We start from the raw sequence: 57,671 nt of genomic DNA on the forward strand, positions 1-57,671 counted from the left end.
ACCCGACGGCCGGCCGAAAGTCTACGACACCGGCATCGACACCGACTTCAACCCCTCCTGGGCCATCCGACACGGCTGGGCAGGACGCTCATAACCCCAGCACAACACCCCACAACCCACCCATCCCAACCCCTGAAAAAGCACACATTTTGTCACTTAAGTCGACACGCCGAGAAAAGCACACATTTTGTCGCTTAACCCGTGCGGGGCCGGGGCCTGCCTGCAAGGGCCTCAAACATAAAAACGCAAAGAGTGAACCCCCTGCGCTCTCGCACTCGAAAATGGGGGGGTGTTGAGTGCTCAACCGGACTCGGGGGGAATCCGTGGGCAGGAGGCTCGACATTTATTATAGCCAAATTTTCTCCCTTGTAAAGCCCGCGGGAAAAGAAGCAAATATTCCAAGGTAAACGCCATAATTAGGATATCCTCATTTTTTAGCAGTACGTGCGTACTGCAGTTCTTGAGTGAAAGTAGGACAACTATGCATGTAGGCAAAGAGCTGGTGCCGGTTGATGATCAGACGCAGGGGTGGGCGTCGAAACTTCTCACGGCGAGTTGGGTGCTATTGACGATCTTTGTGGTCGTCGGTGGGCTGTTTTTCTGGGTCATGGGCGGCGTGAAGGGTGAGGACCTTGGGGCGCTGACGTGGACGATTGCCTTTTGCTCGATGATTGCGTTGATGACGATTCGTCAGTACTTGTTGGCTGAGAGGAGCTAGGGCCATGTTGATGCAAGGTATCACGTACAACACGACGATGGGACTCGTCGTCGGTGTAATTATGCTGATGGTGCCGCTGTTCATGCGTGCGTTGCAGAAAGCCGGAGACCGCTCAGTGTCTGGGTTTGGCTGGGCGTTCGTGTTCCTCGGTGCGTTTCTCGGGATGACGGGTGTGCATATGATGCTCACGTGGCCGCTGGAACAGATCGAGGGTGTGTTCTGTTGTGCGGTCGATAATGTGACGTTTGGTGAACCAGCCGCATTTTACGGTGTGATGACACTTATCGTTGGTGTTGCCGTGCTTCGCGCAGAGGATCGTGCTGACCGCGGTCTTCGTGATTTGGACTGGGTGGCTACGCTCCGCCCGATTCTGTATGTGGCTGCGGTCGGTGGGTTTGGCCTGATCATGTTTGGTATCGCCGGGATGCATTTTGGTCAGTGGCGTCCACCAGAGGTTGAGCCGATTGCGCGTTTGTTGTCGGGCTCGATGCTTGAACCGTTTATGGTGTTTACCTTGTACGTGGGTACGGGGCTTTCGGCGTTGCTTTCCCCGTTCGTGCTGACCAGCCCGGTTGCCCGGAAGGTGTTTGTGCCGGTGACGTTCATCATCGGCATGATGTGGGTGTTCCTCGGCCTGACTCTGTTTTACGGCCACGTTGGGTTCTTCCCGTGGCCGTTGCAGGGTGGCGGTGAGATGCACCCGGTGGGTGAACCGCTGTTTTAGAACGGCAGCTTCGCGGGCAGGTCGAACGGCAGTAGGTCCTTGAGTGGCCCTGCTACGACGGCCACGATGGCACCGAGAGCAGCCAGTACGCCGAGGGCGATGCCTGCGGCTTTGAGCTTGTCTTCGGTGTCGATGTCGAGGCGGGAGCTCAGGTCCGCCTTGCCGAAGGTCAGGTTGAGGTCGGCCTTGGCGTCGGATGGAGTCTCGCCGGCTTTGAGGCCGAGTGGCGTGATGCCGACGCCGTAGGTGACAGGGCGGGCCTTGGCGGCAAAGTTGGGCTGCGATGGGTCGATGGCGTTGTCGAGTTGGAAGGTGCCCAGGACTACGTCGTTGTGTTCACGTTCGATGACCGTTCCGGATTCGATGTCGCCGGTGATGGTGGCGTTGGTGCCGGTGATGGTGATTTTGATGTCGTCGATGTCGACCTTGGGGGCGACGGTGCCGTGCAGTTTCAGTTCGCCGTCGAAGTGGAGGACGCCGTTGCCGTTGGCGTCGAGGCGGGTGTCGGCGACGTCGAGGGGGAAGGTGACCAGGTTGGCGTTCGGTTCGAAGACGGCTTGGTCCTTGGCGTAGACGCCGGCACCGGTCACCAGGTTGGCGTTCTTGTTCAGTTCCTGCAGGAGGGACTGCTTGATTGGCCTGTTCTGTTACACGGCGTCCGCTACCGCCTTGGCGACGGCCGGTGCCACGCGGGGGTCGAGTGCTTGGGGGACGATGTTGTGGGCGGTGGGGGCGTCGATAAGTGAGGCGATGGCTTCGGAGGCGGCGAGCAGCATGGGGCGGGTGATGCGGGTGGCGCCGGCGTCGATGGCGCCGCGGAAGATGCCGGGGAACGCGAGGACGTTGTTGATCTGGTTGGGCATGTCCGAGCGCCCCGTTGCGACGACCCCTCCGTGCCTGCGCGCGACTTCCGGCTCGATTTCCGGGGTGGGGTTGGCCAGCGAGAACAGGATCGGTGCCTCAGACATGAGGAGGACTTGTTCTTCGGTGATGTGGCCGCGCGAGAGGCCGATGAAGGTGTCGGCGTCGCGGAGGGCGTCGTCGACGGTGGTGTGGATGTTGCGGGGGTTGGTGCGCGCGGCGAGGGACTGTTTGACTGGGCTGAGGCCGACGCGGTCGGCGTGGATGGGGCCTTGGGAGTCGAGGACGATGATGTCGCGGATGCCGGCGTCGAGAAGCATGTCGACGCATGCGATGCCCGCGGCTCCGGCGCCGGAGATGACAACGCGCAGGTCAGCGAGGGTGCGGCCGAGGACGCGCGCGGCGTTGCGTAGTGCCGCATAGATAACGACGGCGGTGCCGTGCTGGTCGTCGTGCATGACGGGGATGTTGAGGCGTTCGTCGAGGCGGCGTTCGATGTCGAAGCAGCGTGGCGCGGCGATGTCTTCGAGGTTGATGGCCGCGAAGGAGGGCGCGATTCGCACGACGGTGTCGACGATTTCGTCGACGTCCTGGGTGTCGAGGACGATCGGAAAGGAGTTCAGTCCAGCGAACTGCTGGAAGAGCTGGGCTTTGCCTTCCATGACGGGCAGCGATGCTTGGGGGCCGATGTCCCCGAGCCCGAGGACCGCGGTGCCGTCGGTGATGACGGCGACGGTGTTCCCGGCTCCCGTGTAGCGGCGCGCCTGGGCGGGGTCCTGTGCGATGGCTTCGCAGACTTCCGCTACCCCCGGCGTGTAGCAGATGGCAAGATCGCGCATGCTGCTCACTTCCATCCGGGATTGGATGGCAAGCTTTCCACCCTCGTGAGCTGCGAATATTTCGTCTGTCGCTGGCTGTCCCTGCACGATTTTCCTTTCATCATCCTAAAGATTGACCCCATAGTACAGCCGTGGTGTGCCTGGGTCTATGGGTTAACCCCGGTGTGTTTCACGTGAAACATGGGAAACGTAGCGGTGGACTAGGCTAAGATGTCTTTAACTATGTTGTTTTTCACCCAAAAGGAGCGCAGGTGCGACGCGCAACTAAACTCGGAGCTGCAGCGCTAGTAGCAACGCTGGCGCTAGCGGGCGCCGCCGCTCCCAACGCTGCTGCGGACCTCAGTTCCGTGCGCTACACCGCCGGCGTCGTGGTGAACCAAGGCGACATTGTTGAGGTCGGCATCACGAGGTGCCAGGTTGGCTACGTCGATGCGGCGTCGAAAACGGTGTACGTCGCGCGCCACTGCTTCACGCAGGGCCCGGGGGAAGTTCTCTACAAGAACAGTCAAGCCGTCGGCTACAGTACTCGCGCCGGGCTTATCGACGTCCGCTTCAAAAACGACGACGTCATGGCCGTCAGGCTCTACGAGGATGTTATCGCAGGCCAGAACCTCTTTTCGGGCGACGCCATTGTAGATTACGACACCCTCGAGTCCGGTATGGAAGTGTGCGCTAACTCGGTAAAGCAGCGCAAAGTTGTGTGTGGCAGCCTCCAGGGCGCCGGCGACGGCGTAATTAAGGTCGAATCCGATGACACCCTCATCCAAGGTGACTCAGGTGGTCCAGCCTGGCTCGTCGATGACTCCGGCAACCCCCTCTCATTCGTTGGCGTGATCTCGCAGACCAGCACTACCGAAACCCCGAACGGTAGGCCCTGGTACGAGTGGAAACTCACCTCCGTAACCGCGAAGTCCTGCCGTGCCAGCACGGAAGTTCCCTCCTACACGCGCACGCGGCCGGAATCGTGCGGGATTCACGACGACGCCCCCGGCCTCCTCGCACCCGTCACCAGAATGCGCCCACCCGGCCAGCCCTGGATGAAGCGAGTAGCCACCGAGTTCGAGGTGTTGTCCTCGAAGATCAAGAGTGGTGACCCGCTGAGCCGCCAGCAGGAGGACATGGTCTTGGGGCTCACGCTGTCGATCGTAATCGGCCTGGCAGGGCTTGGGGTTTACGGCGCCTACCTGCTGGGCGAGCCCATGATCGCGCGGTTCGTGGATGGGCTCAAGTTGTAAAGAAAACTCATTCGTTTACAAGGGGACGAGTGGTGGAAGGCGTATGGTAGAGGCCAAGCGGTGTTTATTTTTACCGTGTCATTGTTTCGCCCCATTCTTTTTGTTTGCGAGAACCCTTCTTAAAGAGAGTTCGGGGCTCTTGAAACTTTGGTACAGTAGATGTCGGGTTGTTAGCTTGTCACAATCTCTTCTACCGAAAGGGTAGCTGTGCCTAAAACTTTATTCCGACTGGCCGCGATGGTCTCGAGTATCCTTCTCGCCACTTCATTTGGTTCGCCAGCTCATGCTCAATCTTTCCCGCAATTAGAAAGCTCGTTGACTAATAGCGATGTTGCAGGTTATGAGACCCCAACGGACGACCTGTCAACTAGCGACAGTGGCTTTTACGTTCCGGACGATGACATGAGTAGTCCTTTCGCAAAGTGGGGCTTCCCCACCCCGCCCGGAGCTGAAAAATATCAGGTTAATGAAGTGTCTGATGACGATCTTGACCCACAGGGCCTGGAGGGATGGCATTCCACGAGCTATCCGAAAGAGACGATAGTTGAAGGCCAGATGCGCTCTGATTATGAGGCGATCCCAGAGGATTTCAGCAAGGTCGATGCGGACAACGCAGAGACGACTGAGGCTTATTTGCAGTCGACAGAGGTTTCTAACCTGCGGGCTGCGGCAGGATGCAGCGTTTACTGGCCATCCTGGTTCAAGGTCTGTGGGGCGATCAAAATCAAGTATGACCAGATCGGGGGTCCGGCGAGTTTCCTTAATCTGCCGAAGTCTAACGAAAAGACCAATCCGGATGGCGTAGGCAAGCGTTCGGAATTTCTTAACGGATACATCTACTGGCATCCCAAAACCGGTGCACATAGCGTCAGTATTCCTGTCTCGAAAGTCTGGCAGCGCCATGGCTGGGAACAAGGATTCCTCGGCTACCCCACCACTAGTGACATGGCTCTAGGGGACCAGTGGTTCAAGCAGGACTTCCAGGGGGGTCACGTCTACACCCACAATGCACTGCCAGCTTCGCAGGCCAGCATACAGGGCGCGATCTACGATAAGTGGCAATCCATGGGAGCTCAAAACAGCGAGCTTGGTTACCCTATAAGTGATGAACTGACCACTCCAGATGGAATTGGACGTTATAACGTCTTTGAGGGTGGCATGATCTACTGGACCCCCGCGGTGGGAGCGCATGCGGTTCGGGGCGGGATACTGGCTTCGTGGGCTGCGCAAGGCTACCAAGCCAGTGGCTACGGCTATCCTGTCGAGGATATGTTCATCAACGATCAAGGAGTTCAACAGCAACGTTTCGAGGGTGGGGTTCTTTATGCGGACCCCAATGTGTTTTGGCAGCCGTTCTCATGCTTCAATGCTGTTGCTCGAATCGCAGCAGAGTACGGAATTCTAGATGGAGTGCAATTTATGTGCTCAAACCGTGGAATTTCATTTAGTGCTAATGGTAACAACTACTTTGGAATGCCCACGGTGAAAGATGTTGCTAAAAGTTTGCCGGTCACCGAATTACGAGCTGTGGCAGGAGCGATAGAACCCAAAGGGGTAGAATGTGATGTGTACGCATCAGGTCAAATTTGGGGACCATACCGCTATTCAGACTACAGGATCAGTAAAAAGATCGAATTTTGTATTGGGGAAACAAAACCAATATCACCGGTCGCACCTATTGAACCCAAATGGTCGCGGGCCTTTGGGTGGACTATTACTGACAAGTTAATTCAACGAAGACATGGAGAAGTGATCACGAGTGTCAATAATTTGGATTTACCGGACTTCACTTTCCAGCTTGATACCCGCTTGAGGGAAGATCGTCGCTTGCGCCTAGACGAAACAGGAGAGGAGATAACCGGCGAAGTTACCCGGCCTGGTCTAAACAATGCAAGCCGTTTTCCATACAACATCCCTGATGAAGCTGGAACATATTTTACGGAGGTAGATGGCATCGGCCTTGCGATTCCCGAATGGGGTTATAAAGCCGGTTATGGTGGGTATAGGTTTGCGATCGGCCGATTTGAATGCCCTCAGTACACCTTTAACGGAAAACTCTGTGTTTTCACTAATCCTGTTGACGATCACACATAGACGATGTTGGAAGGAGTACTGAATATGGAGAGTCCGCTGTGGGCTGACTTTTGCGAAAACCAGGGGCTCACCGAGTTCGAAGATATTACAGACCTGAGTGCTTCTGGCGTGCTGAGAAGCCTCATGATGCACAACACCTCGACAGAGGTGACGTTCGATTGCATGAAATACAGTGGAGGTACCACGGACGCCGAGGGCCCGTTCACTGATTTTACGGTGTACCGTGTGCACTCCTATCCCGCTCAGTCTGAGCACATCTACTTTCGCGACGGCGAGAAAATCGACCACACTGGTCCGGAAGTTCGCAACAATCAACTGATCCACCGAGCCGAACTCATGTCCGGCTGTGGGTGGCCAACTGTGCTGTTGTACTACCAGCGATACCCTGAGTTTTGGGGACACAGTTTTAAGACACCACCGTACGCGCACTACCCACGCTCGTTTACTCGAGCAGGAAAACCACTGGAACAAGGCCGTTACATCAGAGTTGTGAGCTACTCCGACGAGGAGATGCAGGGGCTTCAAATGTGGAAGGAAGCCGTCATCGATACGAAATTTTCGATGGCGGTCCTCTTCGCTCGCCACTACGGATCCGAAATCGACGGAGTGTGGACCATGCTTCACATCGACGAGCGGCACGACCGCCGGTGGCCAGAACACAAAATAGCTGACTACCACTGGTCTTTCTAGGCGGAACGCGTTTTCGGCCATCGAGGGGCCAGAGAGCCCTAGCGCACATCCTCCTTCCTCAGTGCCGCTGCCGAGCCACCAGCGCCATTCTTCGGGCTGCAGGTCGGCTTCATATTGGCGCCGATGTTCTCTTCCCACGGGAAGCGGAAGCCGCGCGCACAACCCCACCCGGTATCCGGTGCGGTGTAGAACTGGGCTTGTCCCTGTGGCGATCCACCCTTCGGAGAGCCGGATAGGTAGTCCTCAAACGTTGCTAGCGCCGCCGGGCAGTCGGTGCCGTCCTCAAGGGCGATGATGCGGTACCCGTGCTCGAGGGAACCACAGTAGGAGCCCTCGGAGGCGTTTTTACCTGCAGGTTTGGTGGCGTCGGCAAGTGGTGGCGTACTTGCCGTGAACTGGCCGTCTGTCATGGTGAAGGTATGTATGCCGCGCGTGACGGTAACCTTGGCGCCCTGATTCTCAAAGGTGAACCCATTGATGGTGGTTGTTTCGCCGGGTGCGAGGGGGCGAACGTCTGTCTCAAGTGGGGTTGCCAGCGTTCCGATTGGTTCGAAGCCGACAGCCGGTTGATAGCTGACCGCATTTGGAAGCTGCTGACCGGAAAACTCGTCGGAATTCTTCAGCGCAGGTGCGGGTTTACTGAACTCTGCCATGCACCAAAAGTTCTTTGTAGATGTTTCCGGAAGGCAATACATGTCTTGGTCAGGCATGCCGATGTAGTAGTCAAATCCACCCACGCCATAGGCGAACTCCTTCCCATCGACTTCCGTCAACTTGCCGGACTTCTCCCGCTTCGGCGACTTCGACTGCTTTGCCGAAGGTGACGGCGCCTCCTCCGCCGAGTTTTCTTCCCCCCGCTGCTTCCGCAGGCGCCGCCTCCGGGGTGGGCCGCTGCGTGATCGTGATCTCCTGCTGCTTGGCGGGCGCGCAGCCCGCCACCAAACCAGCGGCGATACCGAATGCGGCCGCCACTGCGCCAATCTTCTTCATGGCCTTACCTTAACCCGTCCACTTCGCCAGCTGGACGGCACCGGCGTCGCCGGTGATGTCGCGGCACACGGGCATCCCGTCGTGGTCGCGGGAGCTCCACGGGCCGTAGCCGCTCCGGTCGCACTCCCACCCGGTCATGGTCACGCCGTCCGGCGACACAAACGTGCCGATTGCGGTGGTCGCCGCTTCGCAGTCTGTGCCCTCCTCAATCGCAATCACGTCCAGGCCCTCCCCGCAAATAGCGGCCTGCACGGTGCCGCAGTAGTCGCCGATTCGAGCGTTCTGGCCTGCGGAAACATGCTCGGGGTCTTTCAGTGGTGGCGTCGATAAGGTGAGTTCGCCATGTTTCACGTTAAACCAGTGCGCACCCTTCGCCACGATCACTCCGCCGTCCCCGTTGTGCGTGACGGCCCAGTCGCGCCAGCGCGGGTGCTCGTCGGGCTGCAGTTCGTGGCCGTGCTCGGGGTAGGTGGCGCCGACGTCGTGGGAGGGGACGAAGCCGAGCACCGGGTCGAAGTACAGCCAGTTCGTGGGCTCGCCGGAGTACTCGTTAGGGTACTGGGCGTCGGGCGCATCGACGAGCTGCATGGTGCAGTCCAGCATTTCCTCGGCGGTGTCGACGGCGCAGTACAGGCCGTGCTCGGGCTCGTAGAAACCGGCGGAGATGTCGGCGGGCTCGTCGTCGCATGCAACGAGCGCGGCGCCAAGCGCAATTACTGCACTAATCCTCATTTTATTCATGCAGGTAGTGTATCGTTTCTTACGTATCGACGCCCCCTCCGCTCACCCAAGCGGCACCCCAAAGGAGCACAACGTGCGAAGCATGAAAACAGTACTGGCAACAACTCTCGTGGCTGGGATGGCGGTGACAGGTTTGACGGTGCCCGCTCAGGCGGAATCCTCGGAGCCTTCGGGTTCGTCGGACTCTTCGGGTTCGTCGAGCAAGCAGAACGGCCCGGTGGTCGTGAACCAGGGGGATGCGGTAGGGCGCCGAAACGGTGGGTGCCAGGTGGGGTACGTCGATAAGAAGTCGCATACTGTGTACCTTGCGCGGCACTGTTTTAGGGAAGCCCCCGGCGAGCTCGTCTACAAGGGCAATATTCCGGTGGGCAAGACCACGCGTTCTGCAGTGCCTCCCGAGGATGGAGCTTTTAATTACCTCAACGATGACGTGATGGCAGTACAGCTATTCAGCGACATTGTTGCTGGTGATAATCGCTATTCAGGTGACGCGCTTGCCAGTTACCCTTCGCTGATGAAGGGGATGCGTGCGTGTATGAACTCCCGGCAGATGGGCAAGGTGGTGTGCGGGGTAATTGAAGGTGCAGCTGACGGCGTCACCAGTGTAGTTGCGGACGAGGCCCCGATCTCCGGTGACTCTGGTGGCCCAGGGTGGCTCGTCGATAAGAATGGCGAACCTGCAGGGCTCCTTGGGGTGCTTTCAATCGGCGGGACCCAGAGTTCTACAGAGCAGGCAGGGCGGCGCAAAATCACAAAGCTTACGTGGGAATTCGATTCGCTCACTCACAAGCCGTGCAGAACAAATACCGAATCACCTAAGTTTATGCCGAAGAATCCGTCCTCCTGCGGCCTTCGCGAGGACGCGCCGGGCACATTCACCCCGCTGACGGAAAAGCGTCCGCTCATCAAAAACGAACCTGGGTGGACGTCGAGCCAGTTTGAACAAATCTCTTCGAAGCGCGAGCAGGGCATTGACCTCAACGATGAAGAGCGGCAGGTGCTTATCGAAACGCTAGCGGTTACGGTGGCCGTGCTGCTTGGCCTCGCGGGGTTCCTTATTACGTCCCGCTAACCCCACTCAACCGATCGGTTGACGCAACATTCAACCTGCTGCGCGATTACTTTCTGCGCCCGCTCCAGCACCATTGATGGTGTCAATAGATTTCCCGCCGGTGCTGGCGGTTGTAGAAGGAGTGTGCAAGGTGCAGAAGTTGTACAGGGCAGCAGTGTTGTACTTGGTGCTTGGGTTGGGCGCGGGGTTGTTCTACCGCGAGTTCACCCGCGCGAATGATTTTCCGGACGGCCAGTTCACACAGCTTGGGGTGACGCACACGCACTTGCTGGTGCTCGGGTTCGTCATGTCGTTGATTTTCTTGGTGTTGGAGAAACTGTTCCGGGTTTCGCGGTCCGGCAAGCTGTTCACGTGGTTCTTCTGGGTGTACAACGTCGGCGTGCTCATGACCTCGGGCATGATGGTCTGGCACGGCATTCTCACCGTGCAGGGCAAGGAGTCCACGGCGATGATCGCGGGTATCGCGGGCTTGGGCCACATCGCGATCACGATTGCGTTGGGCCTGTTCATGGCGGCGCTCGGTCGCGCGCTCAAGCCTGTTGGGCCAGAATCAGTAAGGCGCTAGTGATGAGCGAAGTAGAGGTCACCACGCCAACGCGTCGCGACTGGATCAGCCTCGCCGTCCTCTCGGTGGGACTCGGAGTCATCGTTCTCGACGGCACGATCGTTGGCGTGGCGTTGCCGTCGATAATTACTGACCTCGGCCTGGACCTCACCCAGGCACAGTGGGTGAACAGCCTGTACGCGGTGCTGCTCGCCGCGTTGTTGCTGTCCACGGGCAAGATTGCGGATTCGTGGGGCCGCAAGCGCGCCTTCCTCGCGGGCCTCGGGGTGTTCGTCGCGGGCAGCGTCCTCGCCGGCTTTTCGACGTCCGCCTCGACCCTCATTTCCGCCCGTGCAGTGCAAGCCGTCGGTGCTGCCCTCATCATGCCGTCAACCCTTTCGACGGTAAACGCGGTCTTCCGCGGGAAGTATCGCGCGGCCGCCTTCGGCGTATGGGGCGCCGTGATCTCTGGAGCCGCCGCCGTCGGCCCCCTGGCCGGTGGCGCACTGACGCAGTGGGTGTCCTGGCACTGGATCTTCCTGGTCAACGTGCCAATCGGCGTGATCGTCGCCATCGGCGCGGTGCTCACCGTCCGCGAGACCCGCAGCCCCGACAAGCTCCCCGGCATCGACGTCGACGGCGCCCAGCTCAGCGCCATCGCCTTCGGCACCCTCGTCTTCGCCATCATCGAGGCGCCCGACCTCGGCTGGTGGACCCCCAAGGAACCCCTGACCGTGCTCGGCTGGACCTGGCCCACCACCGCCCCGGTCTCCCCCGTCCCCGTCGCACTTGCGATCTCCGCCGTGGCCTTCGCCCTGTTCATCCGCTGGGAGCAGCACCGCCAGCGCGTGGAACGCTCCGCGCTCCTCGACTTGGGCCTGTTCTCCTACTCCACCTTCTCCTGGGGCAACATCACCGCCGGCGCCGTCGCCATCGGCGAGTTCGCCATCATCTTCATTTTGCCGCTCTACCTTATTAATGCGCTGGGCCTGTCCGTCATGTCCGCCGGCCTAGTCCTTGCCGCGATGGCCGTCGGCGCATTCCTCTCCGGCGCTGCAGCCCGCCACGTCGCCGCCCGCTTCGGCGCGCCGGGCACCGTCCTGATCGGCCTCGCCCTCGAGGTTGTGGGCGTCGTCATCCTCGCCCTTGTCATGGGCGCGAACACGAGCGGCTGGCTCATCGCCGCCCCACTCACCCTCTACGGTCTCGGCCTGGGCCTGGCATCGGCGCAGCTCACTGGCACCGTCCTGCGAGACATCCCAGTGCAGCGCTCCGGCCAAGGCTCCGCCACGCAAAGCACCGTCCGTCAGATCGGCTCCGCCCTGGGCACCGCGGTCTCCGGCTCCGTCTTCTCGATGGCCCTCGCCATCACCCTCCCCAAGACCCTCACGGCCGCCGGCATCACCGGCCCCCTTGCCGACGCCACCTCCTCCACCACCCGCCAATCCGCCGGCTCCGCCATCACCCAACTCCGCATGGAGGGCACAGCCAGCGCATTCGGCGACCAAACCGCAGTCGTTGTGCAGGCCCTCAGCGAGGGCATGGCCGACGCCGCCCGCTGGTCCCTCCTCGCCGCCACGGCCTTCCTGGCACTCGGGTTCGTCGGCGCGCTGCAGGTGCGGAGGGCGGCCAAGGCCGGGGCGTAGGGCCCTGCCACGTCCCCAGCTCCGCCCCGCCTTGCCCCTCCGAAAAAGTTCCCGCGCCCGGGAACGATTTCGGCTTTCAGGCCCGTTCCCGTCGACCGGCACTCGTGTTTCCGCAGGTGGCGACGCATGTCCACGAAGAAAGTTCCCGTTATTCAAAATCCGTTGGGAACTTTTCTGGTCTGCACACGAACCCGGCCTTCCTGCATCAGCTCTTCGATCAAGGTGAGGCACTCAAACATTGTGGCTGCCGAGCACCGCGCCGGTGTCCAACCTTGCCGAATCATCTTTAAGGTGATGGAGGAGTCCTTATTCCGCTGTTGGTAATCGGAGTGATGTGCGCCGTCGTACATGACGGCAATCTTCAACTCGGGAATGGCAAGGTCAAACACTGTGACAAGCTGGTCACCGACCCTCAGTGGCACTTGTTCTTCGACCGTGCAGCCGTACCGGTTGGCCAGGGCGGCAACCAGCAGGCGCATTTCAGTTTCTTTTGGTGAGTCCGCCAATACGCTGCTGTGTCGTAGCACCTTGTGCAGCCATGTGGCGTCAATTTTGTGCCTAGCTGCCTTGGCGATGCTGCTGGGTGTGATGCCCCAAAAACGTCGCACACAGTCAACTAGTTGGATACCTCTGACCTCTTCGGGGGCCAGCCCCTCTACAGTGACGGTTCTCCACAGGTGCTCACCACGTTTGACCTGCACAAGTGCCTGTATTACGGCGGTGAGTGGTGTGACCGCTTGCAGTGATACACCTCGGTGGGTGACGGTCCATGTTGCAAGTGAGATCCGCGATCGGCGGATTGTCGGACGGCAGGCCCCGGCTACGCTGGTGTGGCCGGAGGTGGTCACCAGGGTGGTGTCAGCGCCTTCGACGAGATAGGGCAAGCCGTAGAGCGCGAGTGCCGAGAATCCGGCGATGATGCTGCCGGGTTGTTCTACCGCGTGTGCGATTGCACGGACTGCTGCCGGGGCGTGATACCTGACGTTTTTGGGGTGGTAGCGCGCATTGTTTTGGACTTGCCATGGTTGCAGGCAGTGTTCGTTTTGTAGGTAGCGACGCACGCTGACCTGCTGGTATGCATGGTTTGGTGTTCGCTGTTTTTGGTGGATCAGGGGCGTGTCGAGGTCGATGGTCATGCCGTTGTAGAGAGTGTTCATACCGTTTAGACGTAAAAACGGCGTGTTCGGCTCCCTCAGTGCTTATTATTTTTCGACGCCCCTAGCCTCGCCCGCCACCCGTCGCCCGCCGAGAAAGTTCCCAACGTTTTTTGAAACCGGGGACCTTTCTTCGTGGACAGTCGTCGCGAACTGGGGAAACGTAAGTGTTGGTCGACCGGAATCGGCCCAAACCCAAAATAGTTCCCGGACGCGGGAACTATTTCAGGCCTACCCTTTCGACCACCCAGGCATGTCAATCTCCCCGTCCGTGGCCACGACCTAAGACGAAGTCCGCCTGTCTCGCTCGTATGCGATGCGCTGCCGTCGTGCCTTGCTCCACCCGGTGCGCCGTTTTGGTGCTCGCGCGTTCTCGCGCATCATGAGCGTAATGCCGTCGAAGTCTGTCGGTTTCCAGGCGTGCCGGTGCTCGCGGAACTCCATGCCTTGCTCGTTATTTGAGCTGTAGACGAGCAGTGCCCTGCCGTCTTTGCAGAGCTCGATGGTGCGGTCCCAGAGTAGGTCTCGGATGCGAGCTGATGGGGTGCCCACGAAGACACCTGGGCTGAGTTCCATGAGCCACTTTGTCAGGTCGCCGCGCAGGCCCGCCGGGCATGCGGTGACGATGAGCACCATCATTGCAGTGCCTCTTCCTCTGCCCAGTTGACGCCTGCAGAGATGACTTCCAATTCGCTCCACAGCATCAGTTCGACATCGCTGTAGAGTTCTTCTTCGGGTACGTCCATGACGTATTGGAGGTCTTTGACCATGCGCTGCATCAGTCGCTTTTCGACGACAGCGTCGCGCACCTTCCGTCGCACCTCGATATGCGGTTTCCCTTTCGCTTCAGCTACTGCGTCGAACGCGGCGGGGATGGCGATCTCGGCTTTGTACAGGTCGGCGATGTCGTAGACGAACGCGCGGTCTGTTCCGGTGTGGACAACTCCGAGTGCGGGAACGAACCCAAGCCCGGCAATGACTGCGTGAGCAATGCCGTAGAGCGCTGCGCTTGCCGCAGTGAGCGCTTGGTTGATGGGTGTGCCGGAGTCGAAGTCGTGCGGGTCGTAGCTTCGTCGGTCCCAGTACACGCCGGTTCGTTCGGCTTCGGCGGCGTAGACACGTTTCATGCGGGAGCCTTCCCTGCCGCGCAGCTGCGCCATGGTGAGAGTGGACACGTCCTCTCCCGGGAATCTGAGGCTGTACATTTTCCGGGCGCAGTCAAGCCGTTTGCGCTGGTGCGTTACGACTTCCGCTTGGAGCAGCGCCATCCGCGATGACTTCGCGGGTGGGCGGCCGGAGGCGTAGTACCGGACACCGCGCTCGCCGACCCAAACTGTGCTGGTGCCTGCGTCGCCGAGGAGTGCCATCGCGGCGTAGGTGATCCGGGTTCCGGGGCCGAGCAGGAGCACCGCAAGTTGTGTCGCGGGGACGTGTGCGGTGCCGCGTTGGTCGGTGATCGTCAACGCGTTGCCGTCACGGTTGACCACGCACCGTTCCGCGTAAAGGAAGGACAGCCGATCACTCATTCGCGCGAGTGCACGGCGAGTGATCGGCAGTTCGTCAGGTGTTGGCATCTCAGCACCTATTTGATGGGGCTAGCGTCAGGAGGCCACAGCCGTAGCCGCGACCACGTCCGATGCCTTGGGTGAGGGTGCGTCGAAAAGCCTCGACGTCAGTGACTTCCAGGACTCCGGAAAAACGGGCCTTGGCGATCCGTACGGGCCTGCCTTTGGTGCCGTCGGCTTTCTTCCGGTGGAACACGTCGGTCCAGCTTTGGATGACTGCCGGTGCTTCAAACGCGTCCCAGTGTGCGCGCTCTTCGTCGTTGACCTCGTCATCGAGCCCTGGTGCCAGCGCAAACCCATGTGCGAGTGACTTTTTACGCAGCCAAGCAAGCTGGTGACGCGGGGAAACGTGCGCCTTGATCTTGCCCCGTTTACCCTGCTGAAACTCGCTATACGTTGGGTTGGCAACGAGTTCGAACTTCCAACGCTGCCCTTTCATGATGCTGTCGAGGAAGCGGCTGTAGTCGGCGATTTTCGCCGGCCGGGTATCCCACCCTGCTTGTTCCACGATGGAGTCAGCGGTCGGCTTTTCGGGCCCCACGATGTAGAGCACGTGGGTGTGTTCTTGGCTATCGACGCGCCACAGCACCCGCCCTGCAGTCTCATCGAGATCCGGCGGGAACGCACTGCGTACGGCGGCGTGCATCGCTTGGGAGTCGGTGAGCAGTCGCCTGCCTTGGCGTCGGGCGGGGTTAATGAGGATCCTTGTGAATGTATTGCTCATGCCTTGATCACCGTTTCGAAGAAAACGTCACTGTCCACCAGCGATTCAGTTCCATCCGGATTATCGATAGCGACGTCCTCTACGCGCAGAACGTCACGCCACCCGTAGCGTCGGTGCTGCGGGTCGAAGCTTATGGGCACGTCCTGTCGCCGGACTCCGCCTTGTTCTTCCTCGTCCGCATCCCGGTAGAGCGCCAAGTTGACGTGTTTTGGCGCTTCACGCTTGTGCTGTGCTGTTGCATGCCACGTAGGATGCTCGCGCAGCGCAGTTTCCGCGTCGGTGTCGACGATGCCGATCACTAGTCCTGGGTGCACCGGACATGACCTTCGGCCCATGAAGAGTGGGAATGCGGGAGCGCGTAGTGCTTCCGCGATGCCCTCCAGCAGGGCACGGTCGTCCGATTCGACAGCTACTACGAACGCAGCGTCGCTGAGGAAGTATCGGGTGATGAGCTCCGCGGATGCGTTCGGGTCGGTAAGCCAGGGCTGGGCCGTCTGATAGTCGCGCAGTAGGCTGCCTGACTGGTCAACGCGCACTCCGAGCCGGAGGCGAGTGAGGTCTTCGACTGGGTCCGTTCGACGCCGCCCCTGTGCTGCAGCGATGAGTCCGATGATGCCCGATTTCGTCGGTGTGAGCGCAGTAGCACGTATTTTGTGCCGAGACTCATCACCCCATGACTGTAGGGGCCCTTTCAGTAGGAGGAGTAGGGAGGAACTCATGCGTCATCACCTAGTGCGGTGGCAACGTCGGCTGCGACGCGTTCGCCCAGCTCCTTCAGTGTTACGCGCTCCGCGAGGCCGTCGAATGGCGCGGCGATATCGCCGAGACCGAGGACGTATTGGCTGGTGGGGACGAAGCCGTAGGTGTCCTGAATTGCGCGTGCCTCGTCGGCAAGACGTGCTGCTGCTACGTGGCGACGGTCGAGTTGCTCGGTTGCAGTCACCGCGTCTTCAAAAGCAGTGACGAGGGAGACTGGGCGGGTATCGCGGACGGTCACAAACACGAGCTCGGGGAGAGTCTGGTTGGCAAAGGTATTGATCTTGCCAGTTGGCATGGACGCGACGAATGCCTCGATGAACTGCTCGACAGCCTTAATCGTGGCATCGGTGGACTCGAGGTTTTTCTTCAGGCCGTCGACGTTGATGGTGGCGTAGCGGTAGAGGCTGGAGGACATCATCTGTACAGTGCCGAGCATCCCTGCACCAGTTTCTTCGCCTTCTTCGGCAAGGTCGTCGACGGCGGTGTAGAAGTCGAATTCGGGCGCGGATGCGTGCACGCCGATGGCGTGCGCTACCTGGACTGCTGCGTCGACATTGAAGGATGCGTCGTCAGCAACCATTCGACCGAACATAGACATGTCCACGCTGTGGTTGGTATCCAAAATGGCAGTCGCTTCGGCCTTAGTGAACTTCTGACCGTCGCGCTCAGCAAGCTCGCGGACAGCGCGATCGATTTGCTGTGGGCTGAGGAAGATCAGGTAGGTGGTTTGTGGCCATGGGTTGTGTTCGGTGTCGTCGCCCTTCTTTGGCTTCTCTACGACGGTCTTGATCTTTACAGCGTTGAAGAGCTGCTCCGTGCGCTTGATGGCGTCTTCATCGGAGATGCCGGCAACTTTGGCGAGCTGCTTCGCGATCTTTTCTGGAAGGCGCTTGGAGCGGTCACCGATGGATTCTGGATCGAAGTGCTCGGCGAAGTACTTGCGGATTGCGCGCTTCCAGGACTGGGAGGAGACGCGCTGACGTGGGACGCCGCCGAACACGGCTGTCTTAGGGGCGCCGGTATCGTCGCGGTTGATGAGTGAAGGCGGGACTGTCTGAAGTGCGTGGATATCGATGATGAGAGACATGATTGTCCTTTCGAAAAGTAGAAGTTAGCGGATTGCGTTGTCGAGTTCTTGTGCTTCTGCCTGGGCAGAGGGCCGGAGTGTTCCGATGGCGAAGTCTCTACCCCACCGCAGCAAAACGCCGTCCCGGTACTTTGGGTTTTGGAGCGATCGGAGATCCCCGGCGAATTGCCCGTAATCAAACGGCAAGTCTTGCGAGCGAAGCAGGCTGACGAGTGAACGTAGATGGGTGATCCGTGATGGGAAATCCAGAGCAACCTGCATCGCGTCGAACCGCTGCTTTATTGAGTTGGACTCAGTTTTTCTGTAGAGCTGACCACATGCGAGTGCGAACGAATCTCCCTGCTTGTGCGCCGGTGTGCGTGCACTTTGCATGTGGACCCCGAACAGGGCGAGTGCGTAGAACGCTGCGTACTCGCTTGGGGAGGGCTTGTCAGACTTTCCCAGTTCTTGATCACTGAGTTCCGGTTGCAGCAGCATGAGCACGTCTTGGAGTGCGAGCGGGTTATGCTCCAATCCTATTGAGGCATATTTGCGCAGGTCGGCAAGCGATCCGCGGGCGCTAGCTCCTAGAGCGGTATGGGCTTGCTCTAGGTAGTGGTTCTGTAGCCGCGTCGCCGTTGCCCCTACTGCGGCGCGGAGGGTGGGTTTAGTCATGGTTTTCTCCCTGTTGTGATGTGCGGTCGGCGTTTCGCTGGGCAAGCAGCGGAAGGGCGTCGCGCAGCTTCCGAAGCAGCTGGTTATGGATGGATCCGGCGTTGATCACACGGCCTTTGCCGTCTTCAGTGCTATCGAGGCGGCCGATCATGGCTTTGGGTCCTGCTCCTCGGACGAGTTCCGCTGCAAGCTCGAGTGCGCTATCCCGGACGAGTTCCTGCCAGCGCACGCACTCGGAGGCTACGTCGTCGATGTTGAGATTCCGGAGCCACGTCATGAACTCGGGTTCGAGAAGGGCGTAGAGTCGGTCCGCCGACTTGGTGCCGAAGCTGTACTCTCCGCCTGCCGCGACCGCGAGTTGTCCTTCAAACCAGCCGAGGCAAACCGCTGTATCGCGCACCGCCTGGGCGGCCGCGCGGACACGTTGCCGGTCGGTGGTGGAATACTCATTGTTCTGCAGCAGATAGAGGGGCAGCCCGATTTCGCCGCTGATCACGGTGCCGACAGAAGAACTCTGAGGGCCGTAAGCCATGGAGACAATGGCGATGTCGAGCAGTTCTTGCTCCCTGGTCACGTCGGCAATCTCCGCCAGATTTGCGAGTGTTGCGGGTTTGATCGGGGCCAGGTTCTTTCCGCCAAACCCGGCGTCATTTTCACTGACAAGGAGCGCATCGATCGAGTTCCACACGGTGCGCTCTGAATCGTATGGCTTCGGGTAGTACGCGGTGAGGTCTTTCTTACTCTGATTCGGGCTGTACCGGTATGGCGTCATCGGGTCGCCGAAAACATTCTTTCCTGCGTCTGGGATGCGGTCACCATTGCAGACGAGCACTCTCGTGACGCGGTCCCCTTCTGGGAAGAGGCGGATGCGTCGGGTTTGCCAGGTTGCCAAGTCAGCAGGGCCGTTCGGCATCACGCCTTCCTTGGGTGCACTTGGATCGAAAAGGCGTTGCTTGGCGGTATCAGGATCGCGTTCCCAGATCGGTGTGTCTCCCGTGGCCGTCGGGTCTACTGCTTCCTTGACTGTATTGAGCACCAGTGTTTCTTGCAGTGTGTCGCCGCGTACGACCGTTCCGCCGGTCATGCCAGCCCACCCGGTCCCGATCGGGTAACCTCTGCCACCCTTGACTCGCGGGTCATCTGCAGCGCCAGATTTGATGCCAGAGTAATCGTAGGCGTGTTGGTGGATCAGCCACCTGGCTGCCTCCGGGAACGAAATGGAGGCGCGCCCTGCGCCGGTGCGCATCGTAAAGAAATCTGCCTCAGCGTCTGGGAGGATCCTCGAGATAGGTGAATGCGTATTCTTGCTGGTATGCAGGTTCGCTACCTGCATGAACGGCACTTCATCGTCGATCAGATTGAAGCGGTGTTCGTATTCCTTCAGATAAGCAAGAACGATGTCATCGCGCTGGTGCTGTCTCGCCTGGTTGCGTTGTTCCTGGAACCACGACTCCCAGCGGAAACCTCGGCTTCGTCGGCCGGTGGGTACTGAACTCTTGAGGTGATGGTGGTGCGCTCGCCAGTAAATGGCAAGCAGCACTCGGAGCACCGCGTAGTCCTGCGTCGGTGAGTCGCCGACGACGCTGAGTGGCTGCTCGGTGCCGTCGAAAATTTGCTGCAAGCTGAGGACTTTGTCGCCGTCAGCCGTTGTGGTGCAGATCCACGGTTCATGTACGAGGTTGAATGTCACGTTCATCACTCCTTTCTCTCATTGTTGTGCGTATGACTACAGCGTAGCGGTGGAGGGGACACCACTACTCACCCCTTTCGAACGAGACTTCGATTCCGAGCTCGCTGCTGTAGCGAACGAGGAATCGGCCGATCCTTGTTTCGCCGTCCTCGTCGAGGGGAAGTGCGAGTTGGCCGTTGAGTAGGTAGTGCTTACTCCAGGTGACAGGGGTATTTTCCTCGAGCGCATCCATGACGATGTTGAAGTCGCTCTCGTATCGCGTCAGGCGCGCCGGGAGTCGCACAGTGCTTGATGCGAGTTGGAATGCCGTCTGATAGTCAGGCTCGGCGTCGGCAAGTACTTCCTTATCGACGCCCCATAGCCGGTACCCGTAGTCAGTCTCGATAATCGGGATCACTTCGACGGTGGGCTCCGCGTCGCGAACCTGCGCAGCACCGGCTTCTTCCCTGTCCAGGTTCAGCGCTGCACCTTTGTTTTCGAAGAATTCAATGAGAGTCTCAGCATGAAACGGGGATGGAGTCCGGAACGACGTTGAGCGTTTTCGCGCGTTGTGCTGCCTTAATTGGCTTACTCCGGCGGCTTCATCCCAGATTTGCTGCATCTCGTCGGGCACTACGGTCGTGTCCAGGTCATACGTCGATTGAACGAGCGCTTCAATGTCGTCCGGTCGACGGAACGTAGTGGGTAGGTGGAGCAGCGTGGAAAGAAGAATCTGAGGGTCGTAAATAGCCATCGCACCACCGTCGAATTCAGGAGTCGGCAGGGGCGAGAGCACGCCGCGAATAAAGATCTTCGGATCCTGTAGTTGAGGTGGACGGTCATCGACCGGGCGGCTGTGACGCTGTAGTCGGCCAGCGCGTTGTACTACCAGGTCCATCGGCGCGATGTCGGTGATCAGTACGTCGGCGTCGATATCCAGACTCTGCTCGGCGACCTGGGTTGCAACAACAACTTTGCGGTATGGGCGACCTGCGCCGCGCCGCGCGTGCGGGCCGAGTTGTTCCCGGAGTGCGTCTTCCTTTTGCAATCGTTCCCAGGCGATGAAGCCGGCGTGGTGCAGTTCGATGTCATCCGCGTACTGGGTTTTGAGCTCCCGGTACGCATCTTGGGCGCGGGCAATGGTGTTGCAGATGATAAGGGCGCAGCCGCCGTCGATAAGCAGGTTGTCGAGCGTGCCTCGAAGAGTGTCGAGTGAGTCGTCGATGTGCTCGATGGTGGCCACCATGTTGGTTGGATTTGGGGGTGGCGTGATGTACGTCGTTGCAGACTCATCGGCGACCGTAATCAGCGGGTAGCCGTGTGGTGCTTCCTCGGGAGCCACCCCGGTGTACGCTTCGACGAGCGAGGCCCGTCGCTGGGCTGGCAACGTCGCAGACATCATAATGACGCTCGCGCCGTAGTAAGCAAGCCACTCAAGTGTGGTTTCGAGGTATTCGGAAGTGTACGCGTCATAGGCATGAACCTCGTCGAAAATGATGACCTTTCCAGCTAGCGCGGCGTGACGCAGCATCGAAAAGCGTTGCATAAGCGACATCATTAAGACTTGGTCAATAGTGCCAACGACAATGTTTGAGAGGAGGCCGCGACGTCTCCCTCGCATCCAGCTGCTCGCGATCACATCACCGTGGTTTGACGTTTCGTCTTCGGCGATTCCGCGCGGCAGACTCATTGCTGCCCGTGAGAGCTGGTTTTTGGAGTGTGCGAGGTACAGCGACGTGACAGTGCCAACGTCCGAGGTGTTGCGCGCCCAGTCGATGGTTCGCTCCAGTAGCCCGTTCGCAGTGGCCATAGTGGGGGCCGCAAAATAGATGCCCTGTGCACCAGTCTGATCAGCGATGATGTGTGCTGCGGCAAGCGCCGCCTCAGTCTTACCGACGCCAGTCTCCGCCTCAAGGATGAACAGCGTGGGCCGGGTTGCGCGCCGGGCAGCTTCAGCGAGTGCGCGTTGCACGTTGCGCGCATTGAAGTGTTGAGGCCAGGCAAATGATGCTCGATACAGCTCGTCGATGTCGCTGATCGGTTTAACTGGGTGCCATGGAGCCGTGAGGTCGGTCTGCGCCATCCCCGACCGCAGCCTCTCGACCTGTCCTTTATCGACGACCATCGGAAACGCCTCAGCATTCGACGCTATCCAGTCCGCAATGACCACCAAGCCAGTCAGGAACTGCGCAACCCCCGCCTCGGGGTCCTCGATCTTTCCGATTTTGTCTAGGACCGGTTGCGCGTGCAGCGTCGTCGTCATTGCGCTGACAATTTCGTCTTGAACGCCTAGCCATGCCGCTGGGTACTTGCTGAATTCGTTTTCAACGGCTGTCTTCTCGTCGCCTGTCGACGCGACTCCGTGGTGCGCGTCCCCTGTCGACCCAACCCAAGTAGCCATCGTTCGCGGCATGCCTTGTGTTTCCAGCCAGCGCCTCAGGATGACTCCCGAACTCCTGCCGTGCGGCATCTTCAGAAGTTCATCTTTTTCGAGGTCAAGGCCAGTATCGACAATGGCATTGATGATATGCTCGTACCCGGCTCGATCCTGAAGCTGGGTCTGGAAAGAGCGGGTAATCTTCCCCGCGTCGTGAGTGCCAGCGAGCCAAATATAAAAAGTGCGGAGCTCCTCGACGGTGATTGCTAGATGCCCCGCGATCTCGCGTTTGATGTTATCGGCGACCCATACGTCGAACACCGCAGCTGCGGCACAGGCTGCATCTACTAGATGCTGGGGAACTGAAAGATGGCCAGTCTCATCGCCGGACTTGGCCCAAAGAGACTGCGCCTGCGGGGAGCGTTTCGAGACCCACTTTTCGAACAGCTGAGCTGTCTCGAGCGTGCTTTCTGGCAGTTCGTGTCCGGGCCTCATGTTTTAATCCTTTTGTCGATGTTGCTTCAAGTTATAGCAAGTGTTTCATACCAATGCAACCCGGAACCCGCTCTAATCAGTTAACGAAAAAATACTTAACTCTTTTGAGCACGGCAGATTCAGGCACTAAATTCTAAGTATCCCCGCTTCGGCAGGGATGAGCCTTGATTGGATCGAGGCTTTAGATTCTCCCTGCGTCGGCGGGGTTATGTTCCGATCGCAAGTCGTATGTAGAATGCGGTACAGGCTCCAAAACTTGCAGCTCAGCAAGTGTGTTCCCCGCGCCTGCGGGGATGAGCCGTTGGCTGGCCGTTTTCGGGAGACTCAGACGCTGTGTTCCCCGCGCCTGCGGGGATGAGCCCTCCGCTAGGCAGCAAACTTGACCGTTTGGCGTGTGTTCCCCGCGCCTGCGGGGATGAGCCCCCATGACCATGTGCAAAGTCTGTGGCTACGAAGTGTTCCCCGCGCCTGCGGGGATGAGCCCATTAACTTGGCCCTGAAAAAGGTCACCCTGAGTGTTCCCCGCGCCTGCGGGGATGAGCCCAGCACATCATTCTGCGCGATTAGATGCTCCAAGTGTTCCCCGCGCCTGCGGGGATGAGCCCCGTGACACGTTCACCCTGGACGACGATGACATGTGTTCCCCGCGCCTGCGGGGATGAGCCCGTTTTGGAAGCGCTTGTAGCAGCAGAAGTCATGTGTTCCCCGCGCCTGCGGGGATGAGCCCTGGCTCAACGACGCCCAGTAAGGAGCGCAAATGTGTTCCCCGCGCCTGCGGGGATGAGCCGATTCATATCTCCACGTCAAACGCTGAAATCGAGTGTTCCCCGCGCCTGCGGGGATGAGCCTAATTGGTGTAAGGCAAAGAGCAACACCGAAAGGTGTTCCCCGCGCCTGCGGGGATGAGCCCATGCCCAGCACTGCACTCCTACGCCGAATCTAGTGTTCCCCGCGCCTGCGGGGATGAGCCCAAAATCCTCAATTTTACGCTGCCCGCGCATCCGTGTTCCCCGCGCCTGCGGGGATGAGCCCTCGGAATCTCGAAGTAGACCCTCCCGCCGACAGTGTTCCCCGCGCCTGCGGGGATGAGCCCAGTGCGTGCGCCTGGTCTGGTGGCCAGTGCGAGTGTTCCCCGCGCCTGCGGGGATGAGCCCCCGGAAATCCACGAGGTCACGTTTGACGCTGAGTGTTCCCCGCGCCTGCGGGGATGAGCCGTATGGGCCGATTAGGTGGAAGGACATGTCTGAGTGTTCCCCGCGCCTGCGGGGATGAGCCCCTCGAACTCGGCTGATGCCACCAGCACTAGCAGTGTTCCCCGCGCCTGCGGGGATGAGCCCCGTGACACGTTCACCCTGGACGACGATGACATGTGTTCCCCGCGCCTGCGGGGATGAGCCCCCTCGTGCCCCGCCCAGGATTCGAACCTGGAGGTGTTCCCCGCGCCTGCGGGGATGAGCCCCCGGCGCGCCCGCTAAGCGCGTCACCCGCAAAGTGTTCCCCGCGCCTGCGGGGATGAGCCCAGCCCCATACGCGCCGGGGGAGTAGAGGGCGTGTGTTCCCCGCGCCTGCGGGGATGAGCCCGGTAAGCAAACTTGACACAGTGCCAAAAATTGGTGTTCCCCGCGCCTGCGGGGATGAGCCGGGCTCGACGCAGCGCGTCGCGAAGGTCGCCGGGTGTTCCCCGCGCCTGCGGGGATGAGCCCCTCCATGCGCCACCGGCCATGGGTGGTTTCCAGTGTTCCCCGCGCCTGCGGGGATGAGCCCCGGCCCGTGTGCGTGATGGTGTCGCCCGCGTGGTGTTCCCCGCGCCTGCGGGGATGAGCCCCACGCACGCCGACGTCCCGGCACCTCAACACAGTGTTCCCCGCGCCTGCGGGGATGAGCCCGCGAACGCCGTGGCTATCGGCTTCGAGATGCAGTGTTCCCCGCGCCTGCGGGGATGAGCCCGACAACCTCATTTCACGTGGGGACCGCACAAAGTGTTCCCCGCGCCTGCGGGGATGAGCCCCGGCCCGTGTGCGTGATGGTGTCGCCCGCGTGGTGTTCCCCGCGCCTGCGGGGATGAGCCCCACGCACGCCGACGTCCCGGCACCTCAACACAGTGTTCCCCGCGCCTGCGGGGATGAGCCCGCGAACGCCGTGGCTATCGGCTTCGAGATGCAGTGTTCCCCGCGCCTGCGGGGATGAGCCCGACAACCTCATTTCACGTGGGGACCGCACAAAGTGTTCCCCGCGCCTGCGGGGATGAGCCCACGACCAACAATGAGGCTACCACAGTCGTATCGTGTTCCCCGCGCCTGCGGGGATGAGCCCGATTGACGCGCGCGTAGCCGGTTCTAAAGATGGTGTTCCCCGCGCCTGCGGGGATGAGCCCTGTTTCATCTCGTGAAAATGTTGCCCCTGACCGTGTTCCCCGCGCCTGCGGGGATGAGCCGTCCAATGAAGAGCCGGGGCACACCACCCGCGAGTGTTCCCCGCGCCTGCGGGGATGAGCCCCCCAATCAGTTTTCGCCTAGCCATCAGTAAAGTGTTCCCCGCGCCTGCGGGGATGAGCCGTGACCGCATGAGCAGCAATTATGACCGGTTGGGTGTTCCCCGCGCCTGCGGGGATGAGCCCAGCTCAGGGTGACGAAACCAGGCCGGATTGCTGTGTTCCCCGCGCCTGCGGGGATGAGCCGGCCCGTGAGCTGTGGTTTGACTTCGAGCAAGCGTGTTCCCCGCGCCTGCGGGGATGAGCCCCTTGCGCCTCACACACAGCGCATCTCGAAGCCGTGTTCCCCGCGCCTGCGGGGATGAGCCCCTTGCGCCTCACACACAGCGCATCTCGAAGCCGTGTTCCCCGCGCCTGCGGGGATGAGCCGGATACGCGGGTGGCGGAGCATGTCGAGAAGCTGTGTTCCCCGCGCCTGCGGGGATGAGCCCGACGCCTCAGCAACCGACCCAGAACCAGGCCGGTGTTCCCCGCGCCTGCGGGGATGAGCCCCCCTACGGTGAGGGGTCGGTTAGGGGGTCGATGTGTTCCCCGCGCCTGCGGGGATGAGCCCCAGCGGGGACGTAATGAATGTGCGCGGGTCCAGTGTTCCCCGCGCCTGCGGGGATGAGCCGCAGTCGCGCTGTAGCGTCCTGAGACAACAAAAGTGTTCCCCGCGCCTGCGGGGATGAGCCCTTGCCCTGCGATGCCGCCTTGTAAATCTGGTCGTGTTCCCCGCGCCTGCGGGGATGAGCCTCTCACCTCCAGGGGCTTAGGTGGCCGGATTCCGTGTTCCCCGCGCCTGCGGGGATGAGCCCCCCAACCCGCCACCTCACGGACGGCGAGGTCTGTGTTCCCCGCGCCTGCGGGGATGAGCCTCAGCTGGGAACCGAGTTTGATAAGGCGAAGCTGTGTTCCCCGCGCCTGCGGGGATGAGCCCACTGGCCAAAGGCATGCGCGTAATCGTGACGGGTGTTCCCCGCGCCTGCGGGGATGAGCCCGGCTCCCCCGCCCGAATCAGGCGACCCATTGCGTGCTCCCCGCGCCTGCGGGGATGAGCCCACTGCCTCGTCGATACCGCCGTGCGCGAGGTGGTGCTCCCCGCGCCTGCGGGGATGAGCCCTCACGCGCCCACGCCTCAAACGTCAACGCCCCGTGCTCCCCGCGCCTGCGGGGATGAGCCGCTGAAGATGAAGGAGGTGACGGGACGTGATTGGTGCTCCCCGCGCCTGCGGGGATGAGCCCCTCATTGGGGTTCGAGGCCATTGATTTTTGCGGTGCTCCCCGCGCCTGCGGGGATGAGCCCAGCTCCTCGTCGAATTCCACCGGGTGAATTTCGTGCTCCCCGCGCCTGAGGGGATGAGCCCGTGAACAAGGCTGTTGCCGCTTCCGGGGCGCTGTGCTCCCCGCGCCTGCGGGGATGAGCCGGCGGGCACCGACCGTGTGGCCCGTAACGGTCTGTGCTCCCCACGCCTGCGGGGATGAGCCCACCGCCGCGTTCAACTTCTCCGGCAAGAATGAGTGCTCCCCGCGCCTGCGGGGATGAGCCCGCCAGGACGCGAAAGGCGCGGGGCGTGAACTGGTGCTCCCCGCGCCTGCGGGGATGAGCCCGGCGCACCTAGCGCGCCATGGTGTGCGAACACGTGCTCCCCGCGCCTGCGGGGATGAGCCGGCGGGCACCGACCGTGTGGCCCGTAACGGTCTGTGCTCCCCACGCCTGCGGGGATGAGCCCATCAATAACGCTTTCGTAGGTGCACCACCGATGTGCTCCCCGCGCTCGCGGGGATGAGCCCGACCCTTCGCGGGCCGCATAACGGCGCACTCGGTGCTCCCCGCGCTCGCGGGGATGAGCCCAACACTGTTTGGATCGGGATGCCTGGTGCGCCGTGCGCCCCCGAGCGGGTGGGAAAGAGCCACATAGTGTGTTCTTTTCTGAGGCTTTGTGACGAGGTCTTTAACGCTCCATGTGCTTGCGGGGATGAGCTCGTTGAGTCTCGACGCAATACGTTTTCAAGGGTGTTCCCTGCGTTTGTGCGGTGGTCCGGTCTTTTGGCAGTTTATAGAATCCATGCACTTTCTGCCGTAGCACGCCATTCGCTGGGAAAATCCAGGGCGAATTGTCTTATCGAAGGGGAGCTTGGTTGCCTAATCAACCACGATCTACCGACGCCCTCTCCTTGGATCGAATTCACTTGTTGTAGGCCGATCCAGATAGATCCATCCGGATATACCTTCGGTCACGACACGTCCACCTCAACAAAAAGGGCAGGCCCTCACGAAAGTGAGGGCCTGTGACCTGTATTGTACGGGCGTTTTCCCGTTTCACTCTCGCCAGTATACGGCCTATCCGTTTCGTATCCAACACTAACCATCGACCAGCAAAATAGTTCCCGCGCTCGGGAACCATTTTGCGTTTCAGACCCGCTCCCGTCGACCAGTACCTACGTTTCTCCAGGTCACGACGCCTGTCTACGAAGAAAGTTCCCAAGACCCGTAGGTCCGGGGAACAATTCTGGAGCGGCGGGGTGGGTCAGACAGCCAGACAGCCAGACCGGGAGAAGCCTTCAAAAGCCAAAAGCCATCAAAACCCGCTAACCTCAAGCCCAACACCACCCACCCCCAACCAAAACAGCCCGCGCCGTACCGTAGTACCGCGCGGGCTGCCCTACCATGGGCCCCACCAGGCCCTTTAGGTTCGGGCCCCACCAGACCCGAAAGGAGGTCGTCACGCTGTTGCTGTCATCAGAGGCTAGAGAGACTAGCAATGTGACAGGCAATGGTGACTGACCGCGTTCCATGGTACCCGGTTGGCGCGGTGGGGGCGAAGTGGGCGTCGGAAAGCGAAAAGTGGGGCGCAAGCAAAAACGCAATTCTGTTCACAAAACCTCGAGCAAACTCATCATCACTACCTGTCCCCCCAAAAAATGACGCCTACAATCAAACTTTCCACGTCCACAATCAGAAAAGGACCGTTCATGGACCTTCTAAGGCTCCTCAGCAGGCACGCGCGCCCGTACCGCGGCGCGATGCTCGCGGTGGTGTTGCTGCAGGCAATCACGACTGCGGCGACGCTCTACCTGCCCAGCTTGAATGCAAAAATTATCGACGAAGGCGTCTCCCAAGGCGACGTCTCCTTCATCTGGCGCACCGGCGGCGTGATGCTGGCAGTGGCGTTTGTGCAGGTGATCGCGGCGTGTGCGGCGGTGTGGTTCGGGTCGAGGGCCTCGATGGGCACAGGTCGTGATATCCGCGAGGAGGTGTTCGGTCGGGTGTCGCGGTTCTCGGCGGAGGACATGTCGCACTTCGGTTCGGCGACGCTGATTACGCGCGGGACGAATGACGTGCAGCAGGTCCAGCAGGTGTTCTTGATGTTCTTGAACTTTATGGTGGCGGTGCCGATCATGATGGTCGGCGGCGTGGTCATGGCGGTTCGGGAGGATCCGGGGATGAGCTGGCTGGTCGCGGTTTCTGTCGTTGTGTTGGCGGTGGTCGTGGCGGCGCTGATCGGTCTCCTCCTACCGTTGTTCCGCTCGATGCAGTCGAAGATTGACCGTATTAATGGCGTGCTGCGCGAGCAGATCGCGGGCGTGCGCGTGGTGCGTGCGTTTACGCGGGAGGAGTTCGAGTCCGAGCGTTTCGACGCCGCCAACGCCGACCTCACGCGGTTGAGTCTGAGGATCGGCAATTTGTTTGTGATGATGTTCCCGGTGATCATGCTGATCCTGAACCTGGCGACGGCGGCGGTCCTCTGGTTCGGCGGCCACCGTGTGGACGCGGGTGAGGTGCAGGTCGGGTCGTTGACGGCGTTCTTGCAGTACCTCCTACAAATCCTCGCCGCGGTGATGATGGGCGCGTTCATGGCGATGATGCTGCCGCGCGCCCTGGTGTGCGCCACCCGTATCACGGAGGTGTTGAAGCACGAGCCGTCGCTGATCGAGCCACCGGCCAGCGCAGCCGCCCCGACAAACAGCACCGTCACCTTCGAGGACGTGACCTTCACGTACCCGGGCGCGGAGGAGCCGGTGCTGGACGGCATTTCCTTCCAAGCCAACCCTGGCGAAACAACCGCGATTATCGGTTCGACGGGTTCGGGCAAGTCGACGTTGTTGGGGTTGATTCCGCGTCTCTACGCGCCGACGGGCGGTCGGGTGCTGGTTGGTGGTCGGGATGTGGCGTCGTTACGCCGTGCACAGCTGGTGGGCGCGGTGGCGATGGTGCCGCAGAAGCCGTATTTGTTCTCGGGGACGGTGGCGTCGAATTTGCGTGTGGCCAGCCCGGATGCGACGGATGAGCAGCTGTGGCGGGCGCTCGAGATCGCGCAGGCCACCTTCGTGGATGACCTCGAGATGCCGATTTCCCAGGGCGGCACGAACGTGTCCGGCGGGCAGCGCCAGCGCCTGTGCATTGCGCGCGCGATTGTGGAGCGGCGCGGCGTCCTCCTCTTCGACGACTCTTTCTCCGCCCTCGACATGACCACGGACGCGCGGCTGCGCGCAGCGCTGGCCGAGCACGTGGCTGACGCGACGGTGATCGTGGTGGCGCAGCGTGTCAGCTCGATCCAGAACGCGGACCAGATCCTGGTTCTCGACGCCGGCCGCATCGTGGCCCGCGGCACCCACGATGAGCTGCTGCAAACTTCGCCGACGTATCAGGAAATTGTCCGTTCCCAGCAGACGGTGGAGGCAAAATAATGGCTAACAACCAAGCTAAAGACCACGTCGAACTGACCGACGAGGAAATCCAGAAGCTCGAGGGCTCCATGGACGGCCACTTCGGCGGCGCCCCGCGCTCCGCGAAGAACTTCTGGCCGTCCGCGAAGCGGCTGGTCGGTCTGCTGGCCCCGCACAAGGCGATGTTTGCCCTGGTGGTGGCGCTGGTGTGCGTGTCGGTCGGGCTGAATGTGTACGCCCCGCGCGTGATGGGCCACGCGATGGACGTCATCTTTTCGGGCGCGATCGGCGCCCACCTGCCCGCCGGCGCCACCCAGGAGCAGGTGATTGAGGGTTTGCGCGCGGGCGGCCAGGACACGTTCGCGGACATGCTTTCGGGGATGGATCTGACCCCTGGTGTGGGCGTCGATTTCTCGCGTCTCGGCCAGCTGATCCTGGCGGTGTTGGCGCTCTACGTCGGCGCCAGCCTGCTGATGTGGCTGCAGGGTTTCCTGCTGAACCGCATGGTCATGCGCGAGATTTACCGCCTGCGCGCCCAGGTGGAGGCGAAGCTGAACCGGGTGCCGTTGAGCTACTTCGACCGCGGCCAGCGCGGCGATATCCTGTCGCGCACCACGAACGACGTCGATAATGTGCAGCAGACGTTGCAGCAGGCGCTGTCGCAGGCGTTGCAGTCGGTGCTGATGGTGTTGGGCATCATGGCGATGATGTTTACGGTGTCGTGGCAGCTCACCCTCCTCGCCCTCGTCTCGATTCCGCTCACGGGCCTGGTGGTTGGGGTGATCGGCAAGCGGTCGCAGCGGCACTTCAAGCAGCAGTGGCGCGCAACGGGCCAGCTCAACGGGCACATCGAGGAGTCTTTCTCCGGCCACGAGGTGATCACGCTCTTCGGCCGCCAGGACGCCTCCCAAGAACTTTTCGACGCCCGCAACCACGACCTCTACACCGCCTCCGCCTCGGCGCAGTTCCTCTCCGGGCTCATGATGCCGATCATGCAGTTCATCTCCTACCTTTCCTACGTCCTCATCGCGGTTTTCGGCGGCCTGAAAGTCGCGAACGGCTCGCTGACGCTCGGCGCGGCGACGGCGTTCATCCAGTACTCGCGCCAGTTCAACCAGCCGCTCGGGGAGCTCGGCGGCATGGCCCAGATGGTGCAAAGCGGCGTCGCGTCCGCCGAGCGCGTCTTCGAATTCCTCGACGCCCCCGAGGAGCCCCGCGAGTCACACACCAGCCCGAAGCGCGCCTCCGGGCACGTCCAATTTATCGACGTCCACTTCTCCTACACCGACACTCCCCTCATCCAGGACCTCAACCTGGAGGTGCAGCCGGGCCAGAAGGTCGCCATCGTTGGGCCGACCGGCGCCGGCAAAACCACCCTGGTCAACCTGTTGATGCGCTTCTACGACATCGACTCGGGCCAGATTCTCCTTGATGGCGTCGATACGCAGTCGATGTCGCGCCAGGACTTGCGCAGCCAGGTCGGCATGGTGCTTCAGGACGCCACCCTCTTCGAAGGCACCATCCTGGAAAACATCCGCTACGGCCGCCTCGACGCCACCGACGAAGACGTCATCGCCGCCGCCAAAGCCACCCTTGTCGACCGCTTCGTGCACACCCTCCCCGACGGCTACCACACCGTCATCGACCAGGACGGCGGCGCCCTCTCCGCCGGCGAACGCCAACTCATCACGATCGCGCGCGCCTTCGTCTCGAAGCCGTCGCTGCTCATCCTCGACGAAGCCACCTCCAGCGTGGACACCCGCACCGAGCTGATGGTGCAGCACGCCATGGCCGCCCTCCAGGCCGACCGCACCAGCTTCGTCATCGCCCACCGCCTCTCCACCATCCGCGACGCCGACCTCATCCTGGTCATGCAGGACGGGCACATCGTCGAGCAAGGCGATCACGCCTCCCTCCTCGCCCGTCGCGGCGCCTACTGGGAGCTCAACCAGGCGGGCTTCTCCGAGGATTAGGTCCCTCGGTGGGCCCGCTGAGGCCCCTCGCGCACCACATTCCCTCCCTGTCCCCCGCCGACCTGGGCTTTTCCAAACCCGGCTGCCGAAAAACCAGGAATCTGGTGCGCACATCCCCCGCCCAGACACCACATTCCCGTTTTTTGAGAGGGCGCCTCGGCGTTTCCCCTGGTCGTCAACACCACGAGAGGGAATTTGGTGCACTCCCCCTCACCCCAGTGCCAAAGGACGCAACCCCCTTTTCGCGACCTGGGCTTTTACCCCCCTCATCCAACAGGAATTGCGTCCTTTGGCACTGGCACCCCAACCTCGAACATAATTTCGCCTCACACTCCTGCCGTGTCGGTCCCGTTCGTATCCTGATACTTGCAACCCCCAATGGCCCCCAACAACCACCAAAGAAAGGAACCCATCATGGATCAGTCATTACGCGCGCGGGCCCGCGGCGCCATGTACGGCCAGATCATCGGCGATAACCTCGGCGCGATCGTCGAGTTCTCCTCCCCCGCGCAGATTCGCTCCCGATTCCCGGACGGCGTCCGCGAACTCATTGGTGGCGGCCCGTTCAATGTCGTGCCGGGCCAGGCCACTGATGATTCGGAGCTTGCGCTGGCGCTCGCCCGCAGCATGGTGCGCTGTGGTGGGTACGAAGAAAGGGACGTGTTCGAGTCGTATGTGCGGTGGGCGTCGTCGTTCCCGCCGGATATCGGTAATACGTGTGCTGCTGCGCTTCGGCCGCCGTTTGAGCCGAATGCGGCCAGCAAGTCGAATGGTGCGTTGATGCGGGTCAGCCCGATCGCCATTGCCTACGCGCACGACCCGCAGCTCGCCGGCGATCACGCCCGTACCGACGCTCGCCTGACTCACCCCAACGAGTACCCGGTGGCCGTCAACGGTGTGTACTGTGAGGCGCTCGCCCGCACGATCAGTGGCGAGGATCCTCGCGAGGCGCTGTTCGCGGCGGCTGGGGATGAGGCGTCGACAATTAGGGAGTTCATGCAGTACCTTCCCGTGGATGTTTATAGCCATCGCATGGGGTACGTGCAGTTCGCCTGGAATATTGTGTGCTATTTCGTCGCGAACGGTGCCTCCTTCGAGGAGGACCTCGTCGCGATTGTCGGGATGGGCGGCGACACGGACACAAACGCCGCGATCGCCGGCGCGTTCTTGGGCGCGGTGTACGGGGAGGAGGGGATTCCTCGCAGGTGGCGCCACATTATCGACGCCTACTCCACCCACAAAGCGAACCGCCCCGAGGAGTTTTCCGTCGAGGGCGCCCTCGACCTGGTTGACGCTCTCCTGGCCTAGGCGCGCACCACATTCCCTCGCCAGCCCCCAGCGACCTGGGCTTTTTCAAACCCGGCTGCCAGAATCCAGGAATTTGGTGCATTGCCGATCCTCGCGTACACCACATTCCTTGATTCCAGAAAAGCCTTCGGCGTTTCCCCAGGTCGCCAACTCTGAGTGTGGGAATTTGGTGCACTCCCCCTCGCCTCAGTGCCAAAGCACGCAACCCCATTTTCGCGACCTGGGCTTTTACCCCCTCCCCCAGCAAGAATTGCGTCCTTTGTCACTCGCATTCTCTGACGCGACACCACATTCCCTCACCAGCCCCCAGCGACCTGGGCTTTTCAAAACGCGCCCGTCAAAAACCGGGAATTTGGTGCGCGCACCCCCAAAAACCAACCCTCTATTCGTCCGGGTTCCGGATTTCCACGTAGTCGGGGTCGTGCCAGTCGACGTTGACGTTGTCCTTGGTGTCCAACCCCTGGTCAGCGAGTTCGGGCACCTTGGCGAAGATGTTGCGGCGGGCGCGGCCGGCGCGCAGTTGGCGTTCGACTCGTTGGGCGAGGACGGTGAGTCCCCAGTTGATGAGGATCATGATGATGGCCACGACGGCCAGCGAGGCGAGGAAGTTCTGGTTGGCGGATGCGCTTTGGATGCCGGAGCGGACCACTTCGACGTAGCCGATTTGGTAGCCGAGTGCGGAGTCCTTGAGCGCGATGATCATTTGGGCGATCAGGGCTGGCAGCATGGCTGCGATGGCTTGGGGTAGCAGGATGGTCCGCATGGTTTGCGGGTAGGTCAGGCCGAGTGCTTCGGCGGCTTCGGTTTGGCCTTTGGGGAGGCTCTTGATGCCGGAGCGGAGGATTTCGGCGATGACGGATCCGTTGTACATGGTGAGTCCGAAGACGACGGCGGCGAACGCCAGGTGCTTTGGTGGGGCGAGGTGGTAGATGGCGAAGAGTTGGTAGGCGAAGATCATGAGGAGGAGCACTGGGATGGCTCGGAAGATCTCGACGATGACGCCACATACCCAACGAACAACACGGTTGCGGGAGAGCCTGCCGAGGCCGAGGAGGATGCCGACGGCCAGCGCGAGCAGGATGGATGCCACCGCGGCTTTGAGGGTGCCGATGAGGCCGGGGAGGATGTAGGTGGTCCAGGTTTGGGAGTTGAGGAACGGGGTCCATTTCGCGGCGGCGAGTTGCCCGTTGGCCTGCAGTTTCCAGAAGACCCATGCGGCAATTGCGAGGCAGACGGCGAGGCTGATGCCGGTGAGGATGCGGTTGGTGCGGCGGCCGTTGGGGCCGGGGACGTCGTAAAGTACTGTTGCGCGGACGCTCATTATTTTTTCACCGCCATGCGTTCGGAGAGGGCGCCAAGGGCGAGGCCTGTTGGCAGGGTGAGGATGATGAAGCCGAGTGCGAAGATCCCGAAGATGGGGAAGAGCATGTTGGCGTGGTTTTCGATGGTGGATTTCATCAGGAGGGATGCTTCGGCGACACCGATTGCGGATGCGATGGTGGTGTTTTTGGTCAGTGCGATGAGTGTGTTGCCGAGTGGCACGATGGCTGCGCGGACGGCTTGGGGGAAGATGATGTTGCTGAATGTTTGGCCGAAGCTGAGGCCGAGGGATCGGGCGGCTTCGGCTTGCCCGAAGTGGACGGTGTTGATGCCGGAGCGCAGCGATTCCGCGACGAATGCCGAGGTGTAAATGATGAACCCGAGTACGGCGAGGCGGAAGTTGTTGTCTACCAGGAAGGTCGCGGACTCTCTATCGGCAAGCGTGATGCCGAGGTTTTGGTAGAGCCCGAAGGAGCAGAAGATGATGATGAGGGTCAGCGGTGTGTTGCGCACGACGTTGATGTAGAACGTCGACATCGCGCGCAGCACGGGGATGGGTGCGACTCGCATCGCGGTGAGGATCGTGCCCACAATCATGGAGCCGATTGCGGAGTAGATGGTGAGCTTGATGGTCAGCCAGAAGGCTGCCCAGAGCTGCGGGCCCAGGTCGGACCAGAGTGTGGACATGATGTTCCTGCCTTAGGGGGTCTTACTGTTCGATGAAGGAGAGGTCGCCAGGGGTGCCGGCGTCGACTGCGTCGTCGCCGCCAAGGTTCTTATCGACGAGGGCGTCGAACTCCCCGGACGTTTGCAGTTCCTTGAGCGCGTTGTTGATGGCGTCGGTGCCTGCGGTGTCGCCCTTTGCCAGGCCGATGCCGTAGTACTCGTCGGTGAATGGCTTGCCGTCCTTGGTCATTTCGACGACCTTGAAGTCGCCTGGGGTTTGGGCGGAGTAGCCGAGCAGGATGGTGGCGTCGGTGGTCATGGCGTCGATGTTGCCTTGGCGGAGTGCTTCAACGCAGGAGGAGTAGGTGTCGTACTCCTGGAGTTGCACGCCTGGCAGGGCGTCCTTGACCTTCTGGGCTGGGGTGGAGCCGGTGACGGAGCAGAGGATCTTGCCGTCGAGGTCTTCGAGGCCCTTGATGTCGGTGTTGTCGTTGCTGACCAGGAGCGCCTGGTGCGTGACCAGGTACGGCCCGCCGAAGTTGACGGACTCGGAGCGGCCCTTGTTGATGGAGTAGGTCGCCGCGATGGCGCCTACCTCGCCGTTCTGGATGAGGGTTTCGCGCTGTGCGGATGGGCTTTCGCGCCAGGTGATGGTCGGTTCTGCCCAGCCGTTCGCCTTCGCGATGTGGTTGACCACGTACGTCGCCACGTCGACGTCGAGGCCGGACATGGTGCCGTCCGGGTTGCGCAGGCCGAGGCCCGGCTGGTCATACTTGGTGCCCAGGGTGACCTGGCCGGATTCGATCTGGCCGAGGAGGTCGGTGCCTTCGCCGGCACCGCCGCCACAGGCGACGAGGGTTGCGGCAGCAGCGGAGAGCGCGGCGGTGAGTGCGGCGTAACGGATGTTCATGGTGTTGTCCTTTCGGTTAGTGGGCCAGGATTTTGGCCAGGAAGTCTTTCGCCCTGTCGGTTTTCGGGTTGGTGAAGAACTCTTCGGGTGTGGCGTCTTCGATGATCGCGCCGTCTGCCATGAAGATGATGCGGTCGGCGACGCGCCGGGCGAAGCCCATTTCGTGTGTGACCACGAGCATCGTCATCCCCTCGTTGGCGAGGTTGGCCATGACATCAAGCACTTCATTGACCATTTCGGGGTCGAGGGCGGAGGTGGGCTCGTCGAAAAGCATGACTTTGGGTGACATGGCGAGCGCCCGCGCAATCGCGACGCGCTGCTGCTGCCCACCCGACAGTTGCGCCGGGTACTTGTCCGCCTGATTCGCGATGCCCACGCGGTCCAGCAGCTCAATCGCCCGCTTCTCGACGTCCCCCTTCCCCTGCTTCCGCACCTTCAACGGACCAAGCGTCACGTTGTCCTTGATGGTCAGGTGCGGGAACAGGTTGAAGGACTGGAACACCATCCCGACGTCCGCCCGCAAATTCGCAAGGGCCTTGCCCTCCTCTGGCAGCGGAACCCCGTCGATGGTGATGGTGCCTTCGTCAATCGTTTCGAGCCTGTTGATCGTGCGGCACAGCGTCGACTTCCCCGACCCCGACGGCCCGAGCACCACCACTACCTGGCCTTTCAGCACAGTAAGGTTGATGTCTCGGAGCGCGTGGTAGTCGCCGAAGTGCTTCTGTACACCCGCTAGGTCAATCATGGCTTCACTGGAGCTATTGCCCGACCCACTCTGGGCAGTGAATGTGCGTTGTGTCATATCTGGCACGTTAGTGGCCTGGCCCACACTTTGTATAGTTTTTGCGCGCTTTTCGCCCGAAAGTTCACCCCCACTGCCTGAACTGCGCGCCTAATTCCCTTCCGGTTCGCAGCCGACCTGGGCTTTTGTCCTCACCCACACGAGGAATTGCGTCCTTTGGCACTCACTCCCCTGTCGCGCGCACCACATTCCCTCCCGTACCCCCGCCGACCTAGGCTTTTCCAAACCTGGCCGCCGAAAAACCAGGAATTTGGTGCGCACCTCCCCTGCCCAGACACCACATTCCCGTTTTCCGCCAGACCCCCTCGGCGTTTCCCCAGGTCGCCAACTCCACGAGGGGGAATTTGGTGCGCTCCCCCTCACCCCAGTGCCAAAGGACGCAACCCCTTTTCACGACCTGGGCTTTTACCCTCACCCCCACCAGGAATTGCGTCCTTTGGCACTGGCACCCCCGATGGGACGCCACATTCCCTCCCGCGCCCTAACTGACCTGGTCTTTTCCAAACCCGCCTGTCAGAAACCAGGAATCTGGTGCGCGCCCCCTAGGCTTCTAGCCCAAGCGCATAAAAAATGGGCGACCCACATGGGTCGCCCACATCTATCGGTGAGATGCTTCTTAGAAAGGAAGCGCGTCGCGCACTGCTGGTGGCAGCATCGGTGCAACCTGTGGCAGGGCCACTGCGATCAGGGCGATCAGCGCGAGAACGGAGCCACCAGCTACGGCACCGATGCCGTAGTTGTTCAGCTTGCCGTCAATGGAGCTGAGGGTGGACTCGATCTTGGAGCTGGATGGGGAGAGGTTCTTGCCAGCTGCGCAAGCGCGAAGTGCTGGGGCGGTGGCGTTCAGGGTGGCGAGCTTTGCGTCGATCTCCTTGAACTTCTTGTCGGCGTCTTCCTGCTTGATCTTCTTGTCCTTGAGCTGTACCTCGACCTCAGCGCGCTCCTTGACCAGTTTGGCCGAAGCCTCGATGTCCTTCTTCAGCTGTGCGTCAGCCTCAGCCTTGGTGAATTCCTTCGTTTCGGCCTTGTCGCCTTCCTTGGCAACCGGGTAGGTGATCTTGCACTTGGTCTCCTGTGGCTGGTTGTCAGCTGCCTGTGCTGGAGCGGCCAGGCCACCAGCGATGACTGCCGAAGCAACTGCGGCGGTGATGATCTTCTTCATGTTGAACCTCTTTTCAGGGGTAAGAATTAAGGGGCTTTAGGTGAACTACCTAGCTCGAAAATATATTGAATCCCCACTATTCGGGAAATAGTTTTTCGATAAATGTTTGGAGTTGCTCCCTAAATACCCCCGAAATAGGTGCGCCTAGAACGGCAGCTTCGGTGCCATTTCTGGGAATACCACGGTCACGAGTGCGGCCGCGCCGAGCGCTACTGCGAGGAAGATCCCGGCGAGTGGGCCAGCGACGCTGAGCCAATCGCGCATCTCTGCTGGGCTCACATCTTTAATGCTACTTCCTTCGCTGTTGCCGATTGACCCGGTCTGCTTTGGTCCAGTCTGCTTTGGACGTGGGCTTCGGACTACTCTCCCCTTGTAGTCCTCGCGCTGAGAGCAGGCTTTCAGGGCAGGCTCGAAAGCGCGAAGGAACTTGAGCTGGGAGTTGAGCTGTTTAAGTTGTTGTTCGTCGGCTGTGCCGTTGGTGGTGGCGTCGAGTAGTTCTGAGCGCTGCTTGGTGAGTGCGGCGACCTCCTGATCGAGGAGTGTCAGCTTGTCCGATGCTTCTTGCGGCGTTACCAGCGCGAATGCCTCGCGCAACCCGGCCTCCGAAAGTGCTTTCTTGGGTGCGATGGTGCTTGCTTTGAGGCTGGGAAGCTCGTCGTCGAACAGGGTGAACGCGCAGGTACCGTTCTGGTACTTAGCGTTGGCGGCGTTTGCCGGTGTGGCGGTGGTAGCCAGCATGGCTACTGCGGTTATGGAAGCAACGATTCGCTTCATGTGGTGTCCTTTACTGTCGGGGAACCTGGCGGTTCACATGGTTAAACTCAACACAGAGTCAGCTGTGAAGAAAGTGTGTAAAGTATAGCCTAAATTGAGAAAGGTTTATGTTTTATTGAGCACGCGACTGCGCTCGCCACGCTCCCGCACTACCGACGAGGAAGGCTTCGCATTTCCCACTCACTTTCCGACGCCCGCGTCCCCCCCGATTCCGCAATCGCCCCGATGCCGTATTCCTTAATCTGCCCTAGCAGTAAAAGAACCTGACGGTTCAGGTTCTTAGAGAGTTTGACTAGCTAGGCGTGGGTTAGTATTTCGGTATGCTTACCCGCTTTGAAGTTGATGGGTTTAAGAACCTGCGCAACCTAGCTATCGACCTCGGCCCATACACCTGTGTCGCCGGGGCGAATGCTATTGGTAAATCTAATCTTTTCGACGCTCTCCAGTTCCTAGCGCTCACTGGGTCGCAGACGTTGAATGAGGCTGCCATCAAGATCCGGGGCAATGGGGGCGACGTGCGCGATATTTTCGCGCCGGGTGGCAAGATGTCGTTTGCTGCGGAGATGATTACGGAGAAGGAATTTGAGGATTCCTTCGGCAAGTCGATTACTGCTGATCAGACGTATCTCCGGTATGAGGTTGATCTTGAGCTGCGGGACGTGACTGTTGGCAACAATAGGAACGTTTCCAGCATTGTTGTTACGCGTGAGGAGCTGAAACCGCTTACGAAGGCGGATGCTCGAGAGAAGCTGGGTTGGGCAAAGAAAAGCTTTGTTGAGTCTGCGATCATGGGCGGACGTCGAAAAGCGTTTATTGAGACGAGTGAGCAGGAACGACAAATCCATGTGCGGCATGGAAGTCAGGGAAGGCCGTCGTTGGTGTCGCTGAGCGGGGATGCGCCGGCCCGTACTGCTCTGTCGGTGTATGGGCAGCAGGACCAGTATCCGGTGATTATGGCGGCGCGCCGGGAGCTGGATGCGTGGATGTACCTTTCCCTTGAGCCGAGCGCCATGCGCGCGCCGAGCGAGGCGTTGGCTCCCGACTTTATTAGTGCGAAGGGCGGGAACCTGCCGAAGACGTTGGATCGTCTTGTGGGGCAGTCGCCGGATCATGATGTGCTTGCGGAGCTTGCTGACATCGTCGGAGATCTTGTCGATGTACGCAGCGTTACGGTGGACTTTGACGAGGCACGCCAGGTGTTTACGCTGCAGGCGCAGGTCGGTAATGGCGGTGTGGTGTCTGCCCGTTCTCTTTCCGACGGGACGTTGAGGTTCCTAGTCCTGGGGACGATCCTGCTGGACTCAGAGGGCAGTCGCCTGATCTGCTTCGAAGAGCCCGAGAACGGCATTCACCCGTTGAAGATTCAGGCGATGTATTGGCTGTTGCACGATTTGAGCGTGGACCCTGAGGAAGCAATTGGGGCGGAGAATCCGCTTCGTCAGGTCATCGTGAATACCCATTCACCAGCATTTTTAGCGCTGCACAAGGACAATTTTGACGAGCTGTTGCTGGGGTCGAAGGATCCGATGAATGGCTCGCTGGTCCTCACCCCGGTGGTGGCGGAGGGGAGCTGGAGGAAGTCGAAGGTGAAGGCTTCGGCTGCGAACGTTGAGGAGCTTCTTCGCGAGTCGTTTCCGGAGCTCAACTTCCGGGAGTTCTTCGCGGTAGAAGATGAGGGGGATCAATGAGTAGACCACTGTACTGTTTGCTCGTTCGCGAGGGTACCAGCGACGATGGCTTGATGAGCCCGCTCAAGGCGCTCCTCATCGATCTCGGATTCGGGGCTGACTCCCAAATTGTTGCTCAGCCTTTCGCGGGGTCGAAGCGCACGGCTGATGTCCTTCAGCTCATCATGGATCAGGGTCAAACGCCTGACATTGTTTTTGTTCATCGGGATGCAGACAATGACGGCTATGAGCGCCGTGAGCTTGAAGTCCACCAGGCGTCCGAAGAGGTCAGCCCGGAGTTCGCGGTTGTTCCCGTTGTGCCGGTGAAAATGACTGAGGCGTGGGTGCTCCACGCACTGCACAGTCCGCAGTATCAGGCACAGCTGGGGATCAACATTCCTGCGAAGGATCTGCCAGCCAGGAAAACTATCCCGAATATTGCGGCGAAGGATCGGCTAAAACAGCTTCACGACGCCCACTTCGCCACCCGCGGGCGCCGAAAGCGAAAGCACGATTCCCGCTTCACGACGGACCGGTCCCGTTGGGTCGAGGCACTCACCAATGTGAGCTTCTTGGAGGGGTGCGAGTCCTTCGAGCGCTTGCGCGACGAGATCCTCAGCGCACAAACAGGCCTCTAGCCTCACTCACTCCCTCCCGATGGGACACCACATTCCCTCCCGTACCCCCGCCGACCTGGTCTTTTCCAAACCTGGCCGCCAAAATTCAGGAATTTGGTGCGCGTGTCCCCTGCCCAGACACCACATTCCCGTTTTCCGCCAGACCCCCTCGGCGTTTCCTCAGTTCGCCAACTCCACGAGGGGGAATTTGGTGCGCTCCCCCTCGCCTCAGTGCCAAAGGACGCAACCCCCTCTTCACGACCTGGGATTTTACCCCCTCCCCCAACAAGAATTGCGTCCTTTGGCACTCACCCCCCAAAAAACTAGATCTCGAACCCCTGCCTCCTCGCTACGTCGAGGGACCCGTCCTGTGGCATGGCGTGCGTCGGCAACCCTGCGCGGACTTGGCGGAAGAAGTTGTCTGACCGGCGGTTTTTGTCTCGGAGGTCGTAGTAGGTGGTCATCTCCTGGTCGTACTCCGCCAGCACCTCGGACCAGCTCGCGGGGGCCTGGTAGGTGTTTTCCATGACGCGCAGCCGCGCCGGGATGCGTGGTTTGAGTTGCGGGTCTTGGGCGGGCCAGCCCAGGGTCAGCCCGACGACTGGGAAGGTAAAGCGTGGCAGTTCCAGCAGGTCAACGACGGCTTGGAGGTCGTTGTGGATGTTGCCGAGGTAGTTGGCGCCCATCCCGAGCGATTCCGCAGCGTTGACGACGTTTTGGGCCATGAGGCAGGCGTCGGTAAATCCTTCGACGAAGGGGCGGGTGTGCCCGGCGGCTGAGGGGTCCTCCAAGAGTGTGGCGTTGCGCGCGGTGTCCACGATGAACAGCAGGTAGACGGGCGCGCGCCCGACGTATTCCTGCTGCCCGATCTCCGCCAGCCTTCGCTGCAGGTCGGCGTCGGTGACGTGGATGATGCTGGCTTGCTGCAGGCCGCGCGAGCTCGCTGTGCGCATCGCGACTTCGAAGAGCTGGTCCAGCACCTCCTTATCGACGCCCCTCCGCTCAAACTCGCGGATCGTCCTGTGCTGTAGCTGGTGTTCGATGGTGTGGTTCATGCCCACACGGTACTTGAAATCGGCTACCCGAGCTCCTCCCGAAGCACATCGCGCACGATTTCGGCGACGTGCTGCGCCTGGGTGCCGGTGCCCTGCTCGACTTGGGTGCGGCAGGAGAATCCGTCGGCGACGACGGGCCCGTCGTGTTCCCTCACGCGCGGGAACAGCTCGCGTTCTCCCAGTTCCAGCGACATTTCGGCGTGGCCGTCTTCGAAGCCCCAGTTACCGGCGAGGCCGCAGCACCCGGTTTGGATCTGTTCCTCGTCGTAGCCGAGCGCCGCCAGGATCAGGGAGGACTGCTGTGGGTCGCCGAGTGATTTCTCGTGGCAGTGCACTTGGGTGAGGATGCTGCCGCTGTGCTTGCGTACCTTGCCGTCGGCGACGAGTTTCTGGATCTTCGGGGCGACGATTTCGGCGAAGGTGTGGGTGGCTTCGGCGAGTTCGCGGACGGCGGGGTCGGCGGTTTGGGTGGTGGCGTCGTGTTGCAGCATGACGGTGCATGACGGCTCCAGCGCGACAACCTGCAGCCCTTGGTCCAGGTACGGCTTGAGCACGTGCGCGGAGTGCTCGAGCACGCGCCGCGTCATCGCGAGTTGGCCGGTGGAGTGCCAGGTCAGGCCGCAGCAGACGAAGCCGTCGGGGATGATGACTTCGTAACCGAGCATCTCCAGCGTTTCGACGGCCGCTCGCGCCGGGCCGGTGTTGAGTTTGTTGTTGAAGCTGTCTGGCCACAGCACAATCCGCTCACGCGAACCAGCAGCACCGCCAGCAGCCCCCGAACGCTTCCGCGCCCACTTCTGCAGCGACTCCGGCGCGAAGCTGATGAGCGGCCGCCTGGTGTCGACGCCGCCGAGTTTCGCGACGGCCGTCGAGACGCCGGGGGCGTGGAGGGCCCAGTTGGTGATGCGTGGCACGAGCGGGAGTTTGTGGGCGATGTGGCTGAGGATTGGCAGCCAGCCCATGAGGTAGTGCACGCGGGGGCGGACGCGGCCGGCGTAGTGGTCGTTGAGGAACTCTGCTTTGTAGGTGGCCATGTCCACGTTGACGGGGCATTCGGAGGCGCACGCTTTGCAGGAGAGGCACAGGTCGAGGGCGGTGGTGGCGTCGTCACCTGTGATGGTTTCGCCGCGGAAGAGTTCGGAGAGGATGCGGGCGCGGCCGCGGGTGGAGTGGATTTCGTCGTGGGTGATTTGGAAGGAGGGGCACATGGAGCCGTCCATGGAGCGGCAGGCGGAGACGCCGACGCAGCGGTTGACGGCGTCGGTGAAGCTGCCGTTGTCGCGTGGGAAGAGTTGGACGGGTGTGATTTCGTGGGTGCGTTGGGCGGGTTCCATGCGCAGGCCGTCGGTGACGGCGTCGGCCCAGACGAGGACGCCGGGGTTCATGATGCGTTGCGGGTCGAAGAGCAGTTTGAATTCTTCGAAGATGGCGCGCATTTCGGGGCTGTACATGGTGTGCAGCAGGGATGAGCGTGCGCGGCCGTCGCCGTGTTCGCCGGACAGGGACCCGCCGTGCTCGGTGACGAGTGCGGCGGCGTCGTTCATGAAGTTGTTGAAGTTGGTGATGCCCTCTGTTGAGTGGAAGTCAAAACTGATGCGGACGTGGACGCAGCCTTCGCCGAAGTGGCCGAATGGGATGCCGCGGTAGCCGTAGGTGTCCATGAGGTCGTAGAGTCCGCGCAGGTAGCTGGCCAGGTTTTCGGGCGGTACGGCGGAGTCTTCCCAGTTGGGCCAGGCTTCGCCGCCGTCGGGGAGGCGGGTGACGGTGCCTGCGGAGGCTTCGCGGATGCGCCAGAGTGCGCGGGCTTCGGCGTGGTCGCTGACCACGACGGCCCCGGTGTGTTCGACGGTGGTGGTGAGCGCTTCGGCGGCGGCGACGGCTTCTTCGAGGGTGTCGCCTTCGGTTTCGCAGTAGAGCCAGCCGCCGGCGTGGGGTTGGCCGGGGAGGTTCTCGCCGGCGTGTTCTTGCCCGTTTTTGCTGCGCAGTGCGTCGAGGAGGTCGCCGCCCATGCCTTCGATGGTGGCCACACCGGGTTGGCGCAGTTTGGGGGCGGCGTCGGCGGCGGCGAAGACGTCCGCGAAGGACAGCACGGCGAGCGCGGTGTGCTTCGGCTTATCGACGAGCCTCACGGTCATCCGCGTAATCACCCCGAGGGTGCCTTCGGATCCGGCGATGGCTTTGGCCATGTCGGTGCCCAGGTAGTGCAGCCCGTACCCGGAGACTTGGCGGGGGAAGCGTCCGAGTTCCCGCTGGATCAGTTCCTGGTTTCGGGTGTAGAGGTCGGAGAGGGCGTCGTGAAGTGTGGGGTCGTCGCAGCCGTCGGCGCTGAAGGTGACTTCCCTGCCGTCGGCGAGGGCGAGTGTGATGTCGACGAGGTTGTCGGCGGAGGTGCCGTAGGCGACGGAGTGGGAGCCGCAGGCGTTGTTGGCCACCATGCCGCCGATGGTGCAGCGGGAGTGGGTGGATGGGTCGGGGCCGTAGGTCAGGCCGTGGGGCGCGGCGGCGTCGCGGAGTTGGTCGCAGATGACGCCGGGTTCCACGGTGGCCGTTTTGGCTTCGGGGTCGATGTTGAGGATGCGGTTGAAGTAGCGGGAGGTGTCGATGACGAGGCCGTCTCCGATGGCGTTGCCCGCCACGGAGGATCCGCCACCGCGCCCCACGATGGACCAGCCACGTTCGCGTGCGTAGGCGATGCCGTCGAGCACGTCTTGTGCGCTGCTGGGTTCGAGTACTGCCGCCGGGACGCGTCGGAAGAGTGATGCGTCAGAGGAGTAGGCGGCCCGGGTCGGCATGTCTTTGCGGAGCTTGGCGCGGATGGCGTGTGGCGTGGTGTTCATGCGTGTCCTCTATTATTCTGCGCTGTTTTCGTCGCGGTGCTCGTGGAACTGCACTTCTTTGTCGCGTTTGCGTTGTTCGCGTTGCGCTCGGAGCGCTTCTGGGCGGTAGCCGAGCACGAATGCGGATACTGCACAAAGTGTAGCTGCGCCGAAGACCCATGGCGCGAGCGCCGCTTTGGCGCCGGTGATGGTGTCGCCGCTGCCGGTGACAAGCCCGACTGCCTGAATCCCGACGAGTGCGAGCCCGCCGAGGAGGAACGCGGCGAGGAAGAGGTAGAACAGGATGTAGAAGAGCTTGAAGATTGGGTTCATGGTTTTACGCTCCTGGTACGTAGACGGGGACCAGTCCCATGCCGACGAGCCACGCCAGCAGGATCATCGGCAGGACAAAGTAGATGATGAGCGGGATGAACATCTTGGTCGGGTTGGCTTCCGCCATCGCGGCCGAGAGGTAGATCGGCGCGCCCACGGGTGGCGACGCCCCCTCCGTCGAGGTGCATAGCAGGGTGACGACGATCGCCACCGTCGGGTCGATGCCCACCGCGGTGAGCGCCGCGACTGCCGGGGCGCCGATGGCGGCTGCCGTCGCGGTGGAGGACAGCGGGGTTGCCACGATGACGGCGAGCACGCCGACGACGAGGATCATGACCCACTTCGGCAGGTCCATTGCCCCAAGCGTGTTGGAGAGCTGGTCGCCCACACCGAGTTCCTCCATGATGGACGCGGCCGCGAGCGCTGCGAACAGCGAGATGCCGACGGTGGCGAAGCTCGGTAGGTCACGGACGATTTGCGCCCTGAACTGGGCGTTGTTGCGGCGGATGCGGCCGGCGCCCTCGATGAGGGCGATGAGCGTGATCAACACCGGAACCCACACGATGATGGAGATGGCCTTGATGCCGTCCTCGCCGACGCCGGTGGAGTTTTTGAACCAGTTGGCCAGCGGGCCGATGGTGAGCAGCACCGGGATGATGATGCCGAGGAAGATCGACGGCGAGCGCCACCCCTGCGCCCACGCCTGCCCGAACGGCACGATCTGGTCCTTCGGGGTCTTGGGGATGCGGTCTTTCTTGGTCCAGAAGAACACGACCGCCAGGCGGTACAGCACTGCGTACGCGCCGGCGCAGGCCAGCGCCACGTACACCTGGCTTGCCGACGACGCCGCAGCCGCCGGCATCGCGAGAATGATGAACATGGTGGAGTTCGGCGGCAGCGCCACGCCCAGGCCGGAGTTACCGGCGACGAGGGTCGCTGCCCTGTTGGAGGAGAACCCGGTCTGCTTCATCCACGGGATGGTCACGGAGCCGACCGTGGCGGAGTTGCCGGCGGTCGAGCCCGCGATGAGCCCCATCATCGCTGAGGCCAGGGTGGACACGTAGCCCGCCCCACCGCGCAGCCGGCCGAAGATCGAGTTCAGGATGGTAATCAGCTTGTCAATCAAGCCCGTCGACTGCACAATGATCCCCATGAACACGAACGCCATACCAGCGAACGTGACCTCCGAGGAGACGGCCTTTTTAATTCCCAGCCACAGCAGCTCTGGCGCCCTCGTTCCGCCGACGAGCGCCACGCCGACCAGGCCGATCAGCAGCGCTTCTGCAATATTGCGCTTTAGCAAAACATTGAACACAACCGTGATCGCGATGAACACTATCAACGCAACGATGCCCATGTTCACTCCCTTCAACTCCAAATGGTGACGCGGCACACATTACGCGCTGGATGTTGTCGGGCCTATACGCTCAAACTAATTATCGACGCCACCCCTCCCCCATCAACGCAAAAACCCGGGCGGGTGCGTTGTTGCACCCGCCCGGGTTTGACCCCCAGTAGCGGTAATCCTTACTTCGCCGGGACGTTGACCGTTGCCAGGTCAGTGCCGTCCGGGTTATCGATGCTGACTTCCCACTGCAGTGCGCCGTTGTCCTCGTCGAGCTCCGCGGAATCCAGGATGCCGTCGTGCTGGTTGAGGGCGTCCTTGATGGCGTCCTCAATCGCCACGGTTGCCTGGCCCGCCTTCGCGACGTCCTCAGCGTCCTGCTCGGACTCCTGCTGCATGACGTGGTTGCCGTCGACATGCAGCTCAATGATCTGGTCGTCTTTGGCGACCTTGACCTCGAAAGCGTTGGTGTTGTTCTCGCGGTCGATGGAGATGACGGTGCCGAATGGGCGTGCCGCCTCAATCGCGTCGTACGCGGCGTCGTTGGTGGCCTCACCCGTGCTTTCCGACGCTGCCGCCGTCGTCGCCGTGGTCGCCACCGTGGTCTCCGGGGCCTCCGTCACGGTCTTTGTTGCTGGCGCCTCAGTGCCGCCGTTCGAGCAGCCAGCGAGCAGTGCCGCTGCGGCCAGGACTGTCAGTGTGCGCTTCATGATTGCTCCTTTGTTCGAGTTCAGAAAGCCCCCACACTACACGTTTTGGAGGTAGAGTGTCGCACAACAAAGGTTCACAGACGCGGAGGAAATTCACCATGACCGATGTAGAAAAGATTGAGCGCGACACGCTCCTACCTGCATATTTCGGGGAGTTCGGTGGGCAGTATGTGCCCGAGCCGCTCTACCCGGTGCTCGATCAGCTGGAGCGCGCCTTCGTCGAGGCCCGCGAGGACAAAGCGTTTCTCGACGAGCTCTCGCGCCTCCAAGCGAAGTTCCTCGGCCGACCGACCCCGGTCTACGAGTGTGCCAACTTGCCGAGGGTTGGGTCGTCGAAAATTTTCCTGAAGCGTGAGGACCTCGCGCACGGTGGCGCACACAAGGGTAACCAGGTGCTGGCGCAGGCGCTGATTGCGAAGCGGCTGGGGAAGAACCGGCTCATCGCCGAGACCGGCGCCGGCCAGCACGGCACCGCCACCGCCATGGTTGCCGCCCTGATGGGGATGGAGTGCACGATTTACATGGGTGCGCAGGACGTTGCGCGCCAGCAGCCGAACGTGCGCCGCATGCGCCTGATGGGCGCCACCGTCGTCCCCGTCACCAATGACACCGGCGGCTCCATGTCCAACGCCATCGACATCGCGCTTAAGGACTGGGTCGACAACATTGACTCCACCCACTACGTCCTCGGTTCCGCGTGCGGCCCCCACCCCTTCCCGACCCTGGTCAAGGAGTTCCAGGCCGTCATTTCGCGCGAGTCTCGCCAGCAGATGCTGGAGGACACCGGCCGACTTCCCGACGCCGTCATCGCCGCCGTCGGCGGCGGCTCCAACGCCATCGGCGCCTTCGCCGAATACCTGAAGGACGAGCCCGGCAACGCCGACGTCAAACTCATCGGCGTCGAACCCGCCGGCGAGGGCCTGGACACCGACCGCCACGGCGCACCGCTCAACCACGGCAAGCTGGGCATCCTGCACGGCTCCCGCTCCTACATCGTCACTGGTCAGGACGGCGAAGTGTTGCCGGAGTCTTTCTCCGTCTCCGCCGGCCTGGACTACCCGGGCGTCGGCCCCGAGCACGCCTACCTCCGCGAGATCGGCCGCGCCCAGTACGTCGCCGTCACCGACGAGGACGCCCTTCAGGCCTTCCGACTCCTCTCCCGCTACGAGGGCATCATCCCCGCCCTCGAGTCCTCCCACGCCCTGGCCTACGCCCTGAAGCTCGCCGAAGTCGCCGACGCCGACGGCCACGAACTCAACCTGCTGGTCAACCTCTCCGGCCGTGGCGACAAGGACCTTGACTACGTCTACAACATCCTCGGCGACCAACTCTTCGACGACCCCGAGCAAGCCCCCATCGGCGACCTCCACATCAGCGAAGTCCTCGCCTCCATGACCAGCTCCTCCAACGAACGCGAGGCAGGCCACACCGTCGCCCACTAGTTATTGGGTTCTTGAGGGCCCCTCGTGGGGCCCTTTTTTCTTCCCGCGCCTGCCTGTGTGCTGCCTGTGCATTCCCCGTGCACCACTTTCGCTCGTGACCTTTTGGCGACCTGTGCTTTTCCGCCCGCCCCCTCCCGAAACCCTGGAATTTGGTGCGCACTCCCTCCAGCTCGACACCAGATTCCCTCTTGGCGTTGCGGCGAACTGGGCTTTTATCAAGGCCCCCTCCCGAAATCCCGGAATTTGGTGCGCGCCTCCTCACAGCAGTGCCAAAGGACGCAATTCCATCTGCCAGATCCGGCAAAAGCCCAGGTCGCGAAAAGTTGGTTGCGTCCTTTGGCACTCACTCGGTTGGGGGGACACCACATTCCCTCCCGCCCAACCTGCGACCTGGTCTTTTGCCCAGGCGCCCTCCCGAAATCCTGGAATCTGGTGCGCCCTCCCTCACCAACGCAAAAACCCGCACCCCGGCCATAAAGACCAAGGGGTGCGGGCTCAAACCCATTTGCAATTATGCCCGTGGAAGGACTGCGAGCGGTAGCACGTCGATGCCGGTGGCAACGCCGTTGTTCTCGTCGCGGAACCACGTGCGGATTTGGTTGATCAACTGCATCATGTGGGTCCCTCCTTTCAAAGTGTGAAGGTTGTTAACCTTCTGTTCACGTTGAGGTAACTCTAGGGCCACAAAATTAGTTTGTCAACACCCACTATTGGCGTGTCGCAGGTATTTCTGGAACGAGTCCCGGTGGCCAGCACACTCATTTCCCCAGGCTTGAGGCAAAGGGCAACAACTCGTCTATAGTGGGATATGACATGAAGCCACCCAACGCCTCCATGTCAGCGCCACAAAGGTCCGGATCGTAATCGCACCGATTGCTATCCGGACCTTCCCCTTTTCCGGCTTATCGCCGACACCAGGTTTAGGCATCTCGTCTCACCCCCTTTCCCACGGAGAGGTGGCCCCAACTAGCCAGGGCAAGCCTGGATCCACCACACCAGCGGTGGAGACTCGCACCGCTAGAAAAGGGAGCGCTTCGATAAAGCGCTATTCCAAAGCTTACACAGCCGCTTTCCCGATTCTCGCCCACGGCTGAACCGCAGAAATACCCCGATCCATTCAAAGCGTGGGATTAGAAGCGTGCGATGCAGGTCGCACATTCGCACTGGCCAAGGATGATTTCTGGCGACCAGCGTCGCACTCCTTTAACACCTCGACCGGAATGAAAACCAACGAAAACCAACGAAAACACCGGAACGAAAACAACCCCAAAAACCTCAATCTACAAGAACGGGTACGGGTCCCACCCGGTGAAGTATTCGATCCGTTCGCGCGCGATCAGCAAAATGGCGGCCACCACGGCGACCAGCACGATCGCCAGGAACGCCCAGCCAATAACCCGCCGCACCCCGCTCGCCGCCGTGCCGTCTTCGGCTGGGGACAGGAAGTGGATGCTCATCGAAAACAGGGTGGGCAGCCCGGCGCCGAGCAGCATGCCTACGCCGAGGACCATGAGTAGTGATTGCAGCATTTCTGTCTCCTATTTGCCCATGTGGTTGAGGCCGTGGGTGGTGTCGACGATGTGCGCGGGTCCGGTCGGGCCGGTTTCGGGGCCTTCGGGGCCGTCGATTGGGTCCCAGTCGTCGTTGACGTTGTCGCGGTGTACGGGCTGCAGTTGCGCGCGGTAGAACATGTAGCCGCCGCCGATTGCGAGGATGACGGTGAGGAGGATGCCGCCCCAGACGAGGTCGCCTCCGATTGTCGACGCCCACTTCGCCACCCACCACGTGACGAAGGAGATGGCTGCCGCGATCGGCAGTGTGGTGATCCAGGCGAGCGCCATCCTTCCGGCGACTCCCCAGCGCACTTCACCCTTCGGGCCCGTAAGGCCTGAGCCCATGATGGATCCGGTGGCGACGTGGGTCGTCGATAGTGCCATGCCGAGGTGGGAGGAGGTCAGGATGATTGCTGCGGACGATGTTTCCGCGGCGAGGCCTTGTGGCGGGTGGATCTCGACGAGCCCTTTGCCCAGTGTGCGGATAACGCGGAACCCGCCCGAGTAGGTGCCGATGGCGATGGCCAGGGCGCACGCTGCTTGGATCCAGAAGGGCATGGTGTGGTCGGCGTCGAATTGCCCGGCGGCGACCATGGCGAGGAAGATGACGCCCATGGTTTTTTGGGCGTCGGAGGTGCCGTGCGCGAGCGCGACGAGCGACGCGGTCCCGACCTGGCCCCAGCGGAAGTAGGTGTCGCGGTGTTCGTGTTCGGCGTTGGCGGTGAGTCGGTACACCAGCCACGTCGCGACGGCCGCAATGATCCCCGCGACGAACGGCGCGAACACGGCGGGCAGGATGATCTTGTCCAGGACGCCTTCCCACACGACGCCTCCCCACCCGATTGCCGCGATCGCCGCGCCGATCAGCCCGCCGAACAGCGCGTGCGAGGATGAGGACGGGATCCCGTACAGCCAGGTGAACAGGTTCCACATGATGGCGCCGGTCAGCCCGGCGAACACCACGAGCAGCAGCTTTTCGGATTCGATGGTGTCGGTCAGGTCGGACCCGTCCAACTTCACGATGCCACTCGCTACCGTCTTGGCCACCGCCACCGACAGGAACGCCCCTATTAAATTAAGGACGCCCGCGAGCGCCACCGCCGTTTTCGGCTTGAGCGCCCCCGTCGCGATGGATGTGGCCATCGCGTTCGCCGTGTCGTGAAAACCGTTCGTGAAGTCGAAGAACAGCGCCACGGCGATAATCAGAATCAGAAGGATAGTGATACTCACAACGTCGAATTATTCCCCTCTCCAGCGCGGAATGAAACTCTTTTCCACTTTTTACCTTTTGTTCACCTCTCACCAGGCCTTTTCCCAGATTGTCCGCCCGTTGTTCACCTTCTGGGGCTGGTATGGGGGTGTGTTCGTGTTAGAGTCTGTGCCAATGAGGACACGCCGAGGTTGGGGAGGTGTACCGTGAACGATTCCGCTGCGTACGTTCCTTTTCCGACGTTTGCTGAGTGGTCCAACCAGGCGAATGGGCATGGGGCGTTTGAGCGACTTGCTGCCGAGTTTCGGCGTTTCGGGGCGGAGCAGCGTGCTCGCTATTCGCGTGAGTCGACGCGCTTTGCTGCCGTCGATACGAATGCGATTGAGGGGGTGTTTCGTTCGGATCGTGGTTTTACGTATTCCGTGGCGAAGCAGGCGCATGGTTGGGAATCGGCGATGGAGGAGCGCGGTGTCCATGCGCGGCCGTCGTTTGAAGCGGCGATGGACGGCTACAACTTGGCGCTTGATGTGGCTACGGGCCGCTGGCCGTTGACGGAGGCGTTGATCCGTCGCCTGCACGAAACGATCATGGCGAGCCAGGACGAGTATGAGGTCAGGGTGCTGGTTGCTGGTGAGCTTCGTCGCCAGAAGCAGCCACTGCAGCGTGGCGTGTATAAGTCCCAGCAGAATTCCCCGGTGCGTCCGGATGGTTCGCAGCACGTGTATGCGTCGCCGGAGGAGACGCCGAGTGAGATGCGGCGCCTGGTGGAGCAGTGCCGTTTGGATGAGTTTGTGGCGGCGCATCCGGTGGTGCAGGCGTCGTATGTGCATTATGCGTTTGTATGCGTGCACCCGTTTGCTGATGGCAATGGGCGTGTGGCGCGGGCGTTGTCGTCAGTGTTTTTGTACCGGGATCCGGGTATCCCCCTCGTCATTTTCGACGACCAAAAGCACCACTACTACGACGCCCTCGAGAGCGCCGATGCGGGTGTGTTCCGCCCGTTCATCGATTTCATTGAGCAGCGGGCGATTGACACGATGAACGTCGCGATGGTCGAACTCGGCGGCACAAATGACGTCGATTCCGCCCTCGCCGACCTCGGCGATACCTCCGCACTCCGTCTGGCGGACATGGTGTTCACGGAGCTCGAGCGCCAGTTCGGTGCACTCCAGCACCCTCTTTTCGACGCCACCATCGCCCGTACCTGCACCACTCCAACCTGCGCCGATACCGGCTACCTCCCCGTCATTGCCGACGCCGACGGCTTTTCCTTCTCCCTCACGCCGACCTCATCTTCCGGCTCCCAAGTGACCGCGAACTTCAGCGTGTTTGCCAATCTGCAGGCTACCGATCGTCCCGAATACATCGTGGCTTGTACGTATGCGCAGCCATCTGGTCGTCCTGGTCCACGGAACCTGGAAGTGTTTCGTCGCGAGCTCACCCCGGACATCAGCCTGAGCCTGACTGCCCGCATCCGCGCCTGGTCGGCAGCCGTACTCGCCGACGCGGTGCGGGCGTTCACACCCGAAAGCTAGAACGGCAGGTGTTGTTTAATTTCCTTCGGTAGCTGGTCTTTGAGCGCAAAGAATAGTCCACCCAGGAGAGCGAACAGCGTTACGGCGACCGTTGCCACGATTCCCGCTGTGCTCATCGAAGAGCCCTCTTTTGTCGGCGCTGGAACCGGCGTGTTTGGTTTCGGCTTAGCTGGCTGATCTACGGGTGATGTTCCTGTCACAGTTACCGCAGACGGCGTGGGGCTTGTGGTCTCTGAGTTCTTCGTGGGTGCCGGTTTCTGGGCTGCCGTTACGGTATTTGAACTAACCGGTGCAGCTGTGGTTGTTGTAGCGCGCGTTGGCGTCGCGGATGTCGTGGTGGATTTCTTAGACGTCGTCGTCGGCACTACCAGAGTTGGCTGAGACTTTGTTGCCGCAGTGGTGGTTGGCGCAACCGTTGGAGTTGTCGTGGCTGCTGGTGGTACTTGCTTAGTCGTCAGCGAAGACTTTGGTGTCGCCGTCGTTGGCGTCGGAGTCGGCTTACTCGTGTGCACGGGCGTCGACGCTTCGGTGGTGGGCTCTGGTGCTTCTGGTGTCTCTTCTGCTACGAGAGACTTGAGCGGCTGTACCTCGAGGGTGCCAGTGATGACGTCGCGCGAACCATCGTTGTAGATGACTTCAGAGGTGATGGGTACCTTGAACGTCTCAGGGTAGATTTTCCCTCCAGTAAGGCGCAGGTACATAGCAAACATGCCGAATTCGTTGCTGTAGGTTTCGTATTCCAGCGGGTACGGTGCATCGAATTTCAGGACGTTGATTTCCGAAACATCTGGTCCAGCAGCAATTACGTGGGTCCAGTAGGTGTTCTTGGGACCTACGCTGTACGCAGGGACAGTGGTGATTTTCGGGTCGTACAAGTCGGCCATCGACATTTGAGGCTCGTCACTTTCGATGAGCCACGCTGCAGGATGCAGAGTCTGCTTGCTCTGCACCTGAGTCGTTTTTCCGTCGTGGAACGTAACATCCCAGGAGAGATCAACCGTAATGGTCTCTGGGTATCGGCGATCGCCGTCCAGCCACATTTCGATCTCACCAGCGTAGTTGGGTTCGTCCATGACTCTGTACTGCACGCCCTCGGCTGATGCTTCGAATTGCGCGAGCTTGACCGTCGCTACATCTGGCGATGGCCCCAAAGTGTACTGGTATATCGGGGTGGTGGTGACGTCGTAAGACTCTTCTTCGTTGACTGGGGGAACCTCGTTAGGAACCAAGCTGGGGTCCGTTTGGATCCAGAGAGTTCCATCGACGTTCGTGATTTCCCCATCGTTGAACTCCACCTCGGTTGTGATGTCTACCGAGATGCTTGCGGGGTACTCCAGATTGTCGTTTAGCCAGACATTCAAGCCAACTTCCCCGTCGCGGCCTTCGACTGCCTCATATTTGACGCCGTCTGCAGACGGCTCAAATTTCACGACGCGCGCTGACTTTACATCCGGGGAATCAGTCAAGTGAGACCAGTACTGCGGTGTCCCGTTGAGATCATTGAGTTCTTCCCAGCTGATGTACGGCACTTCGTTGGGCTTTTTCATCAGCTCCAGGACTGGGTGGATGTTGGTGGTGCCTGTGAGGCGTTTGGTGGAGCCGTCGTTGTAATAGATGATGGCTTCGACGTCGAGGGGGATGGTTTCGGGGTAGATGCGTCCGCCGGTGAGTCGAACCTTGTAGGTTCCTAGTTGGTCCTTGTTTGTGTAGTCGGTTTCTACTCCTGGTAGGTCCGTGTGGAGTTTGAGGATCTCGACGTGGTCGGTGACGTCGGCGTTGTTGGAGATCGCCCAGGTTGAGGTCCAGTCAGGTCCCGCTGTGTGGCCGAATGAGTGGATGTCTGCGTCGTAAAGATCCGCCTGGGTCAAGTGATCAAGCGCGTGGGGGTCTTTGGAAGCCTCGTCGTGTGCAACCATTACCGGAAGTGGGTGGATGTTGGTGGTGCCTGTGAGGCGTTTGGTGGAGCCGTCGTTGTAATAGATGATGGCTTCGACGTCGAGGGGGATGGTTTCGGGGTAGATGCGTCCGCCGGTGAGTCGAACCTTGTAGGTTCCTAGTTGGTCCTTGTTTGTGTAGTCGGTTTCTACTCCTGGTAGGTCCGTGTGGAGTTTGAGGATCTCGACGTGGTCGGTGACGTCGGCGTTGTTGGAGATCGCCCAGGTTGAGGTCCAGTCAGGTCCCGCTGTGTGGCCGAATGAGTGGATGTCTGCGTCGTAAAGATCCGCCTGCGTCACCTGTTCAGCTGCCGACGCTGACGCAGTGACAAAGGGCGAGTTACTCGGAGCTACGACTGAGCTTGTACCGAGTGCGATAGCGATGGCAACCGCGGCTATTGAGCGTTTCATGGGGGCTCCTTTTGGCCTCTCGAAATATGGATACCCACATCTTAAACTGCCACCCAGACATTTCCTTTGAACTACTCAGTTTATATCCATAAATGCAGGTCAGGAGCTAATTATGGTTTGGATAAACCGCTTTTGCTTGACTGAGCAAAAACCTTTGGTGCTAGTTCACGCTTCCGCTATTGGACCTAAAACGGCAACCCCACTAACACGAACGGCACGATCGTCCCCGCTACGACCGAGACCACAATCGTCGCAATCCCCAAGTCCTTCCGCTTCCCCTCCTGAAACAGCGACACCACGCCGAGCGTCAGCCCAGCCGCCGGCAGCACGTACCGCAGTGGCTCCCACCCGATGATCAGGAAGGTCTTCGCAACGGCGAACACGAGACCGAGTACAGCGACAACTAGCGCGACGGCCCCAAGTGGGTTCGCCCTCTCACGACCCGGTTGTGGCATCGTCCCTCCATGAATCTCGTTCACTCACAAGGCGTTTCACTGTAAGTGAATGGCGCTTCTCCCGCTAGCAAGACAACCCAGCAAGCTTAAAGATTAGCCCCGACATCGCAAATGGCCTCAACACTTATTAAAACCGCGTGACCTGGTACTTTAAGGAGAGTTCTGATTCCTAACGCTGCCTCGAAGGCTGTGGTAACCTTCCAAAGGTTATTACCAAAAACTTTCCTGACTGGAGAACAACTGTGGATTTCGCCAAGCTCAAACCAGGTAACCTCAACGTCGACATCAACACCATCGGTGCTGTCTTTGGCATTCTCGCCGTCATTGCTGCCATCGTCGGTGGCGTTGTCGGGTCTGGCGCTCTACACGACCAGTCCGGTAGCTCGCGGGGTGCGAGCATGCAGGTGATCACCCCAACCCCCGCCGTTACTGCTCCGGCGACGGAGGAGACTTCCGAGAATGAACCGGCTGAGGATTACCTCAGCCCTGCTATCCGTGAACACAGCAAGCACGCCGAGGATCTTGCTAGCAAGGCGGAAGAATTCATTCGGCGTCAATTCGAGCTCAACCGCCAGTCCGAGGAGCTTCTTGGTCGAGCGGATGATTTCGTCCGTCAAGCAGATGAGATGATTCGTCAGCGCGAGGCGGCTGGTCTGTATTAGTCCACCTTCGCAGCAAAAATTTTGGTGCATCCCACTAGACGGGGATGCACCGTTTTATTTAGGTACTGGGTTGTGCAGCCGTGTTATTGCAGGCCCCAGCTTATCGACGCCAGCTCTGCCATCGCCTACATTTCGCCAGCAGTCGCTTTGAGTTCTGCCGCTTCGAGATCACGTAGGGTGACGCCTCCGTGTGTTTTCCAGGCAGTCTTGCCTGAGGTGGATGCCCCCGTGAGGGAGTTCGATGAGGTTAGCGGACCTCTCTCGGTCCATACGCACTGGAGCAGGCGCGGAATCGACCAATTCTGCTCGCAGGATCGAATCTTCGAGGGCGACGAATCCGTCGCTTGTCCGCCGCCTTTCCTGGAGGCTTCCTGGGCATTCAGGTACAGCAGCGGCTCCTCACCGGGCTGTGGTGGCTCCGATGCGTTGTGCGCCGAGGATTTGGCGTCATCGGCCGGCTCAAACGCCCGATAACCCAGTGAACTGATCAGGATTTTCGCCATCCGGATAAATTCGTCCAGCTCGCCCCGGTGACCGCCACCTTCAAGGAAAGCGATTGTTTTTACGACTCAAAGTCCGGACCGCCACGCCTCCTGTGCTTATGATTGTTTTCTCAGAAGGAATCAAAATTAGCGAAGGGATCCGGTCTTGACCACTTCAGCTGTCGACGAAAAGACAATACTCTTCAACGCAATTTTTAGGGAGCAGTGGCTAAACTTCATCAACAAATACCCTGCCTTACCCCCGATCATTTCAACCGAATCTTTCACAATAGACCTAATGGATGCGCTAGCATCCATTCCAACCATCGCGGACCCATCGAATGGCAATTCTGCGGCTAGGCGGTGCCAATTTGTGGGGCCGTGCAGCTATCAAGTCGTTCGATTCGATGGAAAGGTTCGGTTCTTAGAATTTCCCCACCCGTGGCCTTACGCCAAGCTGGGTAAGGCACTCATCGACAACTGGGATAAGCTAGGACCGCTTTGCGACACAGCGGAATCTCTCCTGAGGCCACGCCTCGATTTAAATTCGAGTCGAATAATTGCGTTTAACTATGGCGATAGAGAAGACGAATGGCTGTCGGCGCTGGACGAAGCCGCGCCATTCGTAAATGGGCGCTCCTCGTTCGATGAACCAAGGGTGCTAGCCCTAGACATAGCCAATTTCTTTCCCTCGATCTATACGCACGCGTTGGACTGGGCGATCTCCAAAGGAAGATTTAATTCGAGAAA

At 60.9% G+C, this 57,671-nt stretch carries 47 protein-coding genes (1 of these 47 running past the window's edge); 17 read left to right on the plus strand and 30 right to left on the minus strand.

The features are described from left to right. Positions 1–481 precede the first annotated feature (481 nt). Both BJP06_RS09650 and BJP06_RS09655 read left to right on the plus strand, forming a co-directional pair. On the plus strand, positions 482–718 hold the full coding sequence (locus tag BJP06_RS09650; protein WP_071573698.1) for a hypothetical protein: 237 nt from the start codon (positions 482–484) through the stop codon (positions 716–718). 4 nt (positions 719–722) lie between these two features. Continuing rightward, positions 723–1,442: a DUF981 family protein gene (locus BJP06_RS09655; RefSeq protein ID WP_071573699.1), complete on the plus strand. Its 720-nt coding sequence runs from the start codon at positions 723–725 to the stop codon at positions 1,440–1,442. Here BJP06_RS09655 and BJP06_RS09660 read toward each other — a convergent pair. Together BJP06_RS09660 and BJP06_RS09665 are read right to left on the minus strand one after the other, a co-directional pair. After that, positions 1,439–2,032, minus strand: coding sequence for an HtaA domain-containing protein (locus BJP06_RS09660; RefSeq protein ID WP_071573700.1), 594 nt, complete (start codon positions 2,030–2,032; stop codon positions 1,439–1,441). The two genes, BJP06_RS09655 and BJP06_RS09660, sit on opposite strands and share 4 nt — an antisense overlap. A 57-nt stretch (positions 2,033–2,089) precedes the next feature. Continuing rightward, a complete protein-coding gene (locus BJP06_RS09665; protein ID WP_071573701.1) occupies positions 2,090–3,232 on the minus strand; it encodes an NADP-dependent malic enzyme in 1,143 nt (380 codons plus the stop codon). A 161-nt stretch (positions 3,233–3,393) separates the two neighbouring features. On the opposite strand from BJP06_RS09665, the gene BJP06_RS09670 reads away from it, so the two are divergent. From BJP06_RS09670 to BJP06_RS09680, 3 genes are all read left to right on the plus strand, one after another. After that, positions 3,394–4,377, plus strand: coding sequence for a hypothetical protein (locus BJP06_RS09670; RefSeq protein WP_071573702.1), 984 nt, complete (start codon positions 3,394–3,396; stop codon positions 4,375–4,377). A gap of 207 nt (positions 4,378–4,584) precedes the next feature. Further along, positions 4,585–6,471: an LGFP repeat-containing protein gene (locus BJP06_RS09675; protein WP_252932011.1), complete on the plus strand. Its 1,887-nt coding sequence runs from the start codon at positions 4,585–4,587 to the stop codon at positions 6,469–6,471. A gap of 24 nt (positions 6,472–6,495) precedes the next feature. Continuing rightward, entirely contained in the window at positions 6,496–7,161 is a 666-nt protein-coding gene (locus BJP06_RS09680; protein ID WP_071573703.1) for a hypothetical protein, read from the plus strand. A 38-nt stretch (positions 7,162–7,199) separates the two neighbouring features. Here BJP06_RS09680 and BJP06_RS09685 read toward each other — a convergent pair whose 3' ends face one another. The 3 genes from BJP06_RS09685 to BJP06_RS09695 all read right to left on the minus strand — a co-directional run bounded on the left by BJP06_RS09685 (position 7,200) and on the right by BJP06_RS09695 (position 8,892). Further along, positions 7,200–7,814: a hypothetical protein gene (locus BJP06_RS09685; protein WP_143110613.1), complete on the minus strand. Its 615-nt coding sequence runs from the start codon at positions 7,812–7,814 to the stop codon at positions 7,200–7,202. A gap of 70 nt (positions 7,815–7,884) precedes the next feature. Further along, the gene (locus tag BJP06_RS09690) at positions 7,885–8,151 is read right to left on the minus strand and encodes a hypothetical protein (protein WP_071573705.1); all 267 of its coding nucleotides are present in this window, start codon (positions 8,149–8,151) and stop codon (positions 7,885–7,887) included. A 9-nt stretch (positions 8,152–8,160) separates the two neighbouring features. Continuing rightward, the gene (locus tag BJP06_RS09695) at positions 8,161–8,892 is read right to left on the minus strand and encodes a hypothetical protein (RefSeq protein ID WP_143110614.1); all 732 of its coding nucleotides are present in this window, start codon (positions 8,890–8,892) and stop codon (positions 8,161–8,163) included. Between BJP06_RS09695 and BJP06_RS09700 the strand changes: the two genes are divergently transcribed. The 3 genes from BJP06_RS09700 (at position 8,891) to BJP06_RS09710 (ending at position 12,154) form a co-directional block, all read left to right on the plus strand. Next, the gene (locus tag BJP06_RS09700) at positions 8,891–9,964 is read left to right on the plus strand and encodes a hypothetical protein (RefSeq protein WP_143110615.1); all 1,074 of its coding nucleotides are present in this window, start codon (positions 8,891–8,893) and stop codon (positions 9,962–9,964) included. The two genes, BJP06_RS09695 and BJP06_RS09700, sit on opposite strands and share 2 nt — an antisense overlap. Positions 9,965–10,094: 130 nt before the next feature. After that, positions 10,095–10,529, plus strand: coding sequence for a DUF2871 domain-containing protein (locus BJP06_RS09705; RefSeq protein ID WP_071573708.1), 435 nt, complete (start codon positions 10,095–10,097; stop codon positions 10,527–10,529). Positions 10,530–10,531: 2 nt separating this feature from the next. After that, positions 10,532–12,154, plus strand: a complete 1,623-nt coding sequence (locus BJP06_RS09710; RefSeq protein WP_177224302.1) for an MFS transporter — start codon at positions 10,532–10,534, stop codon at positions 12,152–12,154. 152 nt (positions 12,155–12,306) lie between these two features. On the opposite strand, the gene BJP06_RS09715 is transcribed toward BJP06_RS09710, so the two are convergent. The 9 genes from BJP06_RS09715 to BJP06_RS09755 form a co-directional block, all read right to left on the minus strand. Next, entirely contained in the window at positions 12,307–13,311 is a 1,005-nt protein-coding gene (locus tag BJP06_RS09715; protein ID WP_070361633.1) for a hypothetical protein, read from the minus strand. A 279-nt stretch (positions 13,312–13,590) separates the two neighbouring features. Then, positions 13,591–13,947 carry a type I-E CRISPR-associated endoribonuclease Cas2e gene (gene cas2e, locus BJP06_RS09720; RefSeq protein WP_070361634.1) on the minus strand — a complete coding sequence of 119 codons (357 nt, stop codon included), beginning with the start codon at positions 13,945–13,947 and terminating at the stop codon, positions 13,591–13,593. Next, positions 13,944–14,882 carry a type I-E CRISPR-associated endonuclease Cas1e gene (gene cas1e / locus BJP06_RS09725; protein ID WP_070361635.1) on the minus strand — a complete coding sequence of 313 codons (939 nt, stop codon included), beginning with the start codon at positions 14,880–14,882 and terminating at the stop codon, positions 13,944–13,946. The genes cas2e and cas1e overlap by 4 nt, the downstream gene beginning before the upstream one ends. A gap of 1 nt (position 14,883) precedes the next feature. Next, positions 14,884–15,597 (minus strand): type I-E CRISPR-associated protein Cas6/Cse3/CasE, encoded by a 714-nt coding sequence (gene cas6e, locus BJP06_RS09730; RefSeq protein WP_071573709.1) that lies wholly within the window; start codon positions 15,595–15,597, stop codon positions 14,884–14,886. Further along, the gene (gene cas5e, locus BJP06_RS09735; protein WP_070361637.1) at positions 15,594–16,316 is read right to left on the minus strand and encodes a type I-E CRISPR-associated protein Cas5/CasD; all 723 of its coding nucleotides are present in this window, start codon (positions 16,314–16,316) and stop codon (positions 15,594–15,596) included. The genes cas6e and cas5e overlap by 4 nt, the downstream gene beginning before the upstream one ends. Then, the gene (gene cas7e / locus BJP06_RS09740; RefSeq protein WP_070361638.1) at positions 16,313–17,443 is read right to left on the minus strand and encodes a type I-E CRISPR-associated protein Cas7/Cse4/CasC; all 1,131 of its coding nucleotides are present in this window, start codon (positions 17,441–17,443) and stop codon (positions 16,313–16,315) included. The genes cas5e and cas7e overlap by 4 nt, the downstream gene beginning before the upstream one ends. Before the next feature lie 24 nt (positions 17,444–17,467). Next, complete coding sequence (gene casB / locus BJP06_RS09745; RefSeq protein ID WP_070361639.1) at positions 17,468–18,097, minus strand: type I-E CRISPR-associated protein Cse2/CasB; 630 nt, start codon at positions 18,095–18,097, stop codon at positions 17,468–17,470. Further along, a complete protein-coding gene (casA, locus tag BJP06_RS09750) occupies positions 18,090–19,793 on the minus strand; it encodes a type I-E CRISPR-associated protein Cse1/CasA (RefSeq protein ID WP_070361640.1) in 1,704 nt (567 codons plus the stop codon). Before casA ends, casB begins: the two co-directional genes overlap by 8 nt. 58 nt (positions 19,794–19,851) lie before the next feature. Continuing rightward, positions 19,852–22,638 (minus strand): CRISPR-associated helicase/endonuclease Cas3, encoded by a 2,787-nt coding sequence (locus BJP06_RS09755; RefSeq protein ID WP_071573710.1) that lies wholly within the window; start codon positions 22,636–22,638, stop codon positions 19,852–19,854. A gap of 5,446 nt (positions 22,639–28,084) precedes the next feature. Here BJP06_RS09755 and BJP06_RS09770 point away from each other — a divergent pair. The 3 genes from BJP06_RS09770 (at position 28,085) to BJP06_RS09780 (ending at position 33,060) form a co-directional block, all read left to right on the plus strand. After that, positions 28,085–29,800: an ABC transporter ATP-binding protein gene (locus tag BJP06_RS09770; RefSeq protein WP_071573712.1), complete on the plus strand. Its 1,716-nt coding sequence runs from the start codon at positions 28,085–28,087 to the stop codon at positions 29,798–29,800. Continuing rightward, positions 29,800–31,752: an ABC transporter ATP-binding protein gene (locus tag BJP06_RS09775; RefSeq protein WP_071573713.1), complete on the plus strand. Its 1,953-nt coding sequence runs from the start codon at positions 29,800–29,802 to the stop codon at positions 31,750–31,752. Before BJP06_RS09770 ends, BJP06_RS09775 begins: the two co-directional genes overlap by 1 nt. Before the next feature lie 414 nt (positions 31,753–32,166). Further along, positions 32,167–33,060 carry an ADP-ribosylglycohydrolase family protein gene (locus tag BJP06_RS09780; RefSeq protein ID WP_083433277.1) on the plus strand — a complete coding sequence of 298 codons (894 nt, stop codon included), beginning with the start codon at positions 32,167–32,169 and terminating at the stop codon, positions 33,058–33,060. Positions 33,061–33,442: 382 nt separating this feature from the next. Here BJP06_RS09780 and BJP06_RS09785 read toward each other — a convergent pair whose 3' ends face one another. From BJP06_RS09785 to BJP06_RS09815, 6 genes are all read right to left on the minus strand, one after another. Continuing rightward, complete coding sequence (locus BJP06_RS09785; protein WP_071573715.1) at positions 33,443–34,381, minus strand: amino acid ABC transporter permease; 939 nt, start codon at positions 34,379–34,381, stop codon at positions 33,443–33,445. Then, positions 34,381–35,067 (minus strand): glutamate ABC transporter permease GluC, encoded by a 687-nt coding sequence (gene gluC, locus BJP06_RS09790; RefSeq protein WP_070478673.1) that lies wholly within the window; start codon positions 35,065–35,067, stop codon positions 34,381–34,383. Before gluC ends, BJP06_RS09785 begins: the two co-directional genes overlap by 1 nt. 22 nt (positions 35,068–35,089) lie before the next feature. After that, entirely contained in the window at positions 35,090–35,956 is an 867-nt protein-coding gene (locus BJP06_RS09795; RefSeq protein WP_070361657.1) for a glutamate ABC transporter substrate-binding protein, read from the minus strand. Positions 35,957–35,972: 16 nt separating this feature from the next. Beyond that, positions 35,973–36,701, minus strand: a complete 729-nt coding sequence (gene gluA / locus BJP06_RS09800) for a glutamate ABC transporter ATP-binding protein GluA (RefSeq protein WP_071573716.1) — start codon at positions 36,699–36,701, stop codon at positions 35,973–35,975. Between the two features lie 673 nt (positions 36,702–37,374). Continuing rightward, complete coding sequence (locus BJP06_RS09810) at positions 37,375–37,920, minus strand: hypothetical protein (protein ID WP_071573718.1); 546 nt, start codon at positions 37,918–37,920, stop codon at positions 37,375–37,377. A gap of 144 nt (positions 37,921–38,064) precedes the next feature. Then, positions 38,065–38,694, minus strand: a complete 630-nt coding sequence (locus BJP06_RS09815) for a hypothetical protein (RefSeq protein ID WP_071573719.1) — start codon at positions 38,692–38,694, stop codon at positions 38,065–38,067. Positions 38,695–39,014: 320 nt separating this feature from the next. On the opposite strand from BJP06_RS09815, the gene BJP06_RS09820 reads away from it, so the two are divergent. Further along, positions 39,015–40,382, plus strand: a complete 1,368-nt coding sequence (locus BJP06_RS09820; RefSeq protein ID WP_071573720.1) for an AAA family ATPase — start codon at positions 39,015–39,017, stop codon at positions 40,380–40,382. Then, the gene (locus tag BJP06_RS09825) at positions 40,379–40,999 is read left to right on the plus strand and encodes a hypothetical protein (protein WP_143110617.1); all 621 of its coding nucleotides are present in this window, start codon (positions 40,379–40,381) and stop codon (positions 40,997–40,999) included. Before BJP06_RS09820 ends, BJP06_RS09825 begins: the two co-directional genes overlap by 4 nt. Positions 41,000–41,301: 302 nt before the next feature. Here BJP06_RS09825 and BJP06_RS09830 read toward each other — a convergent pair whose 3' ends face one another. The 5 genes from BJP06_RS09830 to BJP06_RS09850 form a co-directional block, all read right to left on the minus strand. Continuing rightward, positions 41,302–42,033, minus strand: coding sequence for a nitroreductase family protein (locus tag BJP06_RS09830; RefSeq protein WP_071573722.1), 732 nt, complete (start codon positions 42,031–42,033; stop codon positions 41,302–41,304). 23 nt (positions 42,034–42,056) lie between these two features. Further along, the gene (locus BJP06_RS09835; protein ID WP_071573723.1) at positions 42,057–44,870 is read right to left on the minus strand and encodes an FAD-binding and (Fe-S)-binding domain-containing protein; all 2,814 of its coding nucleotides are present in this window, start codon (positions 44,868–44,870) and stop codon (positions 42,057–42,059) included. 12 nt (positions 44,871–44,882) lie between these two features. Next, entirely contained in the window at positions 44,883–45,182 is a 300-nt protein-coding gene (locus BJP06_RS09840) for a hypothetical protein (protein WP_070361664.1), read from the minus strand. A 4-nt stretch (positions 45,183–45,186) separates the two neighbouring features. Continuing rightward, a complete protein-coding gene (locus tag BJP06_RS09845) occupies positions 45,187–46,539 on the minus strand; it encodes a TRAP transporter large permease subunit (protein WP_071573724.1) in 1,353 nt (450 codons plus the stop codon). A gap of 170 nt (positions 46,540–46,709) precedes the next feature. Further along, entirely contained in the window at positions 46,710–47,237 is a 528-nt protein-coding gene (locus BJP06_RS09850; RefSeq protein ID WP_071573725.1) for a PepSY domain-containing protein, read from the minus strand. 98 nt (positions 47,238–47,335) lie between these two features. Here BJP06_RS09850 and trpB point away from each other — a divergent pair, with 98 nt between their 5' ends. Then, entirely contained in the window at positions 47,336–48,679 is a 1,344-nt protein-coding gene (trpB, locus tag BJP06_RS09855; protein WP_071573726.1) for a tryptophan synthase subunit beta, read from the plus strand. A gap of 1,280 nt (positions 48,680–49,959) precedes the next feature. Here the strand turns inward: trpB and BJP06_RS09860 are convergent. Then, positions 49,960–50,208, minus strand: a complete 249-nt coding sequence (locus tag BJP06_RS09860) for a hypothetical protein (RefSeq protein WP_071573727.1) — start codon at positions 50,206–50,208, stop codon at positions 49,960–49,962. Positions 50,209–50,217: 9 nt separating this feature from the next. Beyond that, a complete protein-coding gene (locus tag BJP06_RS09865) occupies positions 50,218–51,462 on the minus strand; it encodes an inorganic phosphate transporter (RefSeq protein ID WP_083433278.1) in 1,245 nt (414 codons plus the stop codon). A 186-nt stretch (positions 51,463–51,648) separates the two neighbouring features. On the opposite strand from BJP06_RS09865, the gene BJP06_RS09870 reads away from it, so the two are divergent. After that, positions 51,649–52,977 (plus strand): Fic family protein, encoded by a 1,329-nt coding sequence (locus BJP06_RS09870; protein ID WP_071573728.1) that lies wholly within the window; start codon positions 51,649–51,651, stop codon positions 52,975–52,977. Here the strand turns inward: BJP06_RS09870 and BJP06_RS09875 are convergent. Next, a complete protein-coding gene (locus BJP06_RS09875; RefSeq protein ID WP_071573729.1) occupies positions 52,974–55,322 on the minus strand; it encodes a hypothetical protein in 2,349 nt (782 codons plus the stop codon). The two genes, BJP06_RS09870 and BJP06_RS09875, sit on opposite strands and share 4 nt — an antisense overlap. 185 nt (positions 55,323–55,507) lie before the next feature. Beyond that, positions 55,508–55,777, minus strand: coding sequence for a hypothetical protein (locus BJP06_RS09880; protein WP_071573730.1), 270 nt, complete (start codon positions 55,775–55,777; stop codon positions 55,508–55,510). Between the two features lie 242 nt (positions 55,778–56,019). Here BJP06_RS09880 and BJP06_RS09885 point away from each other — a divergent pair, with 242 nt between their 5' ends. Beyond that, entirely contained in the window at positions 56,020–56,439 is a 420-nt protein-coding gene (locus BJP06_RS09885) for a hypothetical protein (RefSeq protein ID WP_071573731.1), read from the plus strand. Between the two features lie 125 nt (positions 56,440–56,564). On the opposite strand, the gene BJP06_RS09890 is transcribed toward BJP06_RS09885, so the two are convergent. Beyond that, the gene (locus tag BJP06_RS09890; protein ID WP_071573732.1) at positions 56,565–56,942 is read right to left on the minus strand and encodes a hypothetical protein; all 378 of its coding nucleotides are present in this window, start codon (positions 56,940–56,942) and stop codon (positions 56,565–56,567) included. A 145-nt stretch (positions 56,943–57,087) separates the two neighbouring features. Between BJP06_RS09890 and BJP06_RS09895 the strand changes: the two genes are divergently transcribed. Beyond that, positions 57,088–57,671: the 5' end (the start) of an RNA-directed DNA polymerase gene (locus tag BJP06_RS09895; RefSeq protein ID WP_071573733.1), read on the plus strand. The gene runs 1,006 nt beyond the window's last position; 584 of the gene's 1,590 nt are visible here — the first part of the coding sequence; the start codon lies at positions 57,088–57,090; the stop codon falls past the right edge of the window.

The organism is Corynebacterium sp. NML120713 (assembly GCF_001875735.1).
Classification (GTDB): domain Bacteria; phylum Actinomycetota; class Actinomycetes; order Mycobacteriales; family Mycobacteriaceae; genus Corynebacterium; species Corynebacterium pseudogenitalium.

What these genes read in the sequence shown, in the direction of transcription:
- gluC (WP_070478673.1), bottom strand. Translation starts at nt 35,067, where the DNA reads ATGTCCACACTCTGGTCCGACCTGGGCCCGCAGCTCTGGGCAGCCTTC.
- BJP06_RS09860 (WP_071573727.1), bottom strand. Translation starts at nt 50,208, where the DNA reads ATGCTGCAATCACTACTCATGGTCCTCGGCGTAGGCATGCTGCTCGGC.
- BJP06_RS09695 (WP_143110614.1), bottom strand. Translation starts at nt 8,892, where the DNA reads ATGAATAAAATGAGGATTAGTGCAGTAATTGCGCTTGGCGCCGCGCTC.
- BJP06_RS09770 (WP_071573712.1), top strand. Translation starts at nt 28,085, where the DNA reads ATGGACCTTCTAAGGCTCCTCAGCAGGCACGCGCGCCCGTACCGCGGC.
- BJP06_RS09820 (WP_071573720.1), top strand. Translation starts at nt 39,015, where the DNA reads ATGCTTACCCGCTTTGAAGTTGATGGGTTTAAGAACCTGCGCAACCTA.
- cas1e (WP_070361635.1), bottom strand. Translation starts at nt 14,882, where the DNA reads ATGCCAACACCTGACGAACTGCCGATCACTCGCCGTGCACTCGCGCGA.
- cas6e (WP_071573709.1), bottom strand. Translation starts at nt 15,597, where the DNA reads ATGAGCAATACATTCACAAGGATCCTCATTAACCCCGCCCGACGCCAA.
- BJP06_RS09880 (WP_071573730.1), bottom strand. Translation starts at nt 55,777, where the DNA reads ATGCCACAACCGGGTCGTGAGAGGGCGAACCCACTTGGGGCCGTCGCG.
- casB (WP_070361639.1), bottom strand. Translation starts at nt 18,097, where the DNA reads ATGACTAAACCCACCCTCCGCGCCGCAGTAGGGGCAACGGCGACGCGG.
- BJP06_RS09850 (WP_071573725.1), bottom strand. Translation starts at nt 47,237, where the DNA reads ATGAAGCGCACACTGACAGTCCTGGCCGCAGCGGCACTGCTCGCTGGC.
- casA (WP_070361640.1), bottom strand. Translation starts at nt 19,793, where the DNA reads ATGAACGTGACATTCAACCTCGTACATGAACCGTGGATCTGCACCACA.
- BJP06_RS09785 (WP_071573715.1), bottom strand. Translation starts at nt 34,381, where the DNA reads ATGAGCGTCCGCGCAACAGTACTTTACGACGTCCCCGGCCCCAACGGC.
- BJP06_RS09715 (WP_070361633.1), bottom strand. Translation starts at nt 13,311, where the DNA reads ATGAACACTCTCTACAACGGCATGACCATCGACCTCGACACGCCCCTG.
- BJP06_RS09835 (WP_071573723.1), bottom strand. Translation starts at nt 44,870, where the DNA reads ATGAACACCACGCCACACGCCATCCGCGCCAAGCTCCGCAAAGACATG.
- BJP06_RS09780 (WP_083433277.1), top strand. Translation starts at nt 32,167, where the DNA reads ATGGATCAGTCATTACGCGCGCGGGCCCGCGGCGCCATGTACGGCCAG.
- BJP06_RS09875 (WP_071573729.1), bottom strand. Translation starts at nt 55,322, where the DNA reads ATGAAACGCTCAATAGCCGCGGTTGCCATCGCTATCGCACTCGGTACA.
- BJP06_RS09655 (WP_071573699.1), top strand. Translation starts at nt 723, where the DNA reads ATGTTGATGCAAGGTATCACGTACAACACGACGATGGGACTCGTCGTC.
- BJP06_RS09700 (WP_143110615.1), top strand. Translation starts at nt 8,891, where the DNA reads ATGCAGGTAGTGTATCGTTTCTTACGTATCGACGCCCCCTCCGCTCAC.
- BJP06_RS09845 (WP_071573724.1), bottom strand. Translation starts at nt 46,539, where the DNA reads ATGGGCATCGTTGCGTTGATAGTGTTCATCGCGATCACGGTTGTGTTC.
- BJP06_RS09840 (WP_070361664.1), bottom strand. Translation starts at nt 45,182, where the DNA reads ATGAACCCAATCTTCAAGCTCTTCTACATCCTGTTCTACCTCTTCCTC.
- BJP06_RS09890 (WP_071573732.1), bottom strand. Translation starts at nt 56,942, where the DNA reads ATGGCGAAAATCCTGATCAGTTCACTGGGTTATCGGGCGTTTGAGCCG.
- trpB (WP_071573726.1), top strand. Translation starts at nt 47,336, where the DNA reads ATGACCGATGTAGAAAAGATTGAGCGCGACACGCTCCTACCTGCATAT.
- BJP06_RS09810 (WP_071573718.1), bottom strand. Translation starts at nt 37,920, where the DNA reads ATGAAGAAGATCATCACCGCCGCAGTTGCTTCGGCAGTCATCGCTGGT.
- BJP06_RS09815 (WP_071573719.1), bottom strand. Translation starts at nt 38,694, where the DNA reads ATGAAGCGAATCGTTGCTTCCATAACCGCAGTAGCCATGCTGGCTACC.
- BJP06_RS09650 (WP_071573698.1), top strand. Translation starts at nt 482, where the DNA reads ATGCATGTAGGCAAAGAGCTGGTGCCGGTTGATGATCAGACGCAGGGG.
- BJP06_RS09825 (WP_143110617.1), top strand. Translation starts at nt 40,379, where the DNA reads ATGAGTAGACCACTGTACTGTTTGCTCGTTCGCGAGGGTACCAGCGAC.
- cas2e (WP_070361634.1), bottom strand. Translation starts at nt 13,947, where the DNA reads ATGATGGTGCTCATCGTCACCGCATGCCCGGCGGGCCTGCGCGGCGAC.
- gluA (WP_071573716.1), bottom strand. Translation starts at nt 36,701, where the DNA reads ATGATTGACCTAGCGGGTGTACAGAAGCACTTCGGCGACTACCACGCG.
- BJP06_RS09795 (WP_070361657.1), bottom strand. Translation starts at nt 35,956, where the DNA reads ATGAACATCCGTTACGCCGCACTCACCGCCGCGCTCTCCGCTGCTGCC.
- BJP06_RS09680 (WP_071573703.1), top strand. Translation starts at nt 6,496, where the DNA reads ATGGAGAGTCCGCTGTGGGCTGACTTTTGCGAAAACCAGGGGCTCACC.
- cas7e (WP_070361638.1), bottom strand. Translation starts at nt 17,443, where the DNA reads ATGTCTCTCATCATCGATATCCACGCACTTCAGACAGTCCCGCCTTCA.
- BJP06_RS09755 (WP_071573710.1), bottom strand. Translation starts at nt 22,638, where the DNA reads ATGAGGCCCGGACACGAACTGCCAGAAAGCACGCTCGAGACAGCTCAG.
- cas5e (WP_070361637.1), bottom strand. Translation starts at nt 16,316, where the DNA reads ATGAGTTCCTCCCTACTCCTCCTACTGAAAGGGCCCCTACAGTCATGG.
- BJP06_RS09775 (WP_071573713.1), top strand. Translation starts at nt 29,800, where the DNA reads ATGGCTAACAACCAAGCTAAAGACCACGTCGAACTGACCGACGAGGAA.
- BJP06_RS09830 (WP_071573722.1), bottom strand. Translation starts at nt 42,033, where the DNA reads ATGAACCACACCATCGAACACCAGCTACAGCACAGGACGATCCGCGAG.
- BJP06_RS09690 (WP_071573705.1), bottom strand. Translation starts at nt 8,151, where the DNA reads ATGAAGAAGATTGGCGCAGTGGCGGCCGCATTCGGTATCGCCGCTGGT.
- BJP06_RS09685 (WP_143110613.1), bottom strand. Translation starts at nt 7,814, where the DNA reads ATGGCAGAGTTCAGTAAACCCGCACCTGCGCTGAAGAATTCCGACGAG.
- BJP06_RS09710 (WP_177224302.1), top strand. Translation starts at nt 10,532, where the DNA reads ATGAGCGAAGTAGAGGTCACCACGCCAACGCGTCGCGACTGGATCAGC.